Consider the following 57,671-nt stretch of genomic DNA (forward strand, 5'->3'; position numbering starts at 1 on the left):
CTCCGGGCTTTCCGTTCTATCAGGTTTATTTAACAAAACTCAGTTGTTTTGGCTAAACACTAAATCGCTCAATAGCTTACCTAGACAAAATCCCGCGTTAGGGATTGTAAGGGTTCAGTACCGATTAAGCATCTGTTTTTATTTAATTATGGTATGTTTGCTTGTTTCACAGGTTTCATCGGTACCGGAGCGAAGCGCAGCCCTGCAAAGCCCGGACCCTTGCGCAGCTTGGGTAACGCCCAAATCAGTTGGCAGTTATATTAACGATTAGAAGGTCAAAGCCCCCTTCTAGGGGGGTGGGGGTTAAACCCCAATCCTTTGCTCAATCTTTTTAACGCATTTGTAGGCCTCGGCAAGAATCACATCATTGGCAATCGTCTGATCTACATTTAGCGCATTTAACATCGAAATGGTTAAACAGGCAATAATGCCATTATTACTTTCGATACCAATGGGTAGTGAAATATCGGTAACACCCGAAACCGAATCGCTGTTTTTAAAATAAGAACCCGTTTGCTGAATATCCGTTAAAGAACTTAAGAAATCTTCTTGCTGTGGTTTGGCATATTTCTTGAAAATTGTATTGTTTTTTAAGGTCGTTATACGCTCAGTATCGGGCATATAGGCCAATAAAACCTTGCCTGATGCGGTTAATGGCAACGGAAATAAATTACCTTCTTCAATAGAAAGTGCAATTGGGCCAGGGCTTTTGGCATGGATAATCACCATGACCTGGTTCATGTATAAAATACTTAAATGGCACGATTGGCGAATGGTATTAGCCAGTTCTTCCAACGGAAACTGTGCAGCTTTACGAAGCTCATCAATAGGTGAGTGCCGGTGTGAAAGGTAAAAAAGTTTTAGCGATAGCCTGTATTTACCCGAAACCTCATCGCGCAAAATGTAACCCCGACTTTCCAGACTCATCAACATCCTGTATATTTCATTAGGTGTTTTCTCAATACCGATTGCAATTTCAGTTTGAGACAACGGGATAGATTGTGCTGATAGATATTCCAATATATCAAGTCCTTTATCCAAAGCAGGGGCCTGGTACTTCGATTCTTTTTCGTTCATACGGGTTTAAATTTGGCTGTAGCGTATTTTTTACAATTTCAAACATACAAAATGCTTTCTTATTTATACAACAGTAGATTTTGCATAATTTAAATACGAATATATGTTTTCATATTTAAAAAAAACATTTATATTTGAATTAGAGATGGTAATTTAAAGTTACGGAATTTAAAAGGCTTAATTCAAAAGAATTGATAATTTATTTCTCCAGGAATTATATTGCTGATAACCATTTATAAACCTAAGCAAACGCCGAAATGGTGTAGATTAAATGATGAGTAAACTCTTAATCTTTTCCTGGCTTTACCTGTTAAGCATTCCGCTTTTTGCACAAGATCTTAAGGTTGCTCAATTGGATTGTAAATATCGCAATAATCCGATCGGAATTGATGTACAATCGCCGGGTTTAAGTTGGGAAATGCAATCATCAAAACGATGTGCATCAAGTCATTGCGAGGAACTCCCTGTTTCAACTTTTCAGGGAAGCAACCCTAATGCGGAAGAAAAACCCACCCATAGTAGTAAGATTGCTTCTTACGCTGCAATGACGACCTTCCGAGTTTATGCCGTTCCTGAACCCCGCACCAGAATTAGCTTCAACAAAGATTGGAAATTCTTCTTAGGTGATGAGCCAAATGCAAAATCATCCTCATTTAGCGACCTGAAATGGAGAAAACTCACTTTACCACACGATTGGAGCATTGAAGGTAAATTTGATGAGAAAAATCCCGCGAAACCTGAAGGTGGAGGTTTACCCACTGGCATTGGCTGGTATAGAAAGGAATTTACAGCTCCCGCTAATTTTAAAAACAGACTAATCAACATCGAATTCGATGGCGTATATAAAAACAGTGAGGTTTGGATTAACGGTCAATATCTGGGCAAAAGACCTTACGGTTACAGCTCTTTTTCTTACGAGATCAGTAAATTTTTAAAAGCTGGAAAAAATAGTATTGCGGTTAAGGTCGATAATTCTGCACAACCTGATTCGCGTTGGTATTCCGGCTCAGGGATTTATAGAAATGTATGGCTAACCTCAGCTGCAGCAGTTTCAATAAAACGCAATGGTGTCTTTGTGAAAACTACTGTTATAAGTGGAGATAAAGGTCAGAGCATTGAAAACAGGATTTTATCTGCTGGTGAAAGCCTGGCATCAATCGCTGTTGATATCGAACTCGAAAATAAATTCAAAGTAAAGGGCAATTATAAAATCCTGACTACCATTTTCGACAACAAAGGATTGAAAATCGCACAAAGGCAATGGCCGATGTCGGTTGATCAAAACAATTCTAAGTTGGTTACAAATGGTTTGGACATTGCAAATCCCAAATTATGGTCGGTTGAACGGCCGGTTATGTATAAACTGGTTACAGCGATTATGCAAGACGATGGAAAAATTATCGACACTTATATCACGCCGTTTGGAATCCGCGATTTTAACTTCGATGCACAAAAAGGATTTTCATTAAACGGCAAAGCAATGAAAATTTTGGGTGTTTGCTTGCACCACGATTTAGGTGCTTTAGGCGCTGCAGTAAATGTGCGTGCAATGGAACGTCAATTAGAAATTATGAAAGCGATGGGGGTGAATGCCATCCGTACCGCTCATAATCCACCAGCTCCTGAATTTTTAGATCTATGCGACAAAATGGGCTTCCTGGTGATGGATGAAGCTTTTGATATGTGGGTGAAAAAGAAAACCAAAAACGATTACCACCTCAATTTTCCAGAATGGCACAAAAGCGATTTGGAGGAAATGATTAAACGCGATCGTAACCACCCATCTATTATTCTTTGGAGTATCGGTAATGAAATCCGTGAGCAGTTCGATAGTACAGGTGTGGCAATTACAAAAGAATTGGTGGGTATTGTTAAAAATCTGGACAAAACCCGTCCGGTAATTTCAGCACTAACCGAAACAAAAGCCGAAAAGAATTTTATCTACCAGGCCAATGTACTTGATATTTATGGATTAAACTACAACCATAAACTGTATAAAGATTTCCCTGAAAATTATCCGGGTGTTAAGTTTTTAGCAACAGAAACTACTTCCGGTTTAGCAACAAGGGGGTTTTACGATACAGCCGATACCATCCGCCGTTGGCCGAAAGATGGTAAAACCAAATTTACAGAAGGTAATAAAGAATGGTCGGCATCTGCTTACGATAATGTTTCGGCGTATTGGGGTTCTACACATGAAGAAACCTGGGCAGCAGCTAAAAAATACGATCATGTATCGGGTTTATTTGTTTGGACCGGTTTCGATTACCTTGGCGAGCCACTACCATATCCCTGGCCCGCCAGAAGTTCTTATTTCGGTATTGTCGATTTAGCAGGTTTCCCGAAAGACTCCTACTACATGTATCAAAGCGAATGGACGAACAAACCAGTATTGCACATTTTACCCCATTGGAACTGGAAGCAAGGAAAATCAGTTGAAGTATGGGCTTATTACAACAATGCAGATGAAGTAGAACTTTACCTGAATGGGAAATCCTTAGGTAAAAGATCAAAACAAGGCGATGATTTACATGTGCTTTGGAAGGTGCCTTTTGAGCCCGGAACATTAAAAGCGGTATCTCGCAAAAACGGGAAAGATGTTTTAGTTCGAAAAGTTAAAACCGCAGGAGAGCCGGCAAAAATTGAATTAATAGCCGATCGGAAAAATATCAAAGCCGATGGTAAAGATCTGTCATTCGTTACTGTCCGCATTTTAGATGCTGCCGGAAATGTAGTGCCGGATGCTGATAATCTGGTTGATTTTAAAGTGGATGGGGTTGGCTTTATTGCTGGCGTTGATAATGGCTTTCAGGCAAGTTTAGAGCCTTTCAAAGCCAATTACCGCAAGGCTTTTCATGGTTTATGTTTAGCCATAGTGCAGTCAACAGAAAAAACGGGAACCATAAAATTAACAGCTTCATCAGCTGGTTTGATGTCGTCTTCGATCATAATTAATACTGGTAAATAATGAGAAAAGTGGCCGCGAAGAATGGCCATGGTTCGTGTCTTCACGAACCACAATTTTAGAATAATAAAATAACATGGTCGGTGGAGACACCAACCATTAGATGAAAATAAAGTGGAGAAGACGATTAATTTAAAAGGAATAACCTGGAACCACAGCCGTGGGCTTTTGCCGATGGTGGCTACGGCGCAGCGATTTTCGGAATTACACCCATATGTAAACATCACCTGGGAGAAAAGAAGTTTGCAGCAATTTGCCGATTTTTCAATTCAGGAATTGGCAGAACGATTTGATCTTTTGGTGATCGATCATCCCTGGGCAGGTTTTGCTGCAAAAACAAAATCAATTGTGCCTTTGAACCTTTACCTTTCTCCAGAATATTTAAAAGATCAGGAAGAAAATTCTGTTGGACAATCTTACGAAAGTTACTTCTATGAGGGCCATTTATGGGCTTTACCAATAGATGCGGCAGCTCCTGTAGCCGCCTCAAGACCTGATTTACTTGCTGAGAAAGGATTACAACTACCTCAATCTTTTGATGATTTATTAGTACTTGCCGATAAAGGTTTAGTCGCCTTTGCGGGCATTCCCATTGATGTTTTAATGAATTTTTATACGCTTTGTTGTTCCTTAGGAGAAGATCCTTGCCAAAATGAAAAGGAAGTGGTTTCCACTGAAACAGGTGTTAAGGTTTTGAAAATGTACCGGGAATTGGCTTCAAAAATGGATAAAGCCAATTTCAACAGAAACCCCATTCAGGTGTATGAAGCGATGACTTTAAACGACGAAATTGCGTATTGCCCTTTCGCTTATGGCTATTCAAACTACTCGCGTAACGGTTATGCACGCAAAACCTTGCATTTTCACGATATGATTTCTTTAGATGGCAAAACCAATCTGAGAAGCACATTAGGCGGAACTGGTTTAGCCATTTCTGCTAAATGCGAAGCATTGGAGATGGCTGCCAAATATGTCGAATTTGTAGGTTCACCAGCTTGTCAAGCTACCTTATTTTTTGAAAGCGGTGGTCAATCTGGGCATTTAGCAGCCTGGAAAAACGAAGAAGTCAATCGCCAGAGTCAGCATTATTTTTCAAATACCTTACCGGCTTTACAAAGGGCATTTCTCCGTCCGCGTTACCATGGCTCCATGTATTTTCAAGACCATGCAGGTGATGTTGTTCGAGATTATTTAATAAATGGTGGAGATGAAATTCAGGTTTTAACAGCCATGAATAAATTATATCTGCAATCTAAAAGTTTAGTGTTATCATGAACAGGCCGCTGGAAGGACTTTTGGTTTTAGAGTTTTGTCAATTTTTGGCAGGACCATCAGCTGGTTTAAAACTGGCCGATCTGGGTGCCCGTGTGATTAAAATCGAACGGCCAAAAACAGGCGATGCTTGCAGATCTTTATCCATCAAGAATCTTTTTGTGGATGAAGATAGCCTGCTTTTTCATACCATCAACCGGAATAAAGAAAGTTATGCCGCCGATTTAAAAAATCCGGATGATTTAGAAAGATTAAAAAAACTAATCAGCAAAGCCGATGTAATGACACATAATTTCCGTCCTGGTGTGATGGAGAAAATTGGTCTGGATTATGAAACAGTTCGAAAGATGAACCCTAAAATTGTTTATGGTATGGTCACCGGTTATGGCAACGAAGGCCCGTGGAAAAACAAGCCAGGGCAGGATTTATTGGTTCAATCTGTTTCAGGTCTTACTTTTTTATCAGGAGTTGACGTAGACGGGCCCGTTCCATTTGGCCTTTCTGTTTCTGATATTATGTGCGGAAACCATTTGGCGCAAGGTATTATGGCCGCTTTAATCAAAAGGGCAAAAACCAATAAAAGTGTGTTGGTTGAGGTGAGTTTGCTGGAATCCATTTTAGATGTACAGTTTGAAGTATTAACCACCTACTTAAATGATGGCGGTAAATTGCCCGATAGAAGCGGAGCAAAAGGAAGTGCGCATGCTTATTTAAGTGCACCCTATGGGATGTATGAAACTGCCGATGGTTATATTGCCATGGCCATGGGCAACCTGCCAAATATCTGTGCAATCATTAATTGTGATATTACTGATCTCTATGTAGAAGCAGGATCGGCTTTCGAAAACCGCGATAAGTTAATTGTTCGTTTGGCAGCAACGTTTAAAAAGGAAAATACAAAACATTGGGTTGATCTTTTGGAAAGTCACGGTATCTGGTGCGCAGAAGTACTGAATTATCAAAAGGCAACAGCTTTAAATACCTATAAAAAACTGGACATTGAGCAGCAACTGAATTTAGTTGGGGGCAAAACAATAAAGACAACCGTGAGCCCGATCCGTTTGGATAACGAAAAATTATTTGCTAGTAAAGCCGCACCAAAACTTGGGGGAAATACGGCAGAGATTAATAAAGAGTTTGAATTGAATGAATAAAAATAGTCGTCATTTCCGCGCAGGCGGGAATCTTAAGGCTTATTGCATTACGATTCCCAATCGAGTTGGGAATGACGACCGATAAAAGATTGCTTCGTGCCTCGCAATGACGTAGTGCGAAATTTAAAAAATAAAATTATGCTACCGCTTGAAGATTATTTAGTTATCGATTTTAGCCAGTTTCTTTCTGGCCCATCAGCAGGTTTGCGCCTGGCCGACATGGGCGCCCGCGTAATCAAAATTGAACGTTTGGGTATAGGCGATATCTGCCGTACACTTTATACTTCGAACCTGATTATGAATGGCGAATCATCAGTTTTTCATGCCATCAACAGAAATAAAGAAAGCTTTGAAGTTGATTTAAAAAGCGAAAAAGATTGCGAAATGGTTCGCCAACTACTAAAAAAGGCAGATGTAATGATTCATAACTTCCGCCCTGGCGTAATGGAACGCTTGGGGTTCGATTATCAATCGGTTACCGCTTTAAATCCTAAAATTATTTATGGTGAAATATCAGGTTATGGAACTGCTACTGACTGGAAAAATAAGCCAGGTCAGGATTTACTCCTACAATCGGTTACCGGTCTAACTTCTTTAACAGGAAATGCCGATAGCGGTCCTGTTGCCATGGGTCTATCCATTGTAGATATGCTGGCCGGCGCACATTTAGCACAAGGACTTTTAGCTTGTTTGTATCGAAAAGCCATAAAAAATGAAGGCGGATTGGTGCAGGTTAGCATGATGGAATCGGCCTATGATTTTCAGTTCGAAACCATTACCACCTTTATGAATGATGGTGGAAGCTTACCCGAACGCTCAAAAAAGAACAATGCAAACGCGTATTTAGGTGCTCCTTATGGGATTTATCAAACAGAAAACGGATATTTAGCCCTGGCGATGGGTTCAATTCCACAGTTAGGCAATTTGCTTGGATGTGAGCAACTTGAAGATTACGTTGAAGTGAGCGAAGCATTTGATGAACGGGATGAGATTAAAGCTGTTTTAGCCGATCATCTTCTATCGGCCACCACCGAAAAATGGCTTTCCATACTGGAGCCGGCTGATATCTGGTGTGCCGATGTTTTAAACTGGAATGCGTTAATGGCGCACGGCGGGTTTAAGGTGTTGAACATGATCCAGGAAGTGGAAATGGCAGATGGTTACAAATATGAAACCACCAGATGCCCGATCCGTATTGATGGTGAGTTGCTTACCTCATCAAAAGGCTCGCCTAAATTAGGCCAGGATAATGAAAAAATTATCAAAGAATTTATAACACAGCATACAACTGCAAATGCATAACCAGATAGAAACTTTCAGAATAGCCGTTCGTAAATTTGCGCCTTTTGAATCTGCCATGCAGAAATTCTGGGATCAATATTGTATGGTTTCAGGTTGTAAACTGAAGTTGGAAACGGTAGTGATGGATTTACACGAGCTTTACGACAGTACCATTGCTCAAAAAGGTTTAGCCAAAGGCGATTTCGATATTGCCCACATCAGCACCGATTGGATTTTAGAAGGATACAATAATCATGATTTTGAAGTTTTAAATCCTTACATCAACAAAAATAAACCAGATGATTTTCCGAGAGGTTGGGGCAAGTCGCTGCTAAGTTTACAGCGTTTTGGCTGGGAAGTTGTTGGACTGCCCTTTCACGACGGCCCTGAATGTTTCATTTACCGTAAAGATCTGTTTGAAAACGAGACCGAAAAAGCCAATTATTTAACGCAGTACGGAAAAATTTTAGAGGTACCGAAAACCTGGGAAGATTTTCATCAGATCGCCAGGTTCTTTAACCGTCCTCAGGACAACCTTTACGGGAGTATCTTTGCCTGTTATCCTGATGGCCATAATACCGTTTTCGACTTTTGTCTGCAATTGTGGACTCGAGGAGGAAGCCTGGTTGATAAAAATGACCGCATCGACATCAACACACAAGCGGCGATTGATGGGCTTAATTTCTACCGTAAGATAGTAAACGACAAAACCGCTGTTCATCCGAAATCGGAACAATTCGAATCTGTTGCTGCAGGAATAGCCTTTTCACAAGGTGAAGCTGCAATGATGATCAATTGGTTTGGTTTTGCGGCCATGTGTGAAGTAGATGCAAATTCAAAAGTGAAAGGCAAAATTGATGTTGAACTGTTACCTTCAGCCATTCATGAAAAATCAGCTTCTTTAAACGTATACTGGCTTTACACGATTGCTAAGGGAAGTAAAAACAAAGATATCGCATACGATTTTCTTCGTTTTGCATTGGATAAAGAACAAGACAAACAACTCACTTTTGAAGGCGGAATTGGTTGTCGGATTTCAACCTGGACAGATGAAGAAATCAATCAAATCATTCCATACTACCATAAACTCGAAGCTTTACATGAAGTGGCCAATATGTTACCACAAAAAGCCAACTGGGCTGCAATTGCAGCAATAATCGACCAGATGGTTTTGCAGGCTATAAATACAGATCAATCTACCGAAGAATTGATCCAAATGGCGCAAAACCAGATTAACGAAATTGACAAATGAGCATTGATATAAAATATAAACCGGAATTACCCCAAAGCAAACAGCCCATCATCATCATAGGTGCAGGTGGCATTGTGGCCGATGCGCATCTTCCGGCCTATAAAATTGCAGGTTTTGAGGTTCACGGCATTGTAAACCGAACCAAAGAAAGGGCACAGAAACTGGCAGATACCTTCGGCATTCCGAACGTGTACAATTCAGTAGCCGAGGCGGTAAAGCTGGCTCCTGCAAACGCGGTTTACGATTTAACCATCATGCCGGAACAATACATCGAAACGTTAAAACAGTTACCTGATGGAAGTGCCGTACTGATCCAAAAACCAATGGGTGATAATTTTACACAGGCAAAGGAAATCCTTGAACTCTGCAGGTCGAAAAACTTAAATGCAGCTATAAACTTTCAATTGCGCTTTGCACCATTTGTTAGTGCTGCAAAATACCTGATCGATGAAGGATTAATAGGCGAACTGTACGATATGGAAGTTCGGGTGACGATTAAAACGCCCTGGGAGATTTTCCCTCATGTAATTATTCATCCGCGTTTAGAAATTCAATACCACAGCATTCATTATGTAGATTTAATCCGTTCGTTTTTGGGTAATCCGGAAAGTATTTTGGCAAAAACACTAAAACATCCGGCTAAAAGTTTATCATCATCCCGTTCTACCATTTTATTCGATTATGGCGATACCATGCATGCGGTAATTAACACTAACCATGATCACGATTTCGGTCCAAACCACCAGGAAAGTTATATTAAATGGGAGGGAACCAAAGGTTCAATTGTAGCTAAAATTGGTTTACTTATGGATTATCCTCACGGTGTACCTGATGTTTTTGAATACTGTATTATAGAAGACGGAAAATCACCAAAATGGGAAATTGTAAAACTGGAAGGCTCCTGGTTTCCGGAAGCTTTTATCGGCACAATGGCCAATTTAATGCGTTATAACGAAGGTTCAACCGATGTTTTACATACCAGTGTCGAGGATGTGATTCAAACGATGGCAGTAGTAGAAAGTGCTTATAAATCGAGTGATATTGGAGGAGTTAAAGTGAAGGAGAAGTTAAATAAATAAGAATATCGTCCACGTTTATAACGAGGATGTACGAGAAAAGCGATTATATCGCTAACAAAAGTAAATTATGTATTTCAAATAAACAATTTTTCAAGATTACCGAAGCAATCTGTTTTGCGAGAAAGATTGCTTCGTTTCGATGAAAAATCGAAAACTCGCAATGACGGAATTATAAAATTAAATCGTCCTCGTTTGTAACGAGGATGTATGAGAAAAGCGATTGTATCGCTTACAAGAAACTAAAACTATGTATTTCAAATAAACAATTTTTCAAGATTTTCGAAGCAACCTGTTTTGCGAGAAAAATTGCTTCGTTTCGATGAAAAATCGAAAACTCGCAATGACGGAATTGTAAAATTAAATCGTCCTCGTTTGTAACGAGGATGTATGAAAAAAGCGATTGTATCGCTTATAAGAAACTAAAAATATGTATTTCAAATCAACATTTTTTGAAGAGTATCGATTACAGGATAAACGTGTTACGCTAGGTCGCACAATAACAGAGACCGATTTTGTTGTTCACGCAGGGCATACCGGCGATTTTTTTCCGCACCACATGGATGCCGAATGGTGTGCAACACAACCTTTTAAACAACGTATTGCTCACGGAACCATGATTTTTAGCATCGGTATCGGCTTAACCGCATCAGAAATTAATCCCGAGGCCATGAGTAAAGGATATGATAAACTGCGCTTTGTAAAACCTGTTTTTATTGGCGATACCATCCATTCAGAAATCACGATCGCTGAAAAGGGAGAGAGCAAAAGGCCGGAATATGGCACCGTAACCGAACACGTAGAAATCATTAACCAACACGGAGAAGTGGTACTCGTATGCGACCACCTGCTTGTTGTAAAGAAAAAATAATTAACCATCATCTTAAGTTCCTTCCAGGGGATTTAGGGGTAAACCAAATATAATGAACCACAGCACTCAACCAGAAATTCTAGCCGAAGGCGATCCCTCATCAGGAAAGAAGTATCTGTTACCATTTATACTCGTAATCAGCTTGTTTTTCCTTTGGGGAATGGCGCATAACCTCGATTCGATTCTGATTCCACATTTAAAAAAAGCCTGTAATTTAAATAATAAACAATCAACGTTGATTGATACCTCTGTTTTCTTCGCTTATTTTTTAATGGCTATTCCAGCCGGAATGATTTTGAAAAAATGGGGATACAAAGCAACCATGATCTCAGGTTTGCTGGCTTTTGCTTTCGGTGCATTTTTATTTGTACCAGCTGCCAATAACCTGTCGTACATCACATTTTTGATCGCACTTTTCATTATTGGTTGCGGTTTAACCATGCTCGAAACCTCAGCAAATCCTTATGCTGCCGTATTGGGCGATCCTGCAAAAGCAACAAGCAGATTAAACCTTGCTGCATCTTTCAACGGACTGGCCGCAATGGTTGCACCAATGATTGGCGGATTGTTTATCCTGTCGGGTAAATCGCACACAAAAGAGGAACTGGCTGCGATGACCGAAGTTAGCCGAAATAACTACTTCCTTGAAGAGGCTGCGTCGGTGAAAACGCCTTACATTACGCTTGGAATAGTGCTATTAGTTATAGCCGCAATATTCTACTTTATTCATCTTCCGGAAATTAAAACGAAAAGTATTGATGGTGAAGCAAAGGGGAGTTTTTTCGGTTCGCTACGCCACAAACATTTAAAGTGGGCTGTTGTTGCTCAGTTCTTTTATGTTGGCGCGCAGGTTTGTGTTACCAGTTTTTTTATTAGAATGGCCCAGCAAGGTGGCGGGTTTGACGAGAAAACGGCAGCATCATATCTGGCAATTTATGGTTTATTATTTACTGTTGGCCGTTTTGCAGGAACCGCGATTCTTCAGTTTGTGCCATCGAATAAGCTGCTCGCCATCTATGCGGTAATCTCAATCTTATTGTGTTTGGTAGCTATATTAGGTAAAGGCTCTTATGTAGTTTATGCGCTGGGTGCAATAGGCTTTTTTATGTCGATTATGTTCCCGACCATTTTTGCGTTAGGAATAGAGGGAATAGGCGACGATACCAAGCCAGGCTCTTCATGGTTAATCATGTCGATTGTAGGCGGAGCCATTTTACCATTTGGAATGGGAAGTTTAATCGATATGTATGGCGATAATATTCAGATTGGTTACAGCATTCCACTGGTATGTTTTGTGGTTATTCTTTATTTCGGATTAAGAGGGTATAAAATCGCACACAAATAAATATAAGTCTTTCATTACGAGGTGAAAAATTAATCCTATCTCTACTTATAGTGAAAGTGATCTATTGAAAAGAAAGATTGCTTCGTGGTAAAAAGCAACCCTCGGCATGACCATAAAATTTTTAAAAAAAATGAAATTGAGGTTTAGTAAAATTCTGGTCTTTGTGCTGTTGTCAAGCTTTTTCCTAGCGTCAAATGCTGGTGCACAACAGAACGAAAATGCTAAGCCCTGGGTATTTTGGTATTGGGTTAAAGGAGCGGTATCCAGAGCAGGCATCACTGCCGACCTGGAAGCGATGAAATCAAATGGCATAGCGGGTGCTTACTTAATGAGTATCCAGGGTACAGATAAAACACCGGTTTATTCGCCACCTGCAGTTCAGTTAACACCCGAATGGTGGAAAATGGTTGAATTTGCCATGACAGAAGCAAAACGGTTAGATCTGAAATTAGGTATGCATGTGAGTGATGGTTTCGCATTAGCAGGTGGACCGTGGATCACTCCAGAACTTTCCATGCAAAAAGTGGTATGGTCGAAGATAAACATCAGTAATTCAAATAGTAAAATCACTTTACCTCAACCAGAATCAAAAGAAAATTATTATAAGGATATAGCAGTTTATGCGTATCCATCTCCGCTTGGGGAAAACCTTTCTACCAGAACGGTTATTCCAAAAATTACGGCAAGCAATGGAGCTGATGCCACGGGCCTCATTCAGCCACAGAATAAGAAAAACTTTGGTTCAAATGAACCATGTTACATTCAATATGAATTCGCGAAGCCCTTTACCTGCAGAACGATAACCATTAAAGTCAGTGGAAATAACTATCAGGCACAACGTTTGGCTATCGAGGTAAGTGATGATGGGAAAAATTTCCGATCCATAGGTAGGTTGGAAGCGCCCCGTCATGGCTGGCAAGACACCGATGAAGATGTGACACACTCCATTACGCCAACAACAACCAAATTTTTCAGGTTTATTTATGATAAAAAGGGATCTGAACCAGGATCAGAAGATCTGGATGCGGCCAAATGGAAACCATCGTTAAAACTGGTCAATCTGGAGTTATCATCAGAAGCGAAGATTAATCAGTTTGAAGGTAAAAACGGTTCAGTTTGGCGGGTAAGTAAAAGAAGTACCGACGCTGAAATTGCTAAGAATTTATGTGTGCCGTTGAATAAAATTATTAATCTTTCAGATAAATTAAATAAGGACGGAACTTTAAACTGGAAAGCGCAGAAAGGCAATTGGACAATCTTAAGAATTGGCCATACTTCAACAGGACATACCAACGCAACTGGTGGCGGTGGAAAAGGATTGGAATGTGATAAATTTAATGCCGATGCAATAAAATTACAGTTCAAGAATTGGTATGGGGAGGCATTAAAGCATGGCGGACCAGAAATCGCTAAAAAAGTTTTAAGCGTTTTTCATGTAGACAGCTGGGAATGCGGCAGTCAGAATTGGTCGCCGGTATTTAAAGCAGAATTTTTAAAGCGTAGGGGCTACGATTTAACACCTTATTTACCCATCATGACCGGATTGCCTGTAGAGAATGTATTCGTGTCCGAAAATTTCCTTTACGATGTTCGAAAAACGATCTCAGAATTGGTTGTAGACCAGTTTTATAAAACGCTTGCCAAGTTGGCAAAAGAGAAAGGTGTAACCTTTACTGCCGAAAGTATTGCGCCAACCATGATGAGTGATGGTTTAATGCATTACAAAACTGTCGATATCCCAATGGGCGAATTTTGGTTAAATAGCCCCACGCATGACAAACCAAATGATATGTTGGATGCCATTTCTGGCGCACATATTTATGGGAAAAACATTATCCAGGCAGAGGCTTTTACAACAGTCAGAATGGACTGGAATGAAAACCCGGCAAATATGAAAACGCTACAGGATCGTAATTATGCCTTAGGGATCAATAAATTGGTATATCATGTTTTTACACACAACCCCTGGACTGATCGCAAACCAGGAATGACTTTAGATGGGGTTGGCCTATATTTCCAACGTGACCAAACCTGGTGGAAAGCGGGAAAAGCATGGATAGAATATGCAGAACGTACTCAAAATTTACTTCAGCAGGGTAAACCAATTGTCGATATTGCCGTTTTTACGGGTGAGGAATTGCCACGCCGTTCCGTATTACCTGATCGTTTGGTTGAAACCTTACCCGGCATTTTTGGCGTAGATGTAGTAGAAGCAGAGCAGAAACGACTTGCCAATATTGGTGAACCTTTAAGGCAAATTCCTTCCGGTGTAACCCATTCTGCAAACATGGCCGGTCCGGAAAATTGGGTAAATCCTTTACGTGGCTACGCTTATGATAGTTTTAATCCAGACGTATTAAATACCGCAACAGTAAAAGATGGTAATGTGGTTTTCGAAAGCGGTGCCTCATATAAAATTTTGATAATACCAGGCAACATGAAAATGAATCCGAATTATCAGTATATGAGTTATCGCACTGTTAAAGAACTGCTGGAATTGATTAAAGCTGGTGCTAAAGTAATTATTGGAGATAAGCCATTGTATCAATCTGAAATTAAGCAAGTTAAAAAAACTATTTTTGATAATATTGTAGAAGAGATTTGGGAGGGAAATTTTGAGTCTTATAAAAATAATGGTCGACCAGTTTATAAGAAAGATTTAGGTTTAGGTCAGGTTTTTAAAGCACCGTTCTACGGAGAAACTTTTGATGCCTTAGGTTTAGGAAGAGATTTAGAGGTAAGCGACTTAACAGATGACAAGGCTAAGGGAAATTATGCAAAGGGTATAGGTTATGCGCACAGAATTGATGGAGAAAAGGAGATTTATTTTATTACTAATCAGGAAAATAGAAAGAGAGAACTTTTTTTAACTTTCAGGAAGGGTGAAAAATCTGTGCAGACTTTTGATGCAGTAAGTAATACCTGGGTTAAACCCGATAAACCCAACGACACTATTGCCAGTACAAATTTAAAGTTAACCATGTATCCAAATCAATCGATCTTTGTGGTTTTAGATACGCTGGGTGTTTATTTGCCCAATTCGCAAACTGAAGAAAAACAACTAAGGGAAGCGAAAGCAAAAAAGATCAAAAAAACTGACATTGATATCTCCAAATCATGGCAGGCAAAATTCGATACGGCGTATGTAGGCCCCTCAAAACCTGTTATTTTTAATGAATTAACCGATTGGACATTAAATACAGATAGTTTGGTTAAATACTATTCCGGAACTGCTGTGTACAGCAAAAACTTCATCTTTAATGGAGATCTTAAAGGTGAAATCTGGCTTGATTTGGGAGCGTTTTCCAGCATTGCAGAAGTTAAAATTAATGGAATAAACTGCGGCACTTTGTGGACTGCTCCGCATCGTTTAGAAATTAGCAAAGCCATCAAAAATGGTGAAAATCAAATTACTATTGAAGTAACCAATACTTGGGCCAATCGTTTAATTGGCGATGGAAAATTGCCTGAAAATAAAAGAATTACCAAAACAACTGCACCTTTTCGTTTGGAAGGTAAACCTTTAAATCCTGCGGGATTATTAGGCCCGGTAGTGATACAAGTGGAAGAGTAATTGAGCATTAAATATTTCAAATAAATGAAAAAAATAATTGTGCTATTTCTTATTTTGGTTCAAACTGTTGTTTTCGCGCAACAAAAGAAGGTGAAGGATAATTTTAATGTTCAGGTCAGAATAGAAAAAGGCGATTTAAATAAAGATGGTTTAACTGACAAAACCGTAATTACAATGGATACCATCGATGCATCCGTTCCCTTGAGGTTGCAAATATTTTTTCAACAGCCCAATAAAAAATTTAAATTGGTTTTCTCTTCAACAGACGTAATTGAACCCCAATATGTAAACGGCATACATACTAAGAATTCAATACCATATTTTTTTATTGAAAGAGGATATTTATTAATGAACTCCGAAAAAAATGATGTCCGCTTTGAACATAAATTCATCTATAAAAATGGAAGTTTCCAATTGATTAAAATCTCCAGCGTAGTATATGACGGGCAAAATTCGACAACTGAGACGGTGTTTGATCTTGTATCTGGAGTGAAAACAGCAATTACAACTCCGTTAAGTTCCGCAAAAGCGTCAAATAAGTACACAAACAAAATAATGATAAGGCCATTGCCTACGCTTCAGAATTTAAAATCTTTTGGCAATAAATTATACTGGTAAAATTCAATTAAACAGAAGAACAATGAAAAAGCTACTTAATATTAACAAATATTTTGTCTCTCAGGCTTTACTAATTCAGGTATTTATTGTTGCGATGCTTTTTCTAATAGGAAATTTAAAAGCACAGGATAAAGCTTTGGTGAATACATCAAATTCTCCATATGCCAAATTACATAGTATCAATATGGCTGATGTAACCTGGACAAAAGGCTTTTGGGCCGATCGTTTTAAAGTAAAAACAGAAACCATGGTGCCGAAATGATGAGTCTGACCGGTAACGTGAAAATAGGAGAGCCAAACAACTGGAAAAATGTGTTGTACAGGCCGATTGAAGATAAAAATACAGCCACTGAAATAAAACTGGTACCATACTTTACCTGGGGAAACCGTGGCCATTCGGAAATGTCGGTTTGGTTGCCTGTGAGTAGATGATATTTATGTTTTACCATATAAGACATGTAAGAAAATATAAGGTTATAGCGATTAATAGTTATAAGGTAATAAACTAAGATGCGCTCAGGTGGCTCAGGTGGTCGATAAATAAGAAACAAAAAATATACTATTGAGCTTATATGCAACTTAAATTTCTTATATGGTAACCAAAACTAGGGAGTCTTAAGTGATGAAAAATAATAACAAATGAAACTAAAACTTTTAATTTTCTTAAACCTCGCATGTGGCCTTGTTGCATCTGCTACGGTTAAACCCGCATCCATCTTTACCGATCACATGGTTTTGCAACAACAAAGCAACGTAGCCATCTGGGGTTTGGCCAAACCTTCAGTCAAAGTAAAAATCAGTACTACCTGGAACAAAAAGAGTTATACCGTTACTGCTGACCAGACTGGTAAATGGAAAGTGAAAGTTTCAACCCCATCAGCAGGTGGACCATACGAAATTGAACTCAATGATGGCGAAAAACTTGTTCTAACCGATATTCTGATAGGCGAAGTTTGGTTTTGTGGCGGGCAATCAAACATGGAAATGCCAATGAAAGGTTTCAAAAGCCAGCCTATTATCGGTTCAAATGAAGTGATTTTAAAATCATCGAATAAAAATATCAGGTTATACACCGTTCCCCGTTCCTCAATCATTGAACGACAAGAAAACAGCAAGCCATCTGATTGGAAATTGGCTGCTCCAGAAACCGTTTCTAATTTTAGCGCTACAGCCTATTATTTCGGCTCTCTGTTAAGCGAAATGTTAAATGTGCCTGTCGGGATTATCAACGATAGTTACGGTGGTTCAACTATTGAGGCCTGGATGTCGCCAGAAGATTTAAAACCTTATACGGAAATCAAGATTCCTTCAAAAGGAGATAGTATAAAAGAGGTGAGCCGCACACCAACTACACTGTACAATGGCATGCTTTATCCGGTAATCGGTTATGGCATAAAAGGTGCAATCTGGTACCAGGGCGAATCTAACTATGAACGACCAGACCGTTATGAAGACCTTTTTCCGGCACTGGTTTCATCCTGGAGAAAAAACTGGGATAACGGTGATTTTCCATTTTATTATGCTCAGATTGCGCCATACAATTATGCACAATTACCTCCCAATCACGTTGGTGGGAAATATAATTCAGCCTATTTAAGAGAAGCACAACGCAAATCTTTAACTAAAATACCGAATTCCGGAATGGCTGTTTTATTGGATATTGGCGAGGAAAAATCAATCCATCCGGCAAATAAGAAACAAGGCGGACAGAGATTGGCTTATCTTGCATTGGCGCAAACCTATGGTATAAAAGGTTTTGGTTTTGCAAGTCCGAATTACGAATCATTAACGGTAGAAAAGAACACTGCTGTGATCAAGTTTCAAAATGTGACAAACGGGCTGACTTCTTTTGGTAAAGAACTATCTTTATTCGAAATTGCAGGTGCCGATCAGAAATTTTATCCGGCTAAAGCAACCATAAAAGGTAGTAGCATAGCCGTTTCGGCTCCTGAAGTTAAAGTACCTGTTGCTGTGCGTTATGCCTTTAAAGATTTTGTAACCGGCGACTTATTTGGAAATGATGGCTTGCCTGTTTCCTCTTTCCGTACCGATAACTGGGATAATTAATAGTCGAATAATGATTTTTACCACGAAGACACAAGAAGCACTAAATATTTTGGCTGAGAACTTAAATGCTCTTATTTGTCTGATATGGTCGAAATTCATTAAGCATGCTGCCTTAGCCGCTCTCAGGTTGTCGATAAAGTTAACCACAAAGGCACAAAGCGCACAAAGCATGTGCACCATGCGCTCAAATGTCCTAAAATGTCTGATATGGTTGAAATTCATTAAACATGCTGCCTTAGCTGCTCTCGGGTGCCTCAGGTGGTCGACAAAATTAACCACAAAGGCACAAAGAACACAAAGCATGTGCACCATGCACTCAAATGTCCTAAAATGTCTGATATGGTCGAAATTCATTAAGCTTCCTGCCTTAGCTGCTCTCAGGTGCCTTAGGTGGTCAAACATATTAGAAACAACAAAATTAACCACAAAGGCACAAAAAACACTAATTATGTGCACCAGACGCTTAAATGTCCTCACATGGCTTATTATATGGTCGAAATTCATTAAGCATGCTGCCTTAGCCGCTCTCAGGTTGTCGATAAAGTTAACCACAAAGGCACAAAGAGCACAAAGCATGTGCACCATGCGCTCAAATGTCCTAAAATGTCTGATATGGTTGAAATTCATTAAGGCTCCTGTCTTACCTGCTCTCAGGTGCCTTAGGTGGTCAAACATATTACAAACAACAAAATTAACCACAAAGGCACAAAGAACACTAAGTATATGCACTCTAACCTTAAATGTTCTCACATGTCTCATATGGTCAAAAAACATAAACCTAAAAAAAACAACGCTTTCCTTGGTGTTTGTGTCTTTGTGGTTAATAAGCCCAAATGCTTTTTCGCAAGAAAAAGACAACGTAATTTGGACCTCACAAAGTAACAACTCTGCAGAATCCATGCCCGTAGGAGGTGGAGATATCGGCCTAAACCTTTGGGTAGAAAAAGGTGATGTTTATCTCTACTTATCACGCAGTGGAACATTCGACGAAAATAATACCTTACTCAAACTTGGTCGCGTAAAACTGAGTTTAAGTCCAAATCCATTCGAAGGAAAAACATTCAAACAAGAATTGATTTTAAAAGATGGTTACGCTCAGATTTCAGGCAAAAATGGCAGCTTAAATGCTCAAATTAAGGCCTGGGTTGATGTGTTTAATCCGGTGATCCACCTTGAGGTAAAATCAAACCAAAAAATAATTACCCAAGCCAGTTACGAAAGCTGGCGTTTCGAAGACCGGATAATAAAGGGTAAAGAAAACAATCAGAATTCGTATAAATGGGCACCCCAGGGTATTGTTAAAACATTTAGAGACGAAATAGCCTTTAAAAATAACGCTATTCAATTCTACCATCAAAACAAACCTGAAACCGTATTCGATGTTACCGTGAAACAACAAGGTCTTGATGATAGTAAGGCAGAACTTTTCAATCCCCTAAAAAACCTGATTTTTGGCGGCTCGATGCAGGGAGATGACATGTTCCCAGCAGGTAATTATGAAGGAGTATATTTAAGTACACCATTTAAAGCCTGGATTTTGAGAAGTAAAAAACCTTCTGCTTCAAATCACATCTCCATTAGGTTAAATACTTCAAAAACGGCATCAATTAGTGAATGGGAGAAAGCTTTAAATGCTGTAAAGAACAAAAACGACCAAAAAGCCAGTATAAAATGGTGGAATGCTTACTGGAAAAAGAGTTTCATTTACATCAATGCTAAAGACGAAACAGCAAATCAATCGGCTAAAAATTACCAGTTGTTCAGGTATATGCTGGGTTGTAATGCTTTTGGTAAATACCCAACGAAGTTCAATGGCGGACTTTTCACTTTCGACCCTCAGTTAACCGACACGACATTAAAATATACACCCGATTTCAGGAAATGGGGTGGTGGAACGCATACCGCTCAAAACCAACGCCTGGTATATTGGCCCATGTTAAAAAGCGGGGATTTTGACCTGATGCAACCTCAGTTCGATTTCTATCTGGATCTGTTGAAAAATGCAGAAATCAGAACAGAAGCCGCCTGGGGGCACAAGGGTGCAAGTTTTACCGAGCAATTAGAAAATTTCGGATTACCAAATCCTACTGAGTATGGCTGGAAACGCCCTGCCGATTTTAATAAAGGCATGGAATACAATGCCTGGTTAGAATACGAATGGGATACTGTATTGGAGTTTTGTATGATGATTCTGGAAACCGAGCGCTATAGCGGCAAAAACATAGAGAAGTACCTTCCTTTAATTGAAAGCTCGCTTACTTTTTTCAAAGAGCATTATACTTATTTAGCCAAACAACGCGGAGCAAAAGCTTTAGATGCCAATGGCTATTTGGTTTTATACCCGGGGTCTGCAGCTGAAACTTATAAAATGGCTTACAATTCCACTTCTACAATTGCAGCTTTAAAAACGGTTTTAGAGAGATTCATTGCGCTGCCTTCTTTGTCTGAAACTAAGAAAACCGAATGGACAGCGATGCTGAAAACCATTCCGCCAATAAGTTTCAGGACTTTCGACGGACATACTACCATTTCTCCGGCTAAACTTTGGGAACGCATCAATAATACCGAAAGTCCGCAGTTGTACCCTGTATACCCTTGGGGCATTTATGGAATCGGCAAAACTGGTTTAGACACTGCGATGAACACTTTTAAATATGATACCGATGTGCTGAAATTCAGCAGTCATATCGGATGGAAACAAGACAATATTTTTGCGGCAAGGCTTGGTTTAACAGAAGATGCTGCGAAGCTAACCACCGCTAAATTAAAAGATTCAGGCAGGAGGTTTCCTGCATTTTGGGGGCCAGGTTTCGATTGGGTGCCTGATCATAATTGGGGTGGATCGGGCATGATCGGTTTACAAGAAATGCTGATGCAAGTTGATGGAAAAAAAATATATTTGTGCCCGGCATGGCCAAAAGATTGGGATGTTCATTTCAAGCTTTATGCGCCATATCAAACTACTGTTGAAGGCACTTTAAAAGATGGAAAATTAATAGATTTGAAAGTATTGCCAGCAACAAGAAAAGAAGATATAAAAATAATGATAGAATGAGTGAATTTTGAATGAGTGAATTGCATTTTGCATTCAATCAATCTCTCATTCACTAATTAAAAAGAAACATGGATTTACAATTAAAAGAAAAAGTTATTATCATCACTGGTGCTGCAAAGGGCATTGGTCGCAGTATCGCAGAAGTGTTTGCCAAAGAAAATGCAATTGCGGTAATCGTGGGTAGAAAAGCAGAAGACAATCAAAAAGTAGTTGATGCTATAATTGCAGATGGAGGGAAAGCTGCACAGTTTGTGGCTGAACTATCCAACCCTGACGATTGTGAAACCGTGGTGAAAAACATTGTAGTTCAATTCGGCAGAATTGATGGTTTAGTGAATAACGCAGGCGTTAATGACGGTGTAGGTTTAGAAAGTGGAAATTATAAAGACTTTATGGCTTCATTACATAAAAATGTAGTGCATTATTATTTGATGGCGCACCACGCGCTGCCAGAATTAATTAAAAGTAAGGGGGCAATTGTAAACATCACCTCTAAAACAGCAGAAACAGGACAAGGAAATACTTCAGCTTATGCTGCTGCTAATGGAGGCAGGAATGCTTTAACACGGGAATGGGCTGTAGAGTTGCTTAAATATGGAATCCGTGTGAATGCAGTTGTAGTTGCAGAATGCTGGACGCCCGCTTACGAAACCTGGATTGAAACTTTGGATGATGCTGAAGAAAAACTAAAAGAAATCACTTCTAAAATTCCGTTAGAAAACAGAATGACGACAGCAGAAGAAATTGCAAATATGACGGCTTTTTTAATGTCGAATAAATCAAGCCATACCACCGGACAGATCATTCACGTTGATGGCGGTTATGTGCATTTAGACAGAGCTTTGGCAAACGCTTAGAAAATTAATTATTGAATGATAAATTGAGTGAATGATAGAATGATTTTAAAATCGCTACCAACATTCAATAATTCATTTATTCAAAATTCAATCATTAAATTAAAAATGAAAACCCTTACCTGTACCACACCTGGAACTTTTGAATATTCAGAAACAGAAAAGCCTGAGCTTAAAAAAGACCATGCCATTATAAAAATTAAAAAAATCGGCATTTGCGGAACCGATTTACATGCCTTTGAAGGCACCCAGCCTTTCTTTAATTATCCTAGAGTGTTAGGCCACGAGTTATCGGGCGAATTGGTTGAAGCCGATGGAGCCACTGGTTTCAAAATAGGAGAGGCTGTTACCTTTATTCCATACTTTAATTGTGGCGAATGTATTGCCTGCCGGATGAATAAACCCAACTGCTGTGTTAAAATGCAGGTTTGTGGGGTACATGTAGATGGTGGGATGCGCGAATATTTACAGGTGCCATCCAGAACACTTTTACATGGCGAAGGATTGAGTTATGATGAACTTGCTTTGGTTGAACCTTTAGCCATCGGTGCGCATGGCGTTCGCAGGGCAGATGTTCAGCCAGGAGAATTTGTACTGGTCATCGGTGCGGGGCCAATTGGTTTAGGTACAATGGAATTCGCCAGAATTGCTGGGGCAAATGTTATCGCTTTAGATATTAATGAGGATCGTTTAGCTTTCTGTAAAGATAAATTAAAGGTGGCGCATGTGGTTAATGCCCTTTCACCTGATGTAACGCAACAACTTAGTGATATTACCAATGGCGATATGCCAACAGTAGTAATCGATGCTACAGGTAATCAGAAGGCGATCAATAACGCCATAAATTACATGGCACATGGCGCACGGTTTGTTTTAATCGGCTTGCAAAAAGGAGATTTGATTTTTAATCACCCTGAATTTCATAAGCGTGAATCGACATTAATGAGCAGCAGAAATGCCACCATTGAAGATTTCGAGCATGTAATCAAATCAATGAAAACTGGTTTGGTTAATCCAACCAATTATATTACGCACCAGGTAAAGTTTGAAGAAGTAAAAGATGAGTTTGAAAGCTGGTTAGATCCGAAAAATGGGGTGATTAAGGCGATGGTGAGTATAGAATAATCCTCATCTTTATACCCAAAAGAGGAATTTTAGTGAATTGATAGTCTGGGTAGAATCGTCATTCCCAACTTGATTGGGAACCACGGAGTGCTCATGAATGCCTTTGAAACAAGAGAAACTTATGAATAATCTTAATGCAATAAGCTTTAAGATTCCCGCCTGCGCGGGAATGACGAACTTCTACTGAAATCTGTAAATGGTAGATGAACGAAAAGCAGTTGAGAAATCTATTTTAGATCTCTCCATTTCGCTGCGCTTCAGTCGAGATGACGATTTTTTATTAGGACATTCAGCAGTAATTGTTAAATATATCTGCTTAGCCTTCATCATAAAAAGATCCTGAAACAAGTTCAGGATGACGATCGCGATAATCGTCCTCGTTTGTAACGAGGATGCCCGAAAAAGGCGATTTTATCGCCTAAAGTAATTTTAAAACATACTTTAAGACTTCCGAAGTTCAATTTCATCAAGCCACTAAACTTCGGAAGTAATAAAAAAAGGCCGGTAATCCTAAGATTACCGGCCTGAACGTTGAGCGTTAGTTAATCAAAAACTATTTATAAAAAACTTCATTCCAATGCAATTCATTTCTGAATTGATTGATTTTGGTATCAGCACCAATATTCACATATTCTAAACCCGCAATATTGGCAAAATCCAATAAATGCTCGGTTGTTAAATTCTGACTATAAGCGGTATGGTGTGCACCACCTGCATAAATCCATGCTGCACAACCTGTTTTCATATCAGGTAGTGGTTTCCACAATACACGGGCTACCGGTAAGTTTGGTAAATCATGTTCAGCTTCTACAGCCTTTACTTCGTTCACTAACAGGCGGAAACGGTTGCCCATATCAATTAAAGATGCATTTAAAGCATCACCACCGGCAACATTAAAAACCAAACGTGCAGGATCTGCTTTGCCACCAATGCCCAATGGATGAACCTCTAAACTCGCTTTACCACTCGCTAAAGAAGCGTCAACCTCAAGCATGTGTGAACCTAAAACCATCGAGTTTGCAGGATCAAAGTGATAAGTATAATCTTCCATAAATGCATTACCACCAGCTAAACCTGCACCCATTACCTTACAGGCACGTACTAAAGCAGCCGTTTTCCAGTCACCTTCACCAGCGAAACCATAACCATCGGCCATTAAACGCTGTGCTGCAATCCCTGGTAACTGAATCATACCATGTAAATCTTCAAAAGTATCAGAGAAACCTTTAAAGCCACCATCAACTAAAAACTTACGTAAACCCAATTCAATTTTAGCTGCCTCGTAAACTGATGAATGCCTTGCGCCGCCAGCTTTTAAATCATCGGCCATTTCATAAGTAGCATCATATTCTTTCAGTAACGTCTGAATAGCATCTTCACTAATTCCATTAATTACCGCTACTAAATCACCTATACCATAAGTGTTTACCGCAAAACCAAATTTCATTTCAGCTTCTACTTTGTCGCCATCAGTAACGGCCACATAACGCATGTTATCGCCAAAACGGGCAAATTTAGCGCCTTGCCAATCGTGCCAGCCTGCTGCAGCCCTGCACCAGGTATCGATCTGTTTAGCCACTTCTTCATCCTGCCAATGACCAACAACTACTTTACGATCTTTACGCATACGCGACACCATAAAACCGAATTCACGGTCGCCATGCGCACTTTGGTTCAGGTTCATAAAATCCATATCAATGGTATTCCATGGAATATCGCGGTTAAACTGCGTATGTAAATGCAATAGCGGTTTTTGCAAAACATTCAAACCCCTGATCCACATTTTAGCCGGAGAGAAGGTATGCATCCAGGTAATTACTCCAATACAGTTCTCATCAATATTGGCTTGTTGCAAGGTTTCGAAAATTTCTTCCGTTGTTTTTACAATCGGTTTGTACACTACCGAAACAGAAATACTTCCGTTCTGGTTTAACGAATCAGCCACTTGCTGTGCATGTTCTGCTACTTGTTTTAAGGTTTCTTCGCCATACAAATGTTGCGTACCCGTAATAAACCAAACTTGTAATTTTTTTAAATCAATCATTACTATCTATGTTATTTTTAATTTATTCTATTCTCCTCGGTCTGTGTCCTCACAGACCACTATTCTTATTCTTTTTATTTTGAAAAGCAAAGTTCCGTATTCCATCGGTTACTGCAGTCCTGCTTTCCGTTTTATCCTTAGATAGCAGCACAATTTTAGCCAACTAAACCCGACCGTAGCGAGATGCCGATTTTTTCAATCGGCAGAAGCGGGGGCGGGACTGTTGTAACCTAAATGATGCTGCCATTGCTTTCCAAATCGCTAAATATTTTAATCTATCGTTGTAATTTATAAAATTGTTTGGTGAGCCACTAAGCCTGGAATCATTCGCTGTCATGCTGAGGGTACGAAGCATCTGTTTCATCAGTTGCAGATGCTTCGTGCCTCAGCATGACAAATACTCAAAACTCACTTCTGTCCATAATAAGCCCCGGCGCCATGCTTCCGCTCATAATGTTTTTCAATCAGCGAATCTTTCAGCTTCGGGGCCTGCGGATTAATCTGCTCGGTTAATAAAGCCATTTGTGCTACAGTTTCCAAAACCGCGCTGTTATAAACCGCTTTATCGGCCGTTTTGCCCCAGGTAAAAGGAGCGTGGTTACCCACTAAAATCATTTCTACCTCTTTATAACTCAGGCCTAAACTTTCAAAATGGTTCATAATCTGGAAACCCGTTTCGTACTCGTAGTTTCCTTTAATCATTTCATCAGCCATTGGCGGTGCACATGGAATATCAACGGTTAAATGGTCGGCATGTGTGGTTCCGAAAATTGGAATTGCCCTTTGTGCCTGTGCCCAGGCCGTACCATAGGTAGAATGTGTATGCACAATCCCCCCAATTTCTTCCCAGTGTTTGTATAAAACCGCATGGGTTTTGGTATCTGATGAGGGGCGTAAATTCCCTTCAACTGTGTTCCCGTCAAAATCTACAATGACCATTTTGTCCGGCGATAGATCTTCGTAAGGTACACCGCTTGGCTTAATCGCAAATACCCCTTTTGCTCGGTCAGCAGCACTCACATTCCCGAAAGTGAAAAGCACCAACCCCAATTTAGGCAACTGCATATTGGCCTGGTAGGCCTGCTCTTTTATATCCTGATAGTTGCTCATGATAAATAAGGTTTTACATCTTTTTTGTTGTATTTCTCCAGGTATCTGCCCAGTCCCAAATATTGTTGGTAATGCCGGCGGTAAAGCTTTTGTTTTTTAATATTTGGGGTATATTCTTTTTCAAAACCTGTTCCCATGGCTTCCATCGCGGCTTCAATGTTCGGATAAACGCCAGCAGCAACGGCTGCAAACATGGCTGCACCTAAAGCGCAGGTATGCTCGAAACGGTGAATCCTGATTGGCATTTCCAATACATCGGCCATCATTTGCATGATATAAGCTGATTTTTTCGCTACACCACCAATACCGATAATCCCTTTTACAGGTACACCTTGTTCTTTAAAGCGGTCTACAATAGCCTTAGCACCGAAACAGGTAGCTGCAGCTAAAGCACGGAAAAAACGTGGTGCATCAGTTCCTAAACCTAAACCGGTTATTGCACCTTTAAGTTCCTGGTTTGCATCTGGTGTTCTGCGACCGTTTAACCAGTCAACTGCCAGTTCTGCATAATCATCATCTTCCAATGCTTCAGCTTGTTTACTTAAATTGGTAATAATTTTAGCCTCCAGTTCTTCTTTTAAAGCAATTGCTGTAGCTTCATCTATTAGTGCCGATTCGGTCAATAAATGATTTAGTGGCCAGCTGATTAAGTTCTTAAACCAGGCATAAACATCGCCAAAAGCAGATTGCCCCGCCTCTAAACCTGCCATCCCCGGAATTACCGAGCCATTAACCTGGCCGCAGATACCGTTAATCAATTTTCCATCTAAATCCTGGTTAGGTGCAACCAGAATATCGCAGGTACTGGTACCCATTACTTTGCTCAGGTAGTAAGGCTCAATTTGTCCGCCTACCGCGCCCATATGGGCATCAAATGCGCCAACACCAACAACTACATCTGTACTTAAGCCCAGTTTAGTTGCCCATTCTTCGCTCAATGTTCCTGCAGCAATGTCAGAAGTATAGGTATCGGTGAATAATTTATCTCTAAATCCCGCTAAAAGCGGATCAAGACTACTAAAGAAATCTTCCGGAGGTAAACCGTTAAATTCTTCTGCCCAAAGTGCTTTATGGCCAGCAGCGCAACGACTGCGTTTCATTTCTTTGATATCATTTCCACCACAAAGTAAAAATGGAATCCAATCGCAGTGTTCTACCCAGGATGCAGCAGCTTTTTTAATACTTGAATCAACCCTTAAAATATATAGCAATTTAGCCCAGAACCATTCAGAAGAATAAATGCCACCAACATATTTAAGGTAATTGGTGCTGAATTTTGTGGCATGTTCATTAATCTCGGCCGCTTCTTTAACTGATGTATGGTCTTTCCAAAGCACAAACATAGCATTCGGATTCTCCTCAAAATCTTTGGTTAAAGCAAGGGGAGTACCTGTTGCATCAACAGCAACCGGGCTGGAGCCGGTTGTATCAACTGAAATACCTTTTACCAAATGTGCAATTTCTGCACCGCCGGCTTTGGCCAGGCAATCTTTTATGGTGTGGGTTAAACCTTCAATATAATCTAAGGGATGCTGGCGGAACTGATTAACAGCGGGTTTACAATATAAACCTTTCTGCCATCTTGGATAAAGAAAAACAGATGATGCTATTTCTTTTCCGTTTGCGGTATCGACTAGAACAGACCGGACAGAATCTGACCCGTAATCTACTCCAATTACATAGTTTGCGTTGCTCATAACAATAAATAAATGTCTAATTAACGTTTATTTATTTGAATTTAAAAATTTAATTATTCTTTTCATTAAAAACATTAGTTTTAGGAGAATAGCCATACCATTTTTTATGGAATATCCGTCCCTTAAAAGGGCAGACACTGAGCTGACGTTACTCTTTTTTCATTTGGGGATATAAAAACTTAAAAGAATTAGAAACCGCCTGATGCATGATCGTTGCATGATTCTCTTGTGGTAAAAAATCGAAATAGACTTTAACAGCGTTGTTTTTAAAACCTTTTATCTTTTCGGCCAGTACATTTGCATCCACCTCCATTACCCTGGGAATTTCGGTAGGCGTTAGTCCTTCTTTACCAACAGCAATGTAAACCGCGGTTTGCTGGTTAAAAGTACTTCCACTGATTTTCGAATCCTGATTGAGCAACGAACCATTGTCCCACCATAAGCTTGGACTAATAATAATGTATCGATTAAAAAGAGCAGGCTTTTTGATTAAAATTTCGGAAGCTAGCAAGCCTCCTAAAGATTGACCGATAATGGTTTTGTTTGTATTCGTTTTATATTTTGACTGAATATAAGGCTCAAGTTCTTTTTCAATAAAAGAAATAAATTGATCTGAATGGCCAGTTGTAGGATAGTTTTTCTTATCACGCTCAATCGATGTAGGAAAAGTAAAATCCCTTTTACGATCGACAGTTGCAATGCCAACTACAATTGATTTTGGAACCTGATTTACCCATTCGAAACTATTAAACTGTACAAGCCCTGCAATATGAATGAAATCTTCATCAGCAGAACCATCAAGCAAATAAATTACCGGATATCTGGTACTGTCGCTTTGATTATAACCTTCAGGAAGGTATATGTTCAGGATTCTTTTCTCTGCCAGTTCTCCCGATTGTATTTCATCTATTACGCCAAGCACAAAAGGTTTAGTGTTACTTGTGAGTTTCTGTTTTTTTGTTTGCCCCAAAGCCATTAGCTGGCAAAAAACCAATAGCGCAATTAAAAATATTTTATGGGTATGCTTTTGTAGTTTCATTAGATAGAAGTCATGCTTATTGAATAGATCTGCCGAAAATTAATGATTTCTTTGGATCTATTGACTAAATGCGGCTAAAAATATCTAAAGGAAGCTAAATTCTCAATCTGTTTAAAGAATAATGATAATCAAAAATTGTTATTCATTTTTATGGAATTTATAACATAGGTTACATCTGACATCCTGAAAAATTAAAGGATGAAGGAGGCAATCACCGTTTCAAAAAAAACGGGCTAATTGGCACCGGTGGCTAACCATTAAGATTTTAAATCGTTTAGAATGCAAGGCTGGAGCTAGATGGTACCACTTTATTTGCCCAAAGAAAAACTGACCTGCATTTTCAAAAAAACATATAGCTGCTCATACCTTTTTACAAATACCCAATATTTTTTCCCGGGCATTGCAATAATCCCGATTTAACTTTAGCTTGCGGGCATTAAAATTCAACCTGTTATTACATGGCCATTAATCTTCAAAAAGGGCAACGCGAAAATTTAAGCGCTCCAAAATTTACCATCGGGCTGGGCTGGGATACCAACAGTGCCTCTAGTGGTTACGATTTCGATTTAGATGCCTCGGTATTTATGCTGGGCGAAAATCGGAAATTGATTGCTGATGAATATTTCGTGTTTTATAACAATTTAATTTCTCCGGATGGCGCCCTTACCCATACCGGCGATAATTTAACAGGAGAGGGAGATGGTGACGATGAAGCGATCCATGTTGATCTTACGGTTGTGAACCCTGCAATCAGCGAATTGTGCATTGTGGTAACCATCCATGATGCTTTGGCACGCAGGCAAAACTTCGGACAGGTTAAAAACTCTTTCGTACGCATTGTAGACACTAATGGGGTAGAAATTATGAAATATGAACTGGAAGAAGATTTCTCTATCGAAACTGCTGTAGAGTTCGGCCGTATTTACCGTCGCAATGGAGAATGGCGTTTCGAAGCCGTAGGTGTAGGAATGAAGGGCGGACTTCAGGATTATGTAAATAAGTACCAGTAAGTAAATAGGTTAACATTCCAGTCTCTGGAGGCTAGTGTACACTAGTGAAGCAGGAGTAAATTAAAAAAGCGAATGACAATGCGCTCAAAAAAAATCGCCTATATTTTACTCATATAATATACTACCTACTGGTGCAACCTGCATCATGATTAATATTACTCATTTGATGGCTTATTATCAGGAAAGCAATTGCAGTACTCCATAGGTTAATTTCTTCCTGCTCTACCTTCTGCCATGAAAAATGGCATTCGTTCGATCAGGTTTAGTTTAGTCATTTTCTGCTACTATGTCGGTTTTCTGTGCCACAGGCCTAAGTTAATAGCCCTGATCGAGGCAGCATCAGGCATACATATCAACTTATTCTTCAGGAATATGTACAGAAAAAAGAAAAAAAATTACAAACCCTGACAAACAGTTGTCATGAGCACCTGATACCTTCGTTGCACAATTAAAATGATTAGCAATGAATTTAATATCCACCCGCATTATTACGGCCCAGGTTGAAACACTCATCTATTTTTACGAACAGGTAACAGGTTTAAAAGCCACCAGATACACGCCTGATTTTGCCGAATTAAAAACCCCAGGCGCAAACCTGGCCATTGGGAGCATACGCACTTTACATTTTTTTGGTGGCGACAGTGTTGCTCAACCTGCACAAAACCGTAGCATGATTATCGAATTCAGGGTTGATGATGTGCTGAAGCATTTCGAACAATTAGCGGTTTCCTTAAAAAGCGCAATCGTACAGGAACCTACCATTATGCCCTGGGGCAATCAATCTTTATTATTAAGAGATCCCGATGGCAATCTGGTGAATCTTTTTACTCCGGTAACGCCCGAAGCTATAGAAAAGTTTAAGGGTAATTAAACTTATAATGTAATCATTATAAGATAGTTAAATGTATTGATTTGTTTTTGTTGAGAAATTACCTGTCAAGCCATTTTTTAAATTCCGATACCTTGTTTTTACTGATCAAGATCACCTCATCGGGCTCTGGTGAGACCACAATTTTCAGTTGGTTTTTGCCATAAATATAAATGGTTTTGATAGCGTTAAGACTAATAATAAACTGCCTGTTTGCACGGTAATAGGTAGAATAACCCGCCTTTAACAAGCGATCTTTACTTTTTTAGTCTTTTCTCCTGCTGTTGACTTAACTAACGAACTCCATTGCCAGGTTAAACCTGTTGTTATTGCCAAAACGATTGATTCTAAAGCAAATTGACCTTCACTTGCCAGGTTGGAAATAAAGGGGCCTTTGTGTTTTAATACATAAAAAAAGGGCATTAATAATTGATAATTAATAGTTACTACAAGTAAAGCGAATAGTAATAATCTTAACCATTTAACAGGAGTTAGTTGGTTCAATATTAACATTGCCATTTCCATGCAAGCCAAAACAGGCTCTATAAAGCTTATATATGCGGGTATTAAAACATCAGGACCATAAGGTAATTTACACCATTCGCCGGTTGGTGCCAGGTATGAAATTTTTTCCATTACCGGTTTCCAGGCTGCCGCACTGAGTGGATTAATGGCGAACATAAATACAGCCGCCAGGGCAATGGCTGCTAAAAATTTATAGAGCACGTTATTTAGCTTTGGCGCAGTAAAGACAACCAGTCCGCATATTATGGCTATTGTAAATAATTTGGGGATGTTATTGATCAGCATAAAGCCAAGCGAATTCGTACAGTACCCGTCCATAAACGGCCCCCTAAAAAGAGATTCTGTCAACATCGCATCAATCAGAAACAGGATCGCCCATTTTTTCACAAAAGAACCATTAACTTTCTTATCCGCCAGGTGCCAGAAAAACAGTAGCCCAAACACCGAAAATATACGGATAACGAATTTGTATGGCATGGTAATAACCGACAGATCGGGAAAGGGAACATTCATTTTCTGAAGCATCACCGTATGAACACTTAATGAAAGAATAGTGCTTAGGACTATTCCTATTGTAAACTTTAGCCAGTTTGCATTTGTCTGTTGTAGCATAAGATTTTGAGATATTTTTAAACCAGCCCGTCTATTGTAATTACTGCTTTCCCAATAAATTTACCGTCGGGTACCTCGGTATAAGCTTTTTTAAATGAATGGAAAGGATATACCTTACTTGCCACAATGGCCATTCCGTTCTCCGCATAACCCGAAAGAGCAGTCAGATATTCGGGAGCTGGTTTAAGCATGAGTAGTTTATATTTCTTATTGGAAAACAAGTTGATAAAAAAGGAGCTGAGAATTTCTTTTGGCCCGGGGGCAGTATGTACATAAGCAGATGAACGCTTCATAATTTTCTTTGCTTTTGTATAAGGCATTTTACCTGAAAGGTCGATAACAACATCATATTGTTTGTTTCCATTCAAAACATCTTCGTTGCGGTAATTGACGACGAAATCAGCTCCCCAATCTTTGACCGCCTTAATCCCGCTATCACCGGCTACGGTGGTAACAATGGCACCCTTCATTTTTGCGATTTGCGTGGCGAACATGCCTATTCCACCTGATGCACCATTGATCAGAATTTCGCTGCCTTTTTTCACTTCCACCAAAGTATTAAATATCTGCAACGCGGCAGAACCTACTACAGGAATTGCCGCAGCCTGTTCGAATGAAATATTTTGAGGCTTGATGGCTATTTCCTTTTCGGTGGCAACGATGTATTCAGCAAGGGCTTCACCTTTGAATACATTCAATATTCCAAACACTTCATTACCTTTTTGATATTGAGTTACCGATGAGCCAGTTTGTTCCACAATGCCCGAAAAATCAATACCGATGCCTCTTGGGAATTTACTGCCCGACATTAATTTCATTTCACCATTGCGTATTTTCCAGTCCAGCGGATTGATGGATACCGCTTTGACTTTGATCAAAACGTTGGTTTCCCGGACAGCAGGGATAGGCAAGTCTGCTATTTGCAATACTTCCGGCCCTCCGAATTTCGAATAAATTATTTTTTTCATTTTGTTCTGTTGATGTTACCGCTAAACATCCTTTATTTAAGTACTACGGCATTACGACTTACCACATCTGCGAACTCATGAAACTGTACCCGGGGTTTCAGTCCACCAATTAAGGGCGAATAAATAGCTGTAAAGCCCAAGCTAAATCTCAATTAAAAGTCGCCCTGAACTCAACCGGTGATTGCCTGGTTTTCGCTTTAAACAACTTACTGAAAGACGGTGAATGTTCAAAACCTAATTCATAAGCGATTTCGCTCACCGACAAATTTGTGGTCGACAACTTCTCTTTTGCCTTCCTGATCAGTTTATCATGAATATGTTGCTGCGTGCTCTTCCCCGTTAAAACCTTGAGCAGGCTGCTCAAATACTTCGGCGAAAGGTTAAGTTGTCCGGCTAGATAAGCCACCGTAGGTAAACCTTTTGAGATCAGATCTTCACCGTTAAAATAATCAGTAAGCAACTTCTCCACCCGTTCCAATACCTGGTGGTTCGTCTTTTCACGGGTAATAAACTGGCGGTGATAATACCGGTCGGCATAATTCAGCAAAGCTTCGATATGGGAAACAATAATACGCTTGCTGAATTTATCAATATTCGCTTCATACTCCTGCAAAATGTTCTGTATGATTTTGTTGATGATGGTTTCCTCCTTTTCTGACAGAAACAGGGCTTCTTTTAAAGAATAGTCCCAGAAATCATATTGACTGATCGTTTTGGCCAAAGGCGTATTCCAAAAGAAATCAGGATGGATATAGATCACCCATCCTGATTTTTCAATTTTCTTCCCTACATCATAGGCACCAATACTAAACACCTGGTTAGGCGACATAAAAGACATGATGCCATCATTAAAGTCAAACGGATGCTGCCCGTATTTCAAGGTAACATTACTCATCCTTTTAACGGAAATGGAATAAAAATCCATCACCATGTTTACCAGCTCATATCGATCCGGTTGAGGAACAGCCGCCACATCAAGCACGCTGATCAGCGGATGATGCGGTGCCGGCAAATTCAAATATCTGTGAAACTCTTCTATCGCTTTAAAATGCTTCATACAAAATTTATTTCCTGATCTCCAATACCAGCTTACCACGCACATGCCAGGTTTCACTTTCCCGATGAGCCTCGGCTGCCTGTTCAAACGGGAATACCTTATCGATGAAAACCTGCACCTTACCTTCATCGATCAGTGCAGCCATTTCTGTTAACCATTCCTGCCGTGCCTGGTTTAGAGCCAGTTCTGCTTTTACCTTTTTATTGTTAACCGTTGCTATCATTTCGTCATTGAACTTAAAGTCGGTATTCACGCTAACAAATATCCCTCCTTCACGCAACACGCTCAGCGCTTTGATTCGCTCCCCGTTATCGCGGACCGGCGAAGCCTCCAAAACCACATCAATGTCCTGCAACAGCTCTTCAAACTTTTGGGTCTTGTAATCGATCACTTCATCCGCCCCAAGCTGCCTCACATAATCCAAGTTAGCGGTAGATGCCATCCCGATCACATAGGCCCCTTTGGCTTTCGCGAATTGTACGGCGAAACTTCCAACCCCACCGGACGCACCCTGAATTAAGATCCGCTGCGCGGGCTGCAATTTACCATGCTCAAACATCCCCGTCCATCCCGTAAGCGCCGCCAGAGGAACAGCCGATGCCTGGTTAAAGTTAAGGCTTTTAGGTTTAAGCGCGAACCGAGATGCTTTGGCAACACAATACTCCGCATAACTCCCGTCCCCTGGAAAATCAGGCACACCATATACCTCGTCACCTTTACTAAAGGCCATAACATCGCTACCCACATCCTCAACGATCCCTGCCGCATCCCAACCCAAAGTGATCGGTAATTTAAGGAACGACCGTAAACTCTGGTTCGTACCATTGCGGATCGCCCAATCAACCGGGTTCACGCCACTGGCATATACTTTAATTAAAATTTCACCGGCTGCCGGAACCGGACGTTCTGTTTCCTCTATCTTCATGACCTCCGGTCCGCCAAATTCATTGATTCTTATCGCTTTCATTTTATCTGATATTTATACCAAAGTACCACAGAAAGTAACGTCATCATTTAGCAAAAGTACGCTTTGTCTTATCCAAAAGTCAGTATGCAACGGAGGATACCTTAATTTATACAATTTGATCAGCGTACCCCCTTAACAGGAAAGAGTATCCCGATGCCGAAGCCACCGTTTTTCTTGATGACCTTTTGCTGATTTAAAATGGTTTGCAACATGGTTAACTGTTTAACTTATCTTTTAAAAAGTTGCTGGCTTCCTGCATCGCTTTTTGTCCCATAGCACCTGTTCCGAAAAATCCATGCACGTTTTCGTAATTTTGATAGATCGTAGGAACACCTGCTTTTTGCAGCTTATCGGCATAGGCCTTGCCTTCGTCTCTCAGAGGGTCATAGTTGGACGTCATGATCAGCGCCGGTGGCAAACCCGAAAGGTCAGCTGCCCTTAATGGCGATGCTTCATCAAATTTGGCAGGATCGGTTAGGTAATTATCCCAAAACCATTTCATCATTTCGGCAGTCAACACATAGCCTTCCTTGTTTTCTTCCCACGATGCATGGTGTGCTGAATAGTGATCTGTTACCGGATAAGTTGCAAACTGAGCCTTAAGTACGATGCCAGTAGCTGCCAACTTTTGCGCCACCCAAATCGCCATATATCCCCCGGCGCTATCGCCCGCAACAGCCACTTTATTGCCCATGCCATTATAATTTTTTGCATTTTCAATCATCCAGAGTGTTGCCGCAACTGCGCTTTCGGGGCCTTGCGGATAGGGATGCTCCGGTGCTAGTTTATAATCTACCGACATCACCACAGCTCCTGTGTTGACGCATAGCTGGCGGCAAATCTCGTCATGTGTATCCAAACTCAGCAGCACGAAACCACCTCCATGAAAATAAGATATCACAGGGAAGGGGCCGCTTCCTTTCGGAACATATATTCTTACCGGAATCTGGTCTTTTTCAATGATCGTATTAATCACCTGTCCAACCGCTGTGGGGTTAGGATTTGCAGGTGCCTGTTTCATGAGGTCCCTGGTTTGTTGGGGTGGCAAAAGGTTTAACTTATCAAAGCCATGCGCTTCTGCATCGGCAATTGTTTTCTTTACTTCTTCGGATAGTGCCATTGGATTATTTTCAATGTGTACTACTTAAACTGTCCGAAGGTAGGAATGATATCAGACAGCAGGATTTGCATAAGCTTTCCACCATCTTCGCTTTCCCATCTGTCCGTCAATTCGGTAATTAACTGGTTGATCACGTTGGTGCGAACGCCGTGCTTTTCCCAGGTCGCCCTGGCTACATCATCAGCGATCTCTGTTGGAGAACCTCCGGCGTCTATTACTACCTGCACATCAAAACCTTCTTCTACCATTGAAATCGATGGATACACGATGCAAACATCATTGGTCAGCCCGGCCATAATAACGTTCTTACGTCCATTAGCTGCTTTTAAAACCGCGTCTTTGTAATTCTGGTCATCCCAGGCATTGGTGATTCCGCTTCTTTTTACCCTGTTCGCATATTCTTCCGGTAATATCTCCTGTAATTCGGGTACTAACTGCCCTTGCATTTGGTCTTCCATACTCGTGGTCAGCACGATAGGCATACCTAGCGCCTTACCGATCTTAGCCAATGCTTTAGCCCGGCTGATGATCATTTCCTTTGGCCGGTTGGTGGCCATGGTAATCGTTCCTACCTGGTGATCGATCAGTAAAATGATCGTGTCGTCTTTTTTAAAATGTTTCATGGTTCGTTTAGGTTTGGATGGGGAACAAATACGTTACTTTTTGTCGAGGTAGTCTGGCGGATATACGATTTGCCCATGTTTTTCCGCAATGGCCTGCAATTTTTTTACAGCATCCGGTGTCATGAGCGGCGGTGGAAGAAATTCACCAGCAGCTACCGGTTCACCTATTTCTTCAAAAAACTCCTCTAAACCGGCAGGCACAACTGTACAAAGCAGGTGCGCTAACCTATCACTTACGTTTTTAAAGTAGTGCACCACACCGCCTTCAGGTATGACCACAAATGAACCCTTTGTCGCGGTGTAAGATCCGGCTTCAGAATGAACTTCTACCTCGCCATCGATGATATAAAAAGATTCGTAAAAATTGGCATGAGAATGGGGCCCAGGCCCGCTTTGCGGAGGGATCAGCATGTCGATAGTGGCAAATGCACCATTGGTTTGCTTACCGGATACCAGTACGCGATAGTTATCGCCTACGATCGATAATATTTCCCCACCTTTAGGATCAACGGTTATTGGCAAAGGATGTGAATTGTCCATAGTTATACTGTTTAAATATTCGTGATGTATCTATTTTCAAATTTAGCTAAAGCACAAAGCATCGCCTATAAAAAACAATAGTCGGAAAAGTCGCTATAGGCTGCATTTTTAAAAAAATAGTCCGATCAATCGCAAATCGATGCTTTTGATTTAGTATATTTAATGGAGTCTTTTCCACGCTACCAAAACGGCACTATTTATTTTATAATGGTAAAACCTGAAAGTTTTAAATCCGTAGAATTTGAATTTCAAGTCATAAAAAACTATCATTTTCTGACTGCTTTCGCCAAACATTTCGGTACGATTGTGGAAGGAGACAAAGTACATCTGCCGCAATGGTTGGGAGAGGGGTACATCCAGCATATCAGCCTGGATGGCATGGCCCTGTTTATTCATAACTATAAATTAAACCTTGATCTTGTACTCAAGCGGCAAGCTATTGCAAACACCGAAAGCATAACGCTAAAATTTGACCGGTCTAAATTCTTATCAAAATACAGTCAGCAACAACACGATCCCTTCTTTCTTGAATTGACAGGATTTGAAGTGGAGATTGGAACGTGTAACTTCAATACTGAACTAAAGATGCCGGCAGATAAACAAATCAACTTTCTGATCATCGGCACTTCGCGTAGCTACCTCACTGGCTTACTCAACAGCGAAAGTCGCGCTACAATTTCAGATTTGGTTAAAACCCAGCCGTCATTTGTTATTTATGATGTCATTCTTCCTGAAATGGATCATATTATAAAGCAGATCATCAGGATCAATGGCGCTACGGAACTGCCGATGTTACTTTATAAGACAAGAGCACAGGAATTGATTTATCATCTCTTTAAAAACTTATCTAAACGCCCCGTCATCGCACCGGTAAATGTTAAACAGGAAGATGCCGAAAAGATTTATCTTGTCCGTTTGGCAATACTTAAGAATTTGAATAGTTGTCCGCTGCTCCCCGAACTCGCTAATCTGTCAGGTTTAGGTTTAACAAAATTGCAAAAGCTCTTCGTGCAGATCTTTGGACAAAGCATTCATCAATACTATCAGGCCATGAGAATGATCCAGGCAGCGAGTCTTCTTAGCAGCCTTTCTGTATCTGAAACTGCTTATAAACTTGGGTTTACTAACCTTAGCCATTTTACAAGGGTATTTGAACATCATCATCAACTAAAGCCTAAACAATTTAAAAGCCGTTTGTTAAGCGAATCTGTTTCGTAATTATAGTTCTTTTGATCTGTTCAATGGGCTTCATTTAATGGGCATGATGACATTGGGCAAGAAAAAAAAGAACTGCGCTGATATGTAATCAATATACCGACAGCGTAACCGCAGACAAAAAGGGCAGGAGCAGAGAATTGGTGCACTCCACTACCAAAGTAAAGTAGAATCAATTCATTAAAATACATCATTCATGCACGCTACAATTTTAGAATTATTTGCTGAAAAATCGTTTTGCAAAAAACTGATTAACAAAATCATCAAATTGCTTTTTGTAACTCCTGCCTACGGGAACCATAAATTGACCCAGAAGTATTTCGTTGTGATTTGCAGCAGTAACAGCATTCGGGTTGATCAGGAAAGAACGGTGGATCCTGACAAATCCATTATGTCGTAAAGTTGTTTCCAGGTCAGAAATGGAGGTTTTCAAAACCGTCAGGTTGTCATTGGCAAGAATAACCTTCACATCATTTCCACTGCTTTCAAAATAAAGAATATCATTTATTTTTATCTTCCTATTAAATCCCTCTGCCTTTAACACAATAAAATCTTCAGGAATCTTTTCCATATTTCTTAATACTCGGTGGACCGATCTAAAGAATCTTTCAAAAGTGATGGGCTTCAATAAATAATCTACGGCTTCAAGTTCAAATCCATCTATGGCATATTCGCGAAATGCGGTAGTAAATATTGTTCCGGGTCTTTTATGGAGAGATTTTAGAAATTCTATCCCGTTGAGGTCAGGCATCTGGATGTCAAGGAACATCAGGTCTACTTCGTGATTTTGTAACAGCTTATAGGCTTCAAGCGCATTTTTTCCCTTGGCAACAAGCTTCAGGTCCTCAATTTTAGAAATGTGATTTTCTAAAAGGTTAACGGCTAAAGGTTCATCGTCTATGATAATACAATTAATCATGATTTCCAGGGATTATTATTTCGATTGCAAACCAATTGCTTTTATCGGTTATTTTCATTGAATATTGATCAGGATAATAGGACTGGAGCTGTTTCTCTATGTTTTTCAGTCCTATGCCTGTTTTTTCTCTATTACCGGAATCTTTTTTAAATGCTGAATTTTCAACTTTAAAAATAGAATGGTCGTGTCCGGTTACTACAGAAATACGAATATCGATATTTCCGCTTGTTTTTTCTGCCCCATGTTTGAAGGCGTTTTCAACCAGCGACAAATACAACAGGGGAGGAACGAAGTTAGGAAATTTAATATTTTGAAATTGGGTAATATGTAAACGTTCATCATATCGCAGCTTTTCCAGTTCAATGTAGGCATCAATTATGCTAAGTTCATCTGAGATCATCACCAGCCGCTGCTGTCCTTTATACAAAACATAGTCCAGGATGTCGGAAAGCCGGCTGATCGATTCTGAAGTATAGCTGGAATTTACGATAGACAAGGAGTAAATGTTGTTCAGTGTGTTGAAGAGGAAGTGGGGATTAAGCTGTGATTTCAAGGCTTTCAATTCGAGTTCAGCTTTCTCTTTTTGAAGTTGTACCGTATTTTGTTTCTCGCTGTTGTAACGTAAAATATACATCACCGAAATAAATATGAATGCGCCTGATAAGAACGGAATAATATAACAGATCAGGAGGTATTCTATGTCCGTCAAGATCTCTATGATACTATTCTTTGGATAATTGGCGAAAAAAGGCTCAGCTAAATGTACAATGAAGATGCGGTTTAACACCCCTAATACATAGGTAGCCGACAGAAGATAAACCGAAAACAGAATGTATTTTTTATGGTCGAAATATTTCCGTATCAGAACATAATATATAAAATTGGAACCGGCTATTTGAAATATGAGGTGGCAAAGGCCGTAATAAAAAAACTCTCTAAATTCAGACTCTCCAGACTCGCTGTAGTTCCTGGCGGTGCCAAATATGAATAACGCCAACCAAAATATGGTTTGATAGCCTATTTCTTTTTTTATTCTCGCGTTCAGCAGCTTATTCACAATACCCCAAAAATAGAAATTAAGTAGTTCTCATCGGGAAACATATTTAAACTACAGGTATCGGGTGGCCAACACCATGTTCTGGTATTTAAATAACGATAGGAACAGTGTAAATGATAATCCCTGCATTCTGCATAACAGCCCGTAAAACAATTGAAAATAGAATGAAATTTACAGAAAAAAACAAATGAGTAAAGAAAGATTTAACGGACTGGACCACCTACGGGCCATCGCAATTGTACTCGTACTTCTGTATCACTACAGGATGTTTGAGCATCCGCAATGGATTGAAACGATCGGCTGGGTCGGTTGGACCGGGGTTGACCTTTTTTTTGTATTAAGTGGTTTTTTAATTTCCAGTCAACTGTTCAGGGAGATCAGAGCGCATCAAAAAATTCAATTGGGGATATTTATGACTAAACGGTTTTTCCGGATTATCCCACCTTATGCATTTACTTTATTCCTGTACTTCAGTATATCCTTTTTCAGAGAAAGAGAAAATTTACCACCATTTTGGAAGTTCATCTCATTTACTCAAAATTATGGCCTGGATGTTTTTAATTATGGTACTTTTTCTCACGCCTGGTCCCTATGCATTGAAGAGCAATTCTATCTGTTTTTGCCCTTGTTGCTGTTATTTCTGCTAAGAGTAAAGGCAATTAGCCATATCCAATTGATCATCCCGTTATTGATCATCATTTCCATTACTTTGCGCTATTTCTCCTGGACCGAATATGTTTTTCCAGATATCAATACCGCGGATTTTTGGAGGACGTGGTATATGAAAATCTATTATCCGACCCATACCAGGCTTGATGGATTGGCAATTGGCGTATTGATTGGTTATCTGTTCAGTTTTTCTCAGAAGTTTAGGGCTGCGGTTGACAGTTACGGAAATCCATTGCTGCTCATCGGAATGCTGGCGGTAGGTTTTTCGCTGTGGTTTTGCAAAGACCAGGTCTCTGAAAATACCTCTTTTTTTGGTTTTACATTAGTAGCCATCAGCTATGGCATTCTGGTGCTGGGTTCAATTTCGAAATCATCTGTTTTAAGCAAGCGAAAATATCGTATCACTTCTGAACTGGCAGCACTTTCTTATTCCATTTATCTTTCACACAAGGGGATCATCCACATGGTACAGTGGTTACTTAAAAAAGGGGATATTTCTACATCAGGAAATGTTGCTCTTTTCATCTGTTTTACGGCATGTATCATCACAGGATTATTTTACCGTTGGGCCATCGAAAAACCATCTGATCAAGTTAAAAATCTAGTACTAAACAACAAAAAATAACTCCAATGAAAACAATTATGATCACTTTATTCATCATGTTATCTCATTTCGTAAATGCCCAGGATACAACCCAGGAAAAGGTCAGGATCGAAAAGGTCGTCCAACATTTCAGACAAAGCATCATCGAAAAAGACGCTGTACTATTTAATAAGTTGTTCCACGGGAATCCTGCGGTCTGAATAGGGTCAATGTCATTAAGTTAAGGGTTCTTAGCCACAGATGAGCACAGATAAACACGGATTTTCATATCTGTGTGCATCCTTCCTATCTGTGGTTAAATTATTTTCTTATGCCTAATGGCTTAACTTAATAACATTGTGGATAGGGGAAAAGGGCAATGGAAGATCTTAAGCGTCATTTATTCTTATGAGCTTACTGAATTTATCCTAAGCGTTAATTCCAGTCCTGATAACCATAATTTTAGTATATTAGGATAATCAAAAAGTGATGATTACCCAAATCAATCCACCTGATTAAAAATCCCCAAAAAGAATATTCCAATTCCACCTTCACGCCACATTTACCCCACGTTTAGGCCACCTTCCGGCCAGGTCAGCGTATGGCTTGCTTGCACACTACTTTACCCTTGCTTCGGTTGAGTTGTAGTCCTGGTGTAGATCAGGTAGGTTAAAAATTTACCTCGCTTAAAATCAGTAGGTCAACAATAGCTCAATAACAGGTAAAGGGAAGGTTATCTTGGGGTATTGTTGGTCTATAGCTGTGTCGGAGAAACATGGGTAAAAGCGCAATAAACTGGGTGTTCAGGGAAAATGGCTGCTCGTTCCGTTTTCAAAGTTACGCCGCATTTCGCTTCAAACTGAGGCCCGATTACGGAGTAAATTGGCCTTTTTGGTTATCTTGGCTGCTTTTTCAGACTGTGCCTTCAGAAAATATTTCTTCGAATTTAAGCGAAATTAAAACCTTTAAGAGGTTCTCAAAAGGCGGGCATTTTAAGGGTTTTTGTCGACAAAAAAACTGATAAAGAGTTAATCCCGGATCTCCAGTTTGCACTAAGAGCCTGTTTAAAATTAAGTAAAATTTATTTCGTATGTCAGTCTGAGCGTAGTCGAAGACAATTTTTTATAGTTAAGAGACGCACTTCGACTTCGCTCAGTGTGACAAGTTAGTAGAAGTAATGTAATTGAATAAAATTTAAACAGGCTCTAAATAGTCATGCTTTAGGTTGAGCGCTATAAATTGGCTGAAAGTCCCTGAACTACTGAAAACTGCCAATTGAGTCTTGGTGGTGGAAAATGGTAAAGAAACTGTCAGCTATTAAACGCCAAACTCTTTGCGTACTCAACCGGGCTCATCCCTACCATCTTTTTAAATACTTTGTAAAAAGCGCTTCTTGACGAGAAACCGGCATTGTTAGCAAGTGTTGCAATGGTATAATATTTTAAATTACCTGGTACTGCAATCTGTGCTTTGATATGATTAATCCGATGTGTATTCACGAAATCTATAAATTTCTGCTGAAACTGATTGTTTAACAGCGAAGACAGCTTGTGTGTAGAAAAATTAAGGTATTTTGACAAACTCTGCAAACTGATATCCTTATCCTTAAACAATTCACATTCGGCCATACACCGTTCAATTGCAACACAAAAATCCGCTGTTTCTTTATCTTTAACAATGTTTAATTCGTGTTGTTTTTTGATATTAATCAGCGTTAAAGGCTTCATATCCAATAAAGAAGCAACATATTCTAAAGGCAAACGTTCCATATATCCAGGCTTGGTTTGGGCAAAATATAAAAACCTCTCCTTTGCACTCCCAACCCGCACAATATGTGTGCGTTCCTGTGCATCCATATAATATTTTTCAACCATCACCCTGAATAAGTAATTAATATCAAACTGAGTTAGAAAAAGTCGCTGCAAAACGTCATTATGAATGGCTATTATCGAACAATCTTCAATCGCACTGATTTCTTCCTTTGAAACATTGGTACCGTGGAGACCTGAAATAGAACTTACAAATTCGTTCTCTATCGACATGTAAGTGACAATCTTTTTCCCGTTATACGTCGTTCGGCCCATTAAGGCCCCTTTCAAAATGAAATACATGTAGTGGCAGTAACTATTCTCTTCTACCAAAACCTCATCTTTTTTAACCTCAAATGACACTAAATGTTCAGTTATTTCCTGTTTCAGCAGGTCGCTAATTGGAAATATCATGTTCATGAGCTGAAGAAGATAATCTAAATCGGCTTTACTTCCCTTTTTAGGAATGGGGTGAGGCATAATGAAAAATGAGCACGTGTAGCGCTTACAATGTTGGTTTAGTGTAAATCTCTTAAAATAATTTGAATTTACAATATCGAATGATGACCAAAAATTCTTTAAACTTAATAAATAACCCGGGGCAAGCCCCGGGTTATTTATTAAGTTAAGGTTTTAACCACAGATTTACACGGATTTTTATATCTGTGTGCATCCTTTTTATCTGTGGTTAAATATTTTTATCATTGTGCCAATGGCTTAAATAATGGCGTTGAGCCCCGGGGTATTCTCTTCGAATAAACTTTATTATAAAATGTTCAATAAAAGATTGGAGATTTTAGCCTGTTTTTAACTAAAACCGACATATTTTATCTCCATTCTTCGATATCTGTATTTTTTATTAATAATGTTCAGCACATCCTCCAATTTTCATAATCCATCTTCCATCCCATACTTATCTCCCAAAAATGCGGCGAAAGAGATTCCGGTGCTCGTCAATATAAATAGCAATCCTGTAGTTTTCTTCAGAATCTATAGCCAGGTTTTCGATTTCCTCAACAATATAGGCATCGGGCTTTTTACCCACCTTGCGATTGCCGTTAGCTAAAAAAGTTGTTCTGTTAAAGAGATGCAAGATGCCATCCTCTAAAAAGGTATTTGGACGGTCTTCTCTAATGATATCCGTGTCGCTGTCGAAATATCTTCGGTTCAGTGCCCTGATGGTGAAAACGGAGTCGTGGTTGCGATCTTCTTTGTTGATTACATATCTATCATAATTTTCAATTGCCCTCTCTATCGTATCCTGTTTTAAAAATGGGAAAATAGGACCGAGCTGTAGGAAATGTTCGCCCTCTACATGTTTCAGCATCTCGGTTGTTACCTTATCTGAGGTGAGCTCGAGTTCGGTCTCTTGTGGTTCTTCTTTGTAAACGCTAATCACTTTCACTTTCCCAGAACGGCTTTGATAGGTTTTAATGGTGCCAGAATCTGTATTCACAATGATCTTACCAATCTGTGGTATGGCTTCCAGCTTATCAATCATCAGTTTGTAAAGCGGGTTACCGCAAATGTATTGGAAATGCCTGTCAGGAAAAAAATACCCGGCCTCTTGAGGAATAGAAATAAGTGCGGTAATAGAATAATTGCTCATTGGTTAATTATTTGTTTAAAGTCCGGATGTCAATTAATTTTAGGTATTAAGTTTCTAAAAATCAGTATGTTAAATAAAGAACTAGGCTGATTTTTCTCTCCAATAAGTATACTTAATCAAAGGCGGAGCCATTAAAATATCTTCAGCATCATTTTCCAGGTGATTTACTTTTACTTCGGTATTGATCTTCCTCCCGCGTAATTTCAATGCGTTTAGTATGGCAGATCTGGTTTTTACAACCTCGTCATTATTAATTGTTCTTTTCAATAAGGCCATTGCATCTTCAGATTGCTTAGATTCAGTGATAACTTTCGGTTGTGTAAACTCGATGTCACTTCCATATTTTTCGTAAAAGAATTCTAACTTAGAAAGCGCTATGGGCAGTGTATTTTTCGGTGCTACCGCCTGAGGACGGATTTGGAAGCCTACCAATACATTTTCTATCATCGCATCTGCATCGAAACCAGTAGTTCTTTTTTCCCATAAAGATTTAGGTATATTACTCAGCACACCGGTAACCGCGAACTTGCGTGTTCCTTTAGGAACTTCATAATCCAGTTCGATAAGTACCGAATGCACTGATTCAAAATCCTTACTTTCCACATTCACCATTCCAACTCCAAACCCCTTTTCACTGTGTGTCACTGCTACATCATTCATGATCTCGAATTCGACCTCTACACCCTTACTATCTACAATTTTGATTTTGAACTCTTTTATTGGATAAACACTATACGTTTCAAATACTGTGCGGTCTCTGGTAACAATCCAGCTCAGATCATTAACTTTATCGGGTTTTAATTCTTGAATTAAGCCATCTGTTAACTTACTATTACATTGGGTATCAGTATATGTAAAGCCGCTGGTGGCAGCAAATAATAATGGTTTTGTATTGGTTGTTGGTGGAGGTAAAAACGATTTTGTGAACTCGTCCCATGTAATTGCTGCTGGTTTTTTGCTATCGGCAGCACCAAATGAAACATCAAAGGAAATGATCCATAAGTGAATACTTGCCACACCCGAGAAGTCTGGCCCCCATACTTTAAGATCGGCACCAATACAAACAGATATGGTTTCGGTTATCCTGGTGAACAACAGATTTATATCGAAGGTGTATTGTACACCAAACGAAACGTACATACGGGCGCTGTAATAGTAGGGCTTCCATGCGATCAGGAAATCTGCACCCATGATAAACCAGGCTTTCAGGTTTCCGCTAACATAGGTAGCTTCCAATAAACCTCCCGCCATCAGGCAAGTAGGCGTTATAGCGAAGTACATTGCACCTTTTATCAAAACTTCTTTACTCACCTGCCAGTTAAATCCAAGACGTGGCACTTTGGGGTAGTGGGCAGGCACCTTGAAATCGGGGTGATAGCCACCAAGGGTGATTACAAAATCGCCTTCGTATTTACTTGGAGCAGTCCAGATATAAAAAGCAAAGCCTCCTGTAAGTACACATTTTTTTGACAGGATATAAGATTCCGGCGTGAGCTTAGCCTCTATCGAAATTACACCTGTATCAGGAAGAATTCTGGCATTGAGTGCAAGTTGGGCAAAGGCTAAAGGTGTTTCTATTTTCTTACCAGGAACAGCAGGTGGCATAGAAACCTCAGAGGTACCCAGAATTCCGATTTCGAATGTTGTGCCGAACAGTACTGTCATCAAGGCAAATGAATTCACCATTTGGAATGAGGTGAACTGCACACCAGCTGCCAGCCAGTTTTGACCGATGTCAATCGGCACAAGATCTTTCTCCATTAATACCTGAAGCGCTGCTTTAGGGTCATTGTCTTTGAACGGACTTTTTTTACTAAACGCCTTTACAAACGGAAACTCGGCCACATGATCAATCGTTGGAAGCTTTAAACTTCTGTTGTATCCAAAGCCTGCCGCTATGCCTGTAACAAAGAAGCACGGTGGGCCTCCCGGTGGCGGTGAGGTAAGCATCGCAAATACAAATAACGATGGCTCGCCTTTTATGGAGGCATAAGATCCCAATGCCGACATGCGGAAATTCTGCAAGGCAACAACAGCTGTACCGCTGTATTCTGTAACTTCGTTATTTTTTGTTTTCAGAAAACTTCCTGCAATTTCAACCGGACCATTTTTATAAGAAATGTTTACACCACTCAGCTCAAATTCCGGATCAAATTTGCTGATAGAGTTGCTTACGCCCAAAGAAAGCATTTCGATTTTAAGCACCGAAAATACCAGGGCGGCATCAAGCAGCAAACTGATGCGATTATCTTTGTAACCAATGCCAACGCGGTTAAAGTGTACCGGACCGATTTTTTTCTGAAGATTTTTCCATTTGATACCGTCATCCTTTTTGGTGTCGGTAGTCAACAGCAGTTGCTGTTCCTTTTTACCACCAGTATTAAATTTGTAATCGTAGGTATTATCTTTTCCCAAATCCAGTTGGAGTACCACGTAAGTCGCCTCTGCTAAATCCTCGTCTGATTCTGGCAGCATTGGATAAATTTCCTCTTCATCAATGTTGATCAATTCGTTAAATGCCGTAATCTCATCAACTGCGATGGTAGTTGAAATGCCGATAAGCTTGATTCCATTTAACCCGACATCCTTGCCGGCTATTTTGGCCAGATCTGCACCAATTAATGGCAGCTTTTCGAGCTTTACATCGGCTTTCATGTTGATCCCAAATGCATAGACCCATTCTTCATCTATTTTTTTGGACACAAATGTAGCGTGACCATAATTTTTGGATATGGCCGTGAAAACGAAGGCCTTTTGATCAAAATCATAACGCAGATTTGCTGCTTTTAAAGAAAGTTTTAGGCCATCTGGAATAGGAGGCAAGGCGCTCAGTCCGAAAACCGAAACAATATCATCAAATTGGAGCAATTTGTCTTTCTCATCTGTTTCATCTTCCACATCTTCGCCAATTACCTCAACTTCTACAAAGTCTTCCTCTTCTTCCTCCTCAATTACATTCCAACTCGCCGCCAGACTATTTTCATCATCACCTTTGGCAAATTTCAACTTAAATAATGAGGAGTCTATAGTAACTTCTCCCGTTAAGGTACTTTGATAAGTTTCTTTTTCATGAGCCAGGTCAAACCCTAATTCCAGATAAAGCGTTTTTTCCTCTCCAACAGCGATATTTCCTTTGACGCTGAAATCAAAATCTTTTGTTTTGGTGTTAAAACTGGTAGCGAGATCGTGAATGTTGATCTTTTTTAACCAGGCAGGCGGATTACCCGTTTTAAAGTTTGTGGCCATATAGGTGAAAAAATTCTCCATCGAAATCTGTTGATCAGTACCTGTAGCACCTGTAAAAGTCCATCCTTTAGGATCCTTACCACCTTCGTATTTAGCAGTTACCTTGATATCAACGTTATCTACCTTAAGCGCACCTGCAAAATTTGCTTTTCGTTCTTTTTCTGCCGTTTTATAACTCAGATCAAAAGTCAGGTCTTTCACGCTCAAAGCCGTACCCTGTTCGCCATTGATCTGCCAGGCGCCATTAAGCGCCGTATTGAAAGCATAACCCTTATCTTCCTTGTTAAAATCAAGTTTGTATATGGTTACAATGTCTGGTACATCATCAGCTGGACCAACAAACTGTTTGATAAAGTTTTTGATACTTAGAATGGAATCCTTTTTAAGTGAGCCTTTTACTTTCAGGCCATTTTTGTCTTTGGCGGCACTAATCACTAAACTGGCATTTTTTTCGAGTGTAACCTGCCCTTCAATTTTAAGGCTAACGCCACGTTTTTCTTTGGTATGGGGATAGTCGATGCCAAACTGTAGTGCAAGTTCGCTGGCCGTAAAAGGATTGTCGTTTACCTTTGTAATTTCCCAGCCTTTCTTACTTGCCAGTTTAAAAGCAATAACCGAAACCTTTTTTTCTTTGATATTGAAATCGATATAAAGCTTTGCCAGCTCCACATGATCACTTAACTCGAAGCCACTTGGCAGTTCAAGATCGCCGAACTTATCAGCCAGTGCATTAAATCCTAAACTGATTACTTTATCCAGCTTCGCGTCGAAACGTACAACCGATGAAGTATCGGAGATCTTCGCAACAATTTCAATATTTACATCTCCTTTTATTGGGATAAAAGTAGACAGTTCCACAAAGGGTACAACTTTTTTTGTCTTATCGGCATTTTCTAAAATATCGCTGGCTACTTTCACCGTTAACTTAAAAGTCCCCAGATCGCCCATTCCAACATTTACGATATCAGGGCCAGTTAGCTCAATAGAAACAAGGTCTTTACCATTGTTCTTTAAAACAACCGGACCAGTTAACTTTTCTTTATCGATTCCTAAAATATCTTTAACCTTATCAGGAATTTTGCCAACATCTACCGTAGCATCAAATGTTAATCCTGCGCCTTTGGCGGGCGTATCGCCTTTGGCTGGTTTAGCATCCGACAAAAGATAGAATGCGGGCTTCGGATCTTCTTTAAATGGGATTTTTTCGGCAATGGTATCTTTAAACGCAGGAATAGACTCGTTTAACTTCCAGTCTTTTTTTCCGGTTGTAGCGGTCAGATCCAGTGCCACGCCACCATCAATGAGATAGAATTCTGCAGTTACGGCCATGTCTTTAAACGGCAGGGCTGTTCCTTTACCTTTTACGGTTATGGTTTCGTCCGTTTCGGGTGCTAAAGCAGCCGATGAAAGTTCCAAATTCCCACCTGCAAGATAATCATCTCCTAAGTTTTTTAACTTTGGTTGGTCTTTTGTGGCCAACTTAAACGTTCCGTTGCTTAAGTTGTTTTTAATCAATTCTTTTAGCTCGTTAAAATTCATCGTCGCTTTTATTATGATAAAATATTTTTATACCGGGTGGTAAAAGTTGAAGATATTTACATTAATAGTTGTATTAGGTTTTATCACATCCGTGTTGCTCCACTTTGTTCGTTGCGAGTAGTTTTCTTTTCCAATAACAACATAGTAGTACTTCGGCATTTGTATTACCGATATCGTTATCGGATTACCCGCCTGCTCGCCCAGAGGAATTGGTGCTTCAATATTGTCGTTTTTTACATTGATCACCGTAAGCGTTCTTGCCCGGTGGTTACCCACAAATAACAACAGGCCATCGGGAGATAATTTAAGGCAGGAAGGTGTATCAATGGATGAATAAACGGTTTCAACTTTTCGATTATTTGTATTGATAGCGAGCACTTTATTCTCTTTGATACAGGCTACATACAAAGTTTGCTCATCAGCACTTAAAGTCATGTCGAAAGGTTGAGCGCCAATGTCTATTTGGTACGGGATCAGATCTTGTGGGATAACGGAAATGAGGTTGCTATTTTCATAAGCCAGATAGGTTTTTTGTTCCTTTGTGCCTACAGCTGGTTCAACCATTACAATCACTTTGCCGCTGAGTTGAGTTTTGGTAAATTCAATCCGGCCGTCTCTGGTATATGTGCTGGTGAGTAAGCTGAGGTCATCATTATTAGGAATATACAATACCGATGAATTACCGCTATTAAAACCTATAAATGGAGCACCAGTTCCATAAATTGGTTGATGTCCAGTTTCAATTCTTAAATTGTTAGGATCCTCCGAATTCAAATAAGTGGCGCGATAAGTCTCAGCTTGTTTAAAGCTCACATAAAGTTTTTTGCTATCGGGCGAAAAACGCATTGGCATTGGATGATCTGCAGCATCTGGAAAAGCAGTAAAGTTCCCTAGCCCTTGCTGGTTTAAGATGTTTTTTACATAAATACCATGACGACCACCATCTCCAATATTGTAATAGGCTAAGAGTCCTTTCTCCGAAAGTAAAGCAAAACTGTTAAAATTGGTTTTGGTCGTAACAAGACCAATATCTAGAGTTAGGCAAATAGAATAAAGTTCATCTTGTCCATTGTGGAAGGATATAAAATCTACATTTTTATATTTACATTGAACCACCCTGGGGCGATCCCCTTTTTTATCGGTATTAAATGGCAGCGATCTTACCTTTCTATTTTCATATTGGTATACTTTTAGCGTTTTAGTAACATTGGGAAGTTCATAGCCATAAGAACGCGCAACCAGTTTATATTCGAATCGGCCATCTAGTTCTATCAGTTTGCTGGTGCTGTTTTTTACATCAATTTCTTGATCACCAATGTAAAGTTTCAGCTGCCTTGCATCGCGAACGGTCCATGAGAGATTGACTATGGTTTTTACTCCTTTTACAATGATGGCTGGGGTGGCGATAAATGATTGGATTTCTGCTACGCGCTGTTTTACATCAATGGTGATGCTTGTACTTGCTTTGCTATTGCCTGGTCCATAAGCGGTGGCTTCAAATGTAGTAGTTGCGGCTGTAGGTGGTACCGGTAACAGTAGCGGTTCATACTGGGTTAGCTCAATCTGGTGCTCTCCAGGTTTTGGGACCGTACTTAGTATAATGCGCTCATTATCCCTGCTTTTATAGGCGATTTCCAGTTTGTTTGCTAAAGATGTAGCCCAGGACAGGCCTACGTTTTCGCCTACTGTAATCGAAGCATTATTTCTATTAAAGTTAAGTATTGATGGGGTTGCTACTTTTTTAATGAGTTGAAAACGGAAAACATGATCGGCGAATTTACCAAAACTGTTCACCTGCACGTACATCAAACTAATTCCTTCAACGGTATCCATATCTGTAACCAGTCTACGGATATTGAAGGAGAAGGACGTAAACTCTTTGATGGTTTGGGGATCTGCAATCCATTTCCAGGAAGGCGAATCAGCATTGCGCCTTAGTTTCCAACCTACCTGATTTGAATTGATTTCAATGTAATTTCCAAGATCTGTTGTCGTAATCTGATGGGGATAGGTACCAAACAAAAACATGATCGTAATGCTTGCTTCCTTAATTTCCCCGCCTGGTTTGAAAATTTCGATATCTGTATCGGTAGTGAACAGCAGTTTAAAGCCATTTTTAATTTGCGATCCCGCATCGTAGGTGAGGTAGATCGGCAGTGCCGCATTCTCAAATTGCGAATCCTTTAGCAGCGAAACTTTAGCATGGGGCCGATCTGTTTGCGTGTTAATAGGATATACCAAATCTGTATATGAGACCGCTAAAGGCAATAAGGGCCTGGAATCTTTAGGTGTGATCACCGTTAATACTTTACTAAGCGAAGGATTAAGATCAGCATAGTCTGGTACAGCCGTTGTTTTGATGAAAAAATATCCCCCATCATCTGTTTTGCAAAAGATGTTTTTGATCACAAAGCTGAAACTTTTGTCTGGCTGTACAATCAAATCCTCTTTACAAACAAACTTCCATACCGCCCATTTTTTATCGAGGAGTAAAACAGGTTCCCAACCTTCAATGTTTCCAAACTTTAAATCCTTCACAGGGTCTACATCCCCATATCTAAGAAAAGGCATACTGAATTCCAGGCTCGATGGTGTTTCGCCACCCTTAAACGTAATACCTGCATTAGATCTGTTGATGAAACTAAAGGTAAGTTCGTTAAAAGTCAGGTCGTCTGTTCGGTACAGTGTGTTCTGTCCAATTTTGTTTAAAACCGTGAAGTAATTTGCCGTAAACTTGTTTGCCATTTTTTTAGTATTGGGTATTATATATTGTTGCCATAGGCATCCCTACAGAAAAAACTGAGAACCGCCTTTTATAAATCATCCTGGTTTATAAAAATTGAACATGTTCACATTGAGCGATGTATTTGGTTTAATGATGATTGTATCGGTCCACTTTGTTCGTTGCGAGTAGTTTTCTTTTCCAATAACAACATAGTAGTCCTTCGGCATTTGTATTACAGATATCGTTATGGGATTACCCGCCTGCTCGCCCAGAGGAATTGGTGCTGAAATATTGTCGTTTTTTACATTGATCACAGTAAGCGTTCTTGCCCGGTGGTTACCAACAAATAACAACAGGCCATCGGGAGATAATTTAAGGCAGGAAGGTGTATCAACGGATGAATAAACGGTTTCAACTTGTCGATTCTTTGTATTTATAGCGAGTACTTTATTCTCTTTGATACAGGCTACATATAAAGTTTGCTCATCAGCACTTAAAGTCATATCGAAAGGTTGAGCACCAATGTCTATTTGGTACGGGATCAGATCTGGAGGGATGACGGAAATGAGGTTACTATTTTCATAAGCTAAATAGGTTTTTTGTTCCTTTGTACCTATAGCTGGTTCAACCATTACAATCACTTTGCCGCTGAGTTGAGTTTTGGTAAATTCAATCCGGCCGTCTCTGGTATATGTGCTGGTGAGTAAGCTGAGGTCTTCATTATTAGGGACATACAATACCGATGAATTACCGATGTTAAAACCTATAAATGGAGCACCAGTTCCATAAATTGGTTGATATCCAGTTTCAATTCTTAAATTTTTAGGATCCTCCGAATTCAAATAAGTGGCGCGATAAGTTTCAGCTTGTTTAAAGCTCACATAAAGTTTTTTGCCATCGGGCGAAAGACGCATTGGCATTGGATGATCTGCTGCATCTGGAAAAGGAGTGAAGTCCCCTAGCCATTGATCGTTTAAGATGCTTTTTACATAAATGCCATGGCGATCACCATCTCCAATATTGTAATAGGCTAAGAGTCGTTTCTCCCAAAGTACAGCAAAGCTGTTGAAGTTGGTTTTAGTCTTAACAATAAAAAGATTTATAGATAGGCAAATAGAATAAAGTTCATCTTGTCCAGTATGCAAGAATATATAATCTAAACTTTTATCTTTACATTGAACCACTCGTGGGCGATCACCTTTTTTATCGGCATTAAATGGCAGCGATATTACCTTTCTATTTTCATATTGGCATACTTTTAGCGTTTTAGTAACGTTGGGAAGTTCATCGCCATAAGAACGCGCAACCAGTTTATATTCGAATGGGCCATCTAACTCTACCTGCTTGCTGGTGCTGTTTTTTACATCAATTTCTTGATCACCAATGTAAAGTTTTAGCTGACTTGCATCGCGAACGCTCCACGAAAGGGTTACCGTGGTTTTTACTCCTTTTACAATGATGGCTGGGGTGGCGATAAATGATTGGATTTCTGCTACGCGCTGTTTTACATCAATGGTGATGCTTGTACTTGCTTTGCTATTTCCTGGTCCATAAGCGGTGGCTTCAAATGTAGTAGTTGCAGCTGTAGGTGGTACCGGTAACAGTAGCGGTTCATACTGGGTTAGCTCAATCTGGTGCTCTCCAGGTTTTGGGATCGTACTTAGTATAATGCGCTCATTATCCCTGCTTTTATAGGCGATTTCCATTTTGTTTGCTAAAGATGTAGCCCAGGACAGGCCTACGTTTTCGCCTATTGTAATCGAAGCATTATTTCTATTAAAGTTAAGTATTGATGGGGTTGCTACTTTTTTAATGAGTTGAAAGCGGAAAACATGATCGGCGAATTTACCAAAGTTGTTCACCTGCACGTACATCAGGCTAATTCCTTCAACGGCATCCATATCTGTAACCAGTCTACGGATATTGAAGGAAAAGGACGTAAATTCTCTGATGGTTTGAGGATCTGCAATCCATTTCCAGGAAGGAGAATCAGCATTTCGCCTCAGTTTCCAGCCTACCTGATTGGCATTGATTTCAATACTATTACCAAGATCTGTTGTGGTAATCTGATGGGGATAAGTACCAAACAAAAACATGATCGTAATGCTTGCTTCCTTAATTTCCCCGCCTGGTTTGAAAATTTCGATATCTGTATCGGTAGTGAACAGCAGTTTAAACCCATTTTTAATTTGCGACAACGGATCATAGGTGAGGTAGATCGGTAATGTGGCACCCTCATATTGAGAATCTTTCAACAGCGAAACTTTAGCATGGGGCCGGTCTGTTTGGGTGTTTATTGGATATACCAAATCTGTATAAGAGACTCCTAAAGGTAGGGAGAGCTTTGAACTTTCAGGCGCTATAACCGTTAGGCCTTTGCCCAATGCAGGTTCAAGATCGGCATAACCTGGTACGGCTATTGTTTTGACGAAAAAATATCCCCCATCATATGTTTTGCAAAGGATCTTTTTGATCACAAAGCTGAAACTCTTTCCGGGAAGCAGTTCGATATCATTTTTACAAACAAATTTCCATACCGCCCATTTTTTATTGAGCAGCAAAACAGGCTCCCAACCATCAATGTTGTCAAATTTAAAATCCTTAACGGGATCTATATCTCCATCTCTAAGAAAGGGCATACTGAACTCGAGGCTGGATGGATTCTCTCCACCCTTAAATGTAATAGCTGCCTGAGATCTGTTTATACAACTAAAGGTAAGCTCATTAAAGTCGATATCATCTGTTCGGTACAGATTGTTCTGCCCATTTTTATTTAAAACCGTGAAATAATTTGCTGTAAACTTAGTTGCCATCTATTTTTTATTATTTGTTAACAATAACCATCCTTCTCTGATCTCCTGGGGCACATTACTTAAATTGGCCTGATCATCTACAGGTTTAACCTGCTGTGCTGTCCAAACCTCGAGTTCTTTTTGTAACCAGCTCCACTCGCCACCACTCTGGGCAGGTATAGGCATCAGCGGATTTGGCATCAGTTCGCTACGCATTGCATAAAGTACAGGACTGGTTAAAAATGCCATATTGAGGTTTTCCAGTGCATCAGCATATTGCGATGGTGGAATATCGATGGCTTTAGCCGGAAGTACTCCGGTGGTGGCATGTACGCTACCACGGGGATCTAGCAGCAGGGTTACAATGGTTTCTTGCGTGGCATCCTTTAAGGCCAATTCAATATCATTGTTGGTACGCTTTACAACCATTCCGGATTTAGCTTCCCCAACAGAGATGGAACGATACACTTTGTAGGCATCCTGTGCTTTAAAGTAACCCAACAAGCCATCATTGGTTTGAGCAGTTTTACCTAAACGGACCGGGAATTTAACTGCTGTAAATCCGTTATCCACTCTATCTATCGAGCTATCCGAAGCAAACTGATCTATTTCCTTTTGGAGGTCATCCCATCCATTGCTATAGGCAGGTGACCCTTTGAGTTCTATTCCCAAGCAAACTTGCGCTACCGCGATTGGAGAACTCATCAATACGGCATTGCTTCCGGATTGCTGATAGCCGCTTGGCTTCATCGATCTAAATGACAAATCGTTCGCTTGTAAGAAGTCTTTCAGGTATTCGCCTTTGTTATTGTTATATAAGGCAATGATCAGGTTCTTTATTTCTTCATTTACTTTTTTACCAGCTTCAGTCGCAAAGTATTTCGAAAGGTTAGCCTCAGCATCACTACCAACAACCGGAGCCACCTGCCAGAGCACGCTTTTTCCGTCTTCAGAAAGGCTTAGCGACCCAATAGCGGTTCCCTCTGCCCTGTAAAACCATAGTCCAGGCTGAATATGGTTGGCCATGATCCATCCACAAACGGGAGTAGTACTTGGGTGCGAATTCGTTTCCAGATTTTCGTGATTAGCAGCAAGCCACCTAAACTGCAACCGGCTTGGTTGGGCAATTCTTGGAGCCAGGTAAATAAAACCTTGATTATTACCCTGATTTGTTTTAAGGCTTTCGGCAATGATCAAATTCGACATTACGTTAACCTTGGGTGCTTCCAGCGTGTAACCAAATGCGTCTACAATGGTTAACGATTCTATCTGCAAATAACCGCCACGGATAGGATTGTAATATTTTTCTGGTTTAGGGGCACTTTTGTTCAAACTGCCAACCACATTGCGTACATCAATATTGGTGAATTCCTGCAGATCATCTTCCACCAGGTCTGTAACCTCTAGCTGCATTACCTGATCACGCATTACCAGGCCATTATTAAAGCCATTAAGCGATTGCGAAAGTATCGATCTTTGTTTCTTCAATTTTTCCTGAAGATCACTAAGTGCGGTTGTGGTACCAGCTGGTTGCGAATCTATGTATTTTTGGAGTTGTTCATGAAGGTTATCTTTAACATTGGGGGTAAGAAAAATAGCGTTTTGCATAGGCTGAGGTTTTTTTCCCAATGTATCGTTATGCCTGTTGTCGCCATTTTCCAGTATAAAATTTTTAGTAATGAAATCTTTGCTATAAGCAATGTCTTTTGTTGAACCCGATTTTTTGTCGGCCACCGGGAAATA

Annotated in this window: 42 protein-coding genes (1 of these 42 running past the window's edge); 21 read left to right on the forward strand and 21 right to left on the reverse strand. The window is 39.9% G+C overall.

What is annotated here, in order from left to right; translation table 11 throughout:
* Window positions 1-271, forward strand: a 271-nt coding sequence (locus tag IM793_RS24830; protein WP_227256283.1) for a hypothetical protein, incomplete at its 5' end; no start/stop codon positions are given.
* A 32-nt stretch (window positions 272-303) separates the two neighbouring features.
* Here the strand turns inward: IM793_RS24830 and IM793_RS16420 are convergent.
* Window positions 304-1,077 (reverse strand): IclR family transcriptional regulator, encoded by a 774-nt coding sequence (locus tag IM793_RS16420; protein ID WP_193423175.1) that lies wholly within the window; start codon window positions 1,075-1,077, stop codon window positions 304-306.
* Between the two features lie 274 nt (window positions 1,078-1,351).
* Here IM793_RS16420 and IM793_RS16425 point away from each other — a divergent pair, with 274 nt between their 5' ends.
* The 16 genes from IM793_RS16425 to IM793_RS16500 all read left to right on the forward strand — a co-directional run bounded on the left by IM793_RS16425 (window position 1,352) and on the right by IM793_RS16500 (window position 23,586).
* Window positions 1,352-4,045, forward strand: coding sequence for a sugar-binding domain-containing protein (locus IM793_RS16425; RefSeq protein ID WP_227256284.1), 2,694 nt, complete (start codon window positions 1,352-1,354; stop codon window positions 4,043-4,045).
* Window positions 4,046-4,156: 111 nt separating this feature from the next.
* Window positions 4,157-5,317, forward strand: a complete 1,161-nt coding sequence (locus tag IM793_RS16430) for an extracellular solute-binding protein (RefSeq protein WP_193423177.1) — start codon at window positions 4,157-4,159, stop codon at window positions 5,315-5,317.
* On the forward strand, window positions 5,314-6,468 hold the full coding sequence (locus IM793_RS16435; RefSeq protein WP_193423179.1) for a CaiB/BaiF CoA-transferase family protein: 1,155 nt from the start codon (window positions 5,314-5,316) through the stop codon (window positions 6,466-6,468). The genes IM793_RS16430 and IM793_RS16435 overlap by 4 nt, the downstream gene beginning before the upstream one ends.
* Before the next feature lie 138 nt (window positions 6,469-6,606).
* The gene (locus tag IM793_RS16440) at window positions 6,607-7,770 is read left to right on the forward strand and encodes a CaiB/BaiF CoA-transferase family protein (RefSeq protein WP_193423181.1); all 1,164 of its coding nucleotides are present in this window, start codon (window positions 6,607-6,609) and stop codon (window positions 7,768-7,770) included.
* Window positions 7,763-9,001 (forward strand): extracellular solute-binding protein, encoded by a 1,239-nt coding sequence (locus IM793_RS16445; RefSeq protein WP_227256285.1) that lies wholly within the window; start codon window positions 7,763-7,765, stop codon window positions 8,999-9,001. The genes IM793_RS16440 and IM793_RS16445 overlap by 8 nt, the downstream gene beginning before the upstream one ends.
* A complete protein-coding gene (locus IM793_RS16450; RefSeq protein ID WP_193423183.1) occupies window positions 8,998-10,080 on the forward strand; it encodes a Gfo/Idh/MocA family protein in 1,083 nt (360 codons plus the stop codon). The genes IM793_RS16445 and IM793_RS16450 overlap by 4 nt, the downstream gene beginning before the upstream one ends.
* Before the next feature lie 427 nt (window positions 10,081-10,507).
* Entirely contained in the window at window positions 10,508-10,948 is a 441-nt protein-coding gene (locus IM793_RS16455; RefSeq protein ID WP_193423185.1) for a MaoC/PaaZ C-terminal domain-containing protein, read from the forward strand.
* Between the two features lie 52 nt (window positions 10,949-11,000).
* Window positions 11,001-12,293 (forward strand): L-fucose:H+ symporter permease, encoded by a 1,293-nt coding sequence (gene fucP / locus IM793_RS16460; protein ID WP_193423187.1) that lies wholly within the window; start codon window positions 11,001-11,003, stop codon window positions 12,291-12,293.
* Window positions 12,294-12,423: 130 nt separating this feature from the next.
* Entirely contained in the window at window positions 12,424-15,867 is a 3,444-nt protein-coding gene (locus IM793_RS16465; protein WP_193423190.1) for a glycosyl hydrolase, read from the forward strand.
* Window positions 15,868-15,891: 24 nt separating this feature from the next.
* Window positions 15,892-16,485: a hypothetical protein gene (locus IM793_RS16470; RefSeq protein WP_193423192.1), complete on the forward strand. Its 594-nt coding sequence runs from the start codon at window positions 15,892-15,894 to the stop codon at window positions 16,483-16,485.
* A gap of 22 nt (window positions 16,486-16,507) precedes the next feature.
* Complete coding sequence (locus IM793_RS16475; protein ID WP_193423194.1) at window positions 16,508-16,747, forward strand: hypothetical protein; 240 nt, start codon at window positions 16,508-16,510, stop codon at window positions 16,745-16,747.
* Window positions 16,744-16,917 (forward strand): hypothetical protein, encoded by a 174-nt coding sequence (locus tag IM793_RS16480; protein ID WP_193423197.1) that lies wholly within the window; start codon window positions 16,744-16,746, stop codon window positions 16,915-16,917. Before IM793_RS16475 ends, IM793_RS16480 begins: the two co-directional genes overlap by 4 nt.
* Before the next feature lie 207 nt (window positions 16,918-17,124).
* Complete coding sequence (locus IM793_RS16485) at window positions 17,125-18,552, forward strand: sialate O-acetylesterase (protein WP_193423199.1); 1,428 nt, start codon at window positions 17,125-17,127, stop codon at window positions 18,550-18,552.
* 808 nt (window positions 18,553-19,360) lie between these two features.
* Entirely contained in the window at window positions 19,361-21,607 is a 2,247-nt protein-coding gene (locus tag IM793_RS16490) for a DUF5703 domain-containing protein (RefSeq protein ID WP_370629800.1), read from the forward strand.
* A gap of 68 nt (window positions 21,608-21,675) precedes the next feature.
* Entirely contained in the window at window positions 21,676-22,464 is a 789-nt protein-coding gene (locus tag IM793_RS16495; protein WP_193423203.1) for an SDR family oxidoreductase, read from the forward strand.
* 105 nt (window positions 22,465-22,569) lie between these two features.
* Complete coding sequence (locus tag IM793_RS16500; protein WP_193423205.1) at window positions 22,570-23,586, forward strand: zinc-binding alcohol dehydrogenase family protein; 1,017 nt, start codon at window positions 22,570-22,572, stop codon at window positions 23,584-23,586.
* 553 nt (window positions 23,587-24,139) lie between these two features.
* On the opposite strand, the gene araA is transcribed toward IM793_RS16500, so the two are convergent.
* From araA to IM793_RS16520, 4 genes are all read right to left on the reverse strand, one after another.
* Complete coding sequence (gene araA / locus IM793_RS16505) at window positions 24,140-25,630, reverse strand: L-arabinose isomerase (RefSeq protein ID WP_193423208.1); 1,491 nt, start codon at window positions 25,628-25,630, stop codon at window positions 24,140-24,142.
* A 408-nt stretch (window positions 25,631-26,038) separates the two neighbouring features.
* Window positions 26,039-26,740, reverse strand: coding sequence for an L-ribulose-5-phosphate 4-epimerase (locus tag IM793_RS16510; protein ID WP_193423210.1), 702 nt, complete (start codon window positions 26,738-26,740; stop codon window positions 26,039-26,041).
* The gene (locus IM793_RS16515; protein WP_193423212.1) at window positions 26,737-28,437 is read right to left on the reverse strand and encodes a ribulokinase; all 1,701 of its coding nucleotides are present in this window, start codon (window positions 28,435-28,437) and stop codon (window positions 26,737-26,739) included. The genes IM793_RS16510 and IM793_RS16515 overlap by 4 nt, the downstream gene beginning before the upstream one ends.
* Before the next feature lie 148 nt (window positions 28,438-28,585).
* Window positions 28,586-29,476 (reverse strand): alpha/beta hydrolase, encoded by an 891-nt coding sequence (locus IM793_RS16520; RefSeq protein WP_227256287.1) that lies wholly within the window; start codon window positions 29,474-29,476, stop codon window positions 28,586-28,588.
* A 458-nt stretch (window positions 29,477-29,934) separates the two neighbouring features.
* Here IM793_RS16520 and IM793_RS16525 point away from each other — a divergent pair, with 458 nt between their 5' ends.
* Window positions 29,935-30,486 carry a TerD family protein gene (locus tag IM793_RS16525; RefSeq protein WP_121283394.1) on the forward strand — a complete coding sequence of 184 codons (552 nt, stop codon included), beginning with the start codon at window positions 29,935-29,937 and terminating at the stop codon, window positions 30,484-30,486.
* A gap of 463 nt (window positions 30,487-30,949) precedes the next feature.
* A complete protein-coding gene (locus IM793_RS16530) occupies window positions 30,950-31,357 on the forward strand; it encodes a VOC family protein (RefSeq protein WP_193423214.1) in 408 nt (135 codons plus the stop codon).
* Between the two features lie 58 nt (window positions 31,358-31,415).
* On the opposite strand, the gene IM793_RS16535 is transcribed toward IM793_RS16530, so the two are convergent.
* From IM793_RS16535 to IM793_RS16570, 8 genes are all read right to left on the reverse strand, one after another.
* On the reverse strand, window positions 31,416-31,604 hold the full coding sequence (locus IM793_RS16535; RefSeq protein ID WP_193423216.1) for a LytTR family transcriptional regulator DNA-binding domain-containing protein: 189 nt from the start codon (window positions 31,602-31,604) through the stop codon (window positions 31,416-31,418).
* Complete coding sequence (locus tag IM793_RS16540; protein ID WP_193423218.1) at window positions 31,598-32,491, reverse strand: hypothetical protein; 894 nt, start codon at window positions 32,489-32,491, stop codon at window positions 31,598-31,600. The genes IM793_RS16535 and IM793_RS16540 overlap by 7 nt, the downstream gene beginning before the upstream one ends.
* Before the next feature lie 17 nt (window positions 32,492-32,508).
* Complete coding sequence (locus IM793_RS16545; protein ID WP_193423220.1) at window positions 32,509-33,459, reverse strand: NAD(P)-dependent alcohol dehydrogenase; 951 nt, start codon at window positions 33,457-33,459, stop codon at window positions 32,509-32,511.
* A 148-nt stretch (window positions 33,460-33,607) separates the two neighbouring features.
* Window positions 33,608-34,516, reverse strand: a complete 909-nt coding sequence (locus IM793_RS16550) for an AraC family transcriptional regulator (protein WP_193423222.1) — start codon at window positions 34,514-34,516, stop codon at window positions 33,608-33,610.
* Window positions 34,517-34,523: 7 nt separating this feature from the next.
* Window positions 34,524-35,483: an NADP-dependent oxidoreductase gene (locus tag IM793_RS16555; RefSeq protein WP_193423224.1), complete on the reverse strand. Its 960-nt coding sequence runs from the start codon at window positions 35,481-35,483 to the stop codon at window positions 34,524-34,526.
* 214 nt (window positions 35,484-35,697) lie between these two features.
* Entirely contained in the window at window positions 35,698-36,603 is a 906-nt protein-coding gene (locus IM793_RS16560) for an alpha/beta hydrolase (RefSeq protein ID WP_193423226.1), read from the reverse strand.
* Between the two features lie 20 nt (window positions 36,604-36,623).
* On the reverse strand, window positions 36,624-37,226 hold the full coding sequence (locus IM793_RS16565; protein WP_193423228.1) for an isochorismatase family protein: 603 nt from the start codon (window positions 37,224-37,226) through the stop codon (window positions 36,624-36,626).
* Between the two features lie 33 nt (window positions 37,227-37,259).
* The gene (locus IM793_RS16570; RefSeq protein WP_193423230.1) at window positions 37,260-37,766 is read right to left on the reverse strand and encodes a cupin domain-containing protein; all 507 of its coding nucleotides are present in this window, start codon (window positions 37,764-37,766) and stop codon (window positions 37,260-37,262) included.
* A 207-nt stretch (window positions 37,767-37,973) separates the two neighbouring features.
* On the opposite strand from IM793_RS16570, the gene IM793_RS16575 reads away from it, so the two are divergent.
* Window positions 37,974-38,984 (forward strand): helix-turn-helix domain-containing protein, encoded by a 1,011-nt coding sequence (locus IM793_RS16575; RefSeq protein WP_193423232.1) that lies wholly within the window; start codon window positions 37,974-37,976, stop codon window positions 38,982-38,984.
* Window positions 38,985-39,198: 214 nt separating this feature from the next.
* On the opposite strand, the gene IM793_RS16580 is transcribed toward IM793_RS16575, so the two are convergent.
* Window positions 39,199-39,900: a LytTR family DNA-binding domain-containing protein gene (locus IM793_RS16580; RefSeq protein WP_193423234.1), complete on the reverse strand. Its 702-nt coding sequence runs from the start codon at window positions 39,898-39,900 to the stop codon at window positions 39,199-39,201.
* The gene (locus IM793_RS16585; protein ID WP_227256288.1) at window positions 39,893-40,897 is read right to left on the reverse strand and encodes a sensor histidine kinase; all 1,005 of its coding nucleotides are present in this window, start codon (window positions 40,895-40,897) and stop codon (window positions 39,893-39,895) included. Before IM793_RS16585 ends, IM793_RS16580 begins: the two co-directional genes overlap by 8 nt.
* Window positions 40,898-41,144: 247 nt before the next feature.
* Here IM793_RS16585 and IM793_RS16590 point away from each other — a divergent pair, with 247 nt between their 5' ends.
* Window positions 41,145-42,251 carry an acyltransferase gene (locus IM793_RS16590; protein WP_193423236.1) on the forward strand — a complete coding sequence of 369 codons (1,107 nt, stop codon included), beginning with the start codon at window positions 41,145-41,147 and terminating at the stop codon, window positions 42,249-42,251.
* 1,268 nt (window positions 42,252-43,519) lie between these two features.
* Here the strand turns inward: IM793_RS16590 and IM793_RS16595 are convergent.
* The 6 genes from IM793_RS16595 to IM793_RS16620 form a co-directional block, all read right to left on the reverse strand.
* Window positions 43,520-44,497 carry a helix-turn-helix domain-containing protein gene (locus IM793_RS16595; RefSeq protein WP_193423238.1) on the reverse strand — a complete coding sequence of 326 codons (978 nt, stop codon included), beginning with the start codon at window positions 44,495-44,497 and terminating at the stop codon, window positions 43,520-43,522.
* Window positions 44,498-44,930: 433 nt separating this feature from the next.
* Window positions 44,931-45,626 (reverse strand): hypothetical protein, encoded by a 696-nt coding sequence (locus tag IM793_RS16600; protein WP_193423241.1) that lies wholly within the window; start codon window positions 45,624-45,626, stop codon window positions 44,931-44,933.
* Between the two features lie 81 nt (window positions 45,627-45,707).
* Window positions 45,708-50,411 carry a DUF6603 domain-containing protein gene (locus IM793_RS16605; RefSeq protein WP_193423243.1) on the reverse strand — a complete coding sequence of 1,568 codons (4,704 nt, stop codon included), beginning with the start codon at window positions 50,409-50,411 and terminating at the stop codon, window positions 45,708-45,710.
* A gap of 27 nt (window positions 50,412-50,438) precedes the next feature.
* The gene (locus IM793_RS16610; protein ID WP_193423245.1) at window positions 50,439-53,156 is read right to left on the reverse strand and encodes a YncE family protein; all 2,718 of its coding nucleotides are present in this window, start codon (window positions 53,154-53,156) and stop codon (window positions 50,439-50,441) included.
* A 75-nt stretch (window positions 53,157-53,231) separates the two neighbouring features.
* The gene (locus IM793_RS16615) at window positions 53,232-55,949 is read right to left on the reverse strand and encodes a YncE family protein (protein WP_193423247.1); all 2,718 of its coding nucleotides are present in this window, start codon (window positions 55,947-55,949) and stop codon (window positions 53,232-53,234) included.
* Window positions 55,950-57,671, reverse strand: the final stretch of a protein-coding gene (locus IM793_RS16620) for a hypothetical protein (protein ID WP_193423249.1). It continues 2,355 nt past the right edge of the window; only the last 1,722 of its 4,077 coding nucleotides appear in the window; its start codon lies off the right edge, out of view; it ends in the stop codon at window positions 55,950-55,952.

The organism is Pedobacter sp. MR2016-19 (assembly GCF_014947265.1).
GTDB lineage: Bacteria > Bacteroidota > Bacteroidia > Sphingobacteriales > Sphingobacteriaceae > Pedobacter.

What these genes read in the sequence shown, in the direction of transcription:
- IM793_RS16465 (WP_193423190.1), top strand. Translation starts at nt 12,424, where the DNA reads ATGAAATTGAGGTTTAGTAAAATTCTGGTCTTTGTGCTGTTGTCAAGC.
- IM793_RS16515 (WP_193423212.1), bottom strand. Translation starts at nt 28,437, where the DNA reads ATGAGCAACGCAAACTATGTAATTGGAGTAGATTACGGGTCAGATTCT.
- fucP (WP_193423187.1), top strand. Translation starts at nt 11,001, where the DNA reads ATGAACCACAGCACTCAACCAGAAATTCTAGCCGAAGGCGATCCCTCA.
- IM793_RS16550 (WP_193423222.1), bottom strand. Translation starts at nt 34,516, where the DNA reads ATGAAGCATTTTAAAGCGATAGAAGAGTTTCACAGATATTTGAATTTG.
- IM793_RS16435 (WP_193423179.1), top strand. Translation starts at nt 5,314, where the DNA reads ATGAACAGGCCGCTGGAAGGACTTTTGGTTTTAGAGTTTTGTCAATTT.
- araA (WP_193423208.1), bottom strand. Translation starts at nt 25,630, where the DNA reads ATGATTGATTTAAAAAAATTACAAGTTTGGTTTATTACGGGTACGCAA.
- IM793_RS16560 (WP_193423226.1), bottom strand. Translation starts at nt 36,603, where the DNA reads ATGGCACTATCCGAAGAAGTAAAGAAAACAATTGCCGATGCAGAAGCG.
- IM793_RS16590 (WP_193423236.1), top strand. Translation starts at nt 41,145, where the DNA reads ATGAGTAAAGAAAGATTTAACGGACTGGACCACCTACGGGCCATCGCA.
- IM793_RS16500 (WP_193423205.1), top strand. Translation starts at nt 22,570, where the DNA reads ATGAAAACCCTTACCTGTACCACACCTGGAACTTTTGAATATTCAGAA.
- IM793_RS16470 (WP_193423192.1), top strand. Translation starts at nt 15,892, where the DNA reads ATGAAAAAAATAATTGTGCTATTTCTTATTTTGGTTCAAACTGTTGTT.
- IM793_RS16595 (WP_193423238.1), bottom strand. Translation starts at nt 44,497, where the DNA reads ATGCCTCACCCCATTCCTAAAAAGGGAAGTAAAGCCGATTTAGATTAT.
- IM793_RS16615 (WP_193423247.1), bottom strand. Translation starts at nt 55,949, where the DNA reads ATGGCAACTAAGTTTACAGCAAATTATTTCACGGTTTTAAATAAAAAT.
- IM793_RS16565 (WP_193423228.1), bottom strand. Translation starts at nt 37,226, where the DNA reads ATGAAACATTTTAAAAAAGACGACACGATCATTTTACTGATCGATCAC.
- IM793_RS16520 (WP_227256287.1), bottom strand. Translation starts at nt 29,476, where the DNA reads ATGAAACTACAAAAGCATACCCATAAAATATTTTTAATTGCGCTATTG.
- IM793_RS16510 (WP_193423210.1), bottom strand. Translation starts at nt 26,740, where the DNA reads ATGAGCAACTATCAGGATATAAAAGAGCAGGCCTACCAGGCCAATATG.
- IM793_RS16480 (WP_193423197.1), top strand. Translation starts at nt 16,744, where the DNA reads ATGATGAGTCTGACCGGTAACGTGAAAATAGGAGAGCCAAACAACTGG.
- IM793_RS16450 (WP_193423183.1), top strand. Translation starts at nt 8,998, where the DNA reads ATGAGCATTGATATAAAATATAAACCGGAATTACCCCAAAGCAAACAG.
- IM793_RS16420 (WP_193423175.1), bottom strand. Translation starts at nt 1,077, where the DNA reads ATGAACGAAAAAGAATCGAAGTACCAGGCCCCTGCTTTGGATAAAGGA.
- IM793_RS16600 (WP_193423241.1), bottom strand. Translation starts at nt 45,626, where the DNA reads ATGAGCAATTATTCTATTACCGCACTTATTTCTATTCCTCAAGAGGCC.
- IM793_RS16495 (WP_193423203.1), top strand. Translation starts at nt 21,676, where the DNA reads ATGGATTTACAATTAAAAGAAAAAGTTATTATCATCACTGGTGCTGCA.
- IM793_RS16605 (WP_193423243.1), bottom strand. Translation starts at nt 50,411, where the DNA reads ATGAATTTTAACGAGCTAAAAGAATTGATTAAAAACAACTTAAGCAAC.
- IM793_RS16525 (WP_121283394.1), top strand. Translation starts at nt 29,935, where the DNA reads ATGGCCATTAATCTTCAAAAAGGGCAACGCGAAAATTTAAGCGCTCCA.
- IM793_RS16425 (WP_227256284.1), top strand. Translation starts at nt 1,352, where the DNA reads ATGAGTAAACTCTTAATCTTTTCCTGGCTTTACCTGTTAAGCATTCCG.
- IM793_RS16530 (WP_193423214.1), top strand. Translation starts at nt 30,950, where the DNA reads ATGAATTTAATATCCACCCGCATTATTACGGCCCAGGTTGAAACACTC.
- IM793_RS16485 (WP_193423199.1), top strand. Translation starts at nt 17,125, where the DNA reads ATGAAACTAAAACTTTTAATTTTCTTAAACCTCGCATGTGGCCTTGTT.
- IM793_RS16475 (WP_193423194.1), top strand. Translation starts at nt 16,508, where the DNA reads ATGAAAAAGCTACTTAATATTAACAAATATTTTGTCTCTCAGGCTTTA.
- IM793_RS16540 (WP_193423218.1), bottom strand. Translation starts at nt 32,491, where the DNA reads ATGCTACAACAGACAAATGCAAACTGGCTAAAGTTTACAATAGGAATA.
- IM793_RS16440 (WP_193423181.1), top strand. Translation starts at nt 6,607, where the DNA reads ATGCTACCGCTTGAAGATTATTTAGTTATCGATTTTAGCCAGTTTCTT.
- IM793_RS16610 (WP_193423245.1), bottom strand. Translation starts at nt 53,156, where the DNA reads ATGGCAAACAAGTTTACGGCAAATTACTTCACGGTTTTAAACAAAATT.
- IM793_RS16545 (WP_193423220.1), bottom strand. Translation starts at nt 33,459, where the DNA reads ATGAAAAAAATAATTTATTCGAAATTCGGAGGGCCGGAAGTATTGCAA.
- IM793_RS16445 (WP_227256285.1), top strand. Translation starts at nt 7,763, where the DNA reads ATGCATAACCAGATAGAAACTTTCAGAATAGCCGTTCGTAAATTTGCG.
- IM793_RS16575 (WP_193423232.1), top strand. Translation starts at nt 37,974, where the DNA reads ATGGTAAAACCTGAAAGTTTTAAATCCGTAGAATTTGAATTTCAAGTC.
- IM793_RS16455 (WP_193423185.1), top strand. Translation starts at nt 10,508, where the DNA reads ATGTATTTCAAATCAACATTTTTTGAAGAGTATCGATTACAGGATAAA.
- IM793_RS16555 (WP_193423224.1), bottom strand. Translation starts at nt 35,483, where the DNA reads ATGAAAGCGATAAGAATCAATGAATTTGGCGGACCGGAGGTCATGAAG.
- IM793_RS16570 (WP_193423230.1), bottom strand. Translation starts at nt 37,766, where the DNA reads ATGGACAATTCACATCCTTTGCCAATAACCGTTGATCCTAAAGGTGGG.
- IM793_RS16580 (WP_193423234.1), bottom strand. Translation starts at nt 39,900, where the DNA reads ATGATTAATTGTATTATCATAGACGATGAACCTTTAGCCGTTAACCTT.